Here is a 54,314-nt window from a genome sequence, read left to right as displayed (position 1 = left end):
ACGCAAGCCCCGCCTTCGCTGCCGCTGTAGCTGGACTTGAACCACTCAAGTGCGATGCTCATGACTCTCCTAGCAGCCGGTCCAGCAGGCCTTTCGTGTCCTCGATGTTCAGAGCCTGCGTTCGCAGCATCGCATATTTCTGCGCCAGGATGCTTACCTCGTCGGGGTCGGCGACGAGTTGACTGCCGCGCTGAGTTTCCGTGTAGCCGATGTGCTGATAGTCCGGTGTTTCGAGCAGGATGAACGGGCCGTCCAGCCCGGCGTGTGTCCACCGTCCGAGTGGCATGACTTGCAGCGTAATGCCAGGAAGGTCTGCACACGCGCGGAGATGGTGGAGCGTCTCCGAGTACACGTCGTCACCGCCGAGGCGGTCTTGGAGGACGGCTTCCGATACCACGAAGCTTGAGGTGGGAGGTACAGGCCGACGCATGATGGCCTGGCGTGCCAGGCGGGCCGATACCTGGGCATCGATCTCTTCCACGCGCAGCACTGGAACCTTGCTACGGAACACCGCCCGCGCGTAGCTCTCCGTCTGGAGCAGCCCTGGCAGCACCTGGTTCTCGAACCAGGACAGTGCCAGCGCCTCCCGCTCCAGGTCCATGTACTGCTCCGCCCACGCCGGGATCAGGTCCACCTCCGGCATGTTGGCCACCGCCGTCTCCAGCGCGCCCTTCGTGTCCAGCAGCGCGTCCAGGCGCCGGGCGAGGTCGGGGAGCAGCGTGCGGCGGCCCTGTTCGATGGAGGCGATCGTCTCCACCTGGACGGCGGCCCGGTCCGCCAGCTGGGCCTGGGTCAGGTCCGCCGCGACGCGGAACAGGCCGACCAGCTTGCCGACGAGTTTCATGGCGGACGCGTTCCTGCGCTGCCGATTCCTGGGGTGCATACGGTGCGGCCTCCCCGCCCTGGTGCGTACTTCATACGTCGGCGACCCGTACAAGAGATCTGTACGTGCTCACCTACTGCTGAACGATAGGCACAGAGAGTGATGCTCGTCTCATGAACGAGACGATGCAACCCTCGCTGCTCCGTGAGCGCTTCTGCCGGCGTGACCGCCGCTCGGTCGCTGCGGTACGGGAGTTCACGCGCGAGGCCGTGACCGACTGGGGGTTCGGGGCGCGGCTCGACGACGTGCTGCTGTGCGTGAGTGAGCTGGCGACCAACGCGCTGCTGCACGGCGTGCCGCCGGGGCGCGGGTATCTGGTCCGGCTGCGACTGGAGGCGGAGGGATGTGCGCTGTCCGTGGAGGTGCATGACAGCGGGGGCGGGGTGCCTGCGGTGCGGCGGCCCGACGGTGAGTCGGGGCGTGGGCTGCTGCTCGTCGACGCGCTCGCCGATCGGTGGGGCGTGGGAGAGCGGGACCCGGGAAAGTTTGTGTGGTGTGCGTTCACGCAGGCCTGACGGTTCAGGACACCAGGCCCTGGCGGTAGGCGTAGACGACGGCCTGGACGCGGTCGCGGAGGCCGAGTTTGGTGAGGATGCGGGAGACGAACGTCTTGACCGTCTCCCGGCTGATCACGAGGGCCCCGGCGATCTCGCTGTTGGAGAGGCCGTCCGCGATGAGGCGCAGGACCTCCAGTTCGCGGGGGGTCAGCGGGATGTCGGGGCCGTTGTCCTCGGTGGGGCGGATCCGGGCGGCGTAGCGGCCCACGAGCTGGCGTGTCACCTCGGGGTCCAGCAGGGCCGCGCCCGCCGCCACGGTCCGGATGCCGTGCAGGAGCCGGTCCGGTGGGGCGTCCTTGAGGAGGAAGCCGCTGGCGCCGGCGCGGAGCGCCTCGTAGACGTACTCGTCCAGGTTGAACGTCGTGACCACGAGCACCTTGACGGGGTGCGGTACGCCGGCGCCGGCCAGCAGGCGGGTGGCCGCGATGCCGTCCAGCACCGGCATGCGGATGTCCATCACCACGACGTCCGGGCGCACCTTCGCGGCGAGGTCGACCGCGGTCTGTCCGTCCCCGCACTCGCCCGCGACCTCCAGGTCGGGCTGGGCGTCGATGATCGTCGACAGTCCGGTGCGGATCAGCACCTGGTCGTCGCAGATCAGGACACGGATCGGCGTGGTCACGAGGGGCTCCCGGAGGGTATGCGGGCCCGGACGGTGAAGCCGCCGTCCGGCTGCCGGTCCGCGCTGAAGTCGCCGCCCAGGACGCCGACCCGCTCGCGGAGGCCGGCCAGGCCGCGCCCGCTTCCACCGGTGAGCGTGGCCTTCGAGCCGGAACCGTCCGTGCTGACCTCCACGGTGATCTCCTTCTCGCGGTGGTGCACCTGAACCGAAGTGCGGCTGCCATGAGCGTACTTGAGGGCGTTCGTCAGGGATTCCTGCACCACCCGGTAGGCCACGAGGTCGGCGCTGCCGGTCGACTCGGCCGGGGTGCCCTCCTCCGTGAACTCCACGGGCTGCCCGGCCCGGCGTGTCTGCTCGACGAGCGTGAGGAAGCGGCCGGCGGCCGGGGTCCTGGCCTCGGTGCCGTGGTCGGGGTTGAGCAGGTCGAGCAGGTGCCGCAGGTCCGTGATGGCCCGGCGGCCGGTGTCGGTGACGGCTGTCAGGCTCTGGTCGAGACGCTCGGGGGCGGCGGTCAGATAGCGGGCCGCCTCGGCCTGGACGACCATCGCCGTCACGTGGTGGGTCACCACGTCGTGGAGTTCGCGTGCGATGCGGGCGCGTTCGGCGGTGCGGGTGTCCTCGGCGACGCGGCGGCGGTACTCGGCCTCCAGGGCCCGGGTGTGACGGACCCATGTCCCGACGCCCCAGGCGAGCGCCACGGCGAGGTAGAACGTCACGAACTCGCTCGGTGGTTCGCCCGGCCCGATCCGGTGGAGCGCGACCGCCAGTGGAACGTACGCCACGGAGACGGCGATCGCGGTGGTGCGCCTGTGGTGTTCCAGGTGGGAGCCGACGCTGAACAGCGCGATGGGCAGCGCCATGCCCGCGAGCGAGTGGTAGCCGCGGAGCTGGTCGACGGCGAAGCCGGACGCCACCAGGGCGAAGCAGAGGACGGGCCACCGGCGGCGACCGGCGAGCGGGAGGCACTGGAGGGCGATCGCCGCGAAGGCCAGGGAGTCGAAGGGGCGGGTCGGCAGGCCGCCGAGCTCCGTCCCGTTGTCGTGGTACACCAGCGAGGCGGCGAACAGGACCGCCGCGAGCGGGACGTACCAGACTGTGGCACCTGACCGGCGCCACAGTTCCTGGATCCGCGAACGTCCGATCATCGGGGAAGTGTAGTGGTGGCGGCGACCCGGTCGGCGCGCCGACGGGGCACCAGGTTGCCGCGCCTGCGGGCCAGCCACATGAATCCGATCGTCGCCAGTACGCCGAACAGCACCGCGTACACGCTGCCTTCCGGCCCGAAGTCGCCGCCGGTGACCCACGTCGGGCCCGACGTCATGGTGTCCAGCAGTCCCTGCGGGGTGTCGTTGCCGGAGACCTCGGTGCTGAAGATGCCGGCTGCCGCGAAGTTCCAGCCGAAGTGCAGGCCGATCGGCAACCACAGGGTGCGGGTCGCTGCATAGGCGGCGGCGAGCATGCCACCGGCCTCGATCGCGATGGCGAGGGCGCCCCACAGGCTGGCGTTGGGGTTCAGCAGGTGCACGGCGCCGAACACGACCGCGGTCAGCGTCAGCGCGATCCAGGTGCCGGTGTACTCCTCGATGATGCGGAACAGGACGCCTCGGAAGAGCAGTTCCTCCGTCACGGCGGCGGCCGACATGAAGCCGACCAGCCCCAGGGCGCCGGTGACCGAGCCCAGACCGTTGATCTCGTAGTGCGCGTTGACGTAGATGTTCGTGATGACGGCGCCGAACATGGCGACGCCGATCAGCATGCCCCGGCCGACCGCGGACCCGGCCCCCTCGCGGGCCACTTCGGTGGACGGGCGGTGCTCGGTCTTCCGCACCACCCATCCGTAGACGAACACGGCGAGCACGGAGGTCAGGAGTCCCACGACGAGCTGGATCCAGGGGTTGCCCTCCAGGGCGGCGACAGTCAAACCGCCGATCATGGTGACCACCACGACGGCCAACAACTGCCAGACGAACCTCATGAACGCTCCTTCTCCGGGGCCGCGGCAGGGGTGCCGCGACGCCTCGAACGCTACGGAGGCGGCGTCCGGGAGTCGTCACCTCACGGTGGACACCTGGCCGTAGCTCGCGTGGGGGACAGACGGCCCGGTGGACCGGTTCAATTCGGTTGTGGGCAGCTCCGGTTACGGCGATGATCACCGGCATGTTCTCGCGCAGGAAGCTCCGTCCGACGTCCCCCGAACTGGCTCCGGCCTGGGAGCACCTCGACGGAGGCGACGTCCCTGGCGCGCTGCGCGCGCTGCGGCAAGCTCCCACGGCGCCGCTGGGAGAGGTCGCGGTCGTGGTCGGCCGGGCCGCCGAGTCGGCCGGATTCGACGACCTCCGGAAGGCGGCCACCGAGCTGGCGGCGCACCCGGACCGGGTGCGGGCCCTCTACGACTACGGCTACGCCTGCATCGAGCGCGGCGTGCCCTACCTCGCGGTACCCGCGCTGCGGGAGGCGGTGCGCCTGGCCCCGGATTCCGCCGGCGTGCTGCGTGAACTGGTCTCCGCGTACGAGGACGAGGGCAGGCACCGTGAGGCCGTCGACGCCCTGCTCGCCCGGGAGGACGGCCTCGACGACTGGCCCGACCGGTACCTCCTGGTCTTCAACGCCGTCCTGGCGGGTGACCTGGAGCTGGCACGCAGGCAGCACGCACGGTTGTCCGACCCCGCCGAGGACATCTGGTTCGGTGCGCGGGACCGGCAGAACCGCGTCCTGGAGCGGGCCGCGACCGTCGGGCGGGTGAGCCCGCTGGACCACTCGGACCTGCGCGGCTGGCAGTACGTCATGGGCGGCACGGTGCTGGGGACGCTGTCCCCGCACGGCTACGACGCGGGGATGACCGGTCGGTACGCCTGGTCCCAGGACACCCACGCACAGTGCCTGCAGGGCCTGTTGCGGCTGAAGGCGGTGCTGGACGCCGCCGGTCTGCGGCCCCGCTCGGTGTCCCTGCTGCCGGACCGGGGGAGCAGGATCCTGGGTCTGGCCGCCGCCCAGGTGCTGGGCCTCCCGGCGGAGCCGTTCGAGGAGGGGCGGGAGGACACCGTCGTCATCGCCTACGACCTCGACGACACCGCGCGCACCGACCGGGGCCCCGACATCCTCGGGCAGTTGTTCCACCGGGTGCCGGGGCAGGTGCTGCACGAGCACGCGAGCTGCTGGACCGACCCGCCCGCCGTGGCCGCAGACAGCGTCACGCTGCTCCACCAGTCGATCGTGGCTCCGTGGGGGGAGGTTCTCCGGCTGGGCGACGACGGCTCGACGGTGCGTGGGGAGGCCGACGCGAGGCCGGAGGCGGAGATCGCCGCCGAGATCGTGGGCGCCGACCCGACACCGGACGCAGGGGACGGGGAGACGCCCGCCGACCCCGTCGAGAGGCTCACGGACTTCGTCTCGGCCGTACGGGGCACCTGGCTCCGGGGCGACCGGGACCGGCTGACGTCCTCGGGCCCGGTGGCCAGCTCACGTTTCCTCTGACACGTCCAGGAGCCCGGTGCCCGGGTGTTCCGGGCACCGGGGCGGGTGCCTACGCGTCGGCCCCGTACGTTCCGTACTGCGGGAGGCCCGTCGACTCGTAGACGTGCACCGCGATCCCGCCGGGTGTCGTCTCGCTGCGCAGCAGGCGCAGACCGGCCGGGGTGCCGCCGTCCGGGAACAGGCGGCGTCCGCTGCCCACGACCACCGGGGCGATCGCGAGACGCAACTCGTCGACCAGGCCGGCGGCCAGCAGGGACTGGCCGAGCCGGGCGCTGCCGTGGATCTGGAGCTCACGGCCGGGGAGCCGCTTCACCTCGGCGACCTGGGCGGGGACGTCGCCGGACAGGATCGTCGTCGGGTCCCAGCCCGCCTCGGTCAGGCTCCGGGAGGCGACGTACTTCGGCGCGCCGTTCAGAAGGGCGGCGTTCGGGTGGTCGGTCATCGTGGGCCAGTCGCGGGCGAAGTTCTCGTACGTACGACGGCCGAACAGGAACGCGTCCGCCTGGCTGAGCCAGCCCGTGGCCACCCGCTCGAAGGCCTCGTCCAGGTGTGGCACGAACCAGCCGCCCCGGGTGAACCCGTCGCTGGTGTCCTCGTCCGGTGATCCGGGTCCCTGGGAGACGCCGTCCAGCGACAGGAACTCCTGCAGTACCAATCTCATCGCGCACCGTTTCTCTCTCGGGCGGGGAGACAACCGTCCCCACCCCCGTTCAGACTTCGTGCGGTGGCCGAACTCATCGGTCACCCTGCGGCGGGCCCTCGGAGCGACGTCCCGAAGCGGGGCACCGCCCCTGGGCGGCCCGGATAGTCAGCGCTCTTCCATGAGGTGCTTCAGCGTAGCGAGGTCGGCCGACACGGCGGCGGCGTCACGCTCGAACTCCTCGGCGCTCACGCCCGGCCGGCGGCGCAGGGTGAACACCACCTCGCAGCCGGGGCCGTCGGCGATCACCCGGACCGGGTTGTGGACGGTCTCGCCCGACGGCAGGGTCACGTCGTGGTCGAGTACGCCGTGGTCGTTCCTGGGCGCGAAGGCGACCACGACCCGCCCCATGGGTGAGTCGGCGATCCATCGTCCGTCGATCTCCTCGATCGACCTGCCCAGGCCCGCCGCCCACTCCGGCAGGTGGGAGGGGTCCGACGCGTAGGCGTAGACCTCCCCGGCGGGGCGGTCGATACGGATGCCGAGGTGGCGGGATTCGGTAGCGGAAGGGGTCATGGCGGCGACGCTAGCCGACCACCGGTGTCATCGACTTGAACGAATCGGTCGGCCGCGTCACGGCCAGTCGACCAGGGCCATGAACGCCACGACGGAGACGGCGACGACGCCGGGAGCGGCCATGCAGAGCAGCCCCCGGGTCGCGGCCTGACGCTGCCGCCAGGGCAGGGCCCAGCTCGCCACGAGGAGGACGAGGGCCAGGAAGAGTCCGGTGCGGAGGACGGCCCATCCCATGTTCCACGAGTCGGTGAAGAGGTCCGCCCGCGCGCCGTTGCAGGAGTCGCACGCCATGGGTGAGAGGCCGCCGAAGAACAGGGCGAGGACCGCTGCGGGCACCGTGACGAGCGTGGAGATCAGCGGTCCGGCCCAGGCGTGCGGGGCGCGGGGATTCAGGAGGTCGTCCGACATGCGTCAGAGTCAACTCCGGACCGTGCGACGGCACATGAGCGGGCGTACTCAGAAGAGACGCCGGTTCGGGGGACAGCCCCAGGGAGAGCCCGGGGGCCCGCCGCACTGTGGATCCGCGTACCTCTTGTGAGGCTGAAGGGACAGGTATCCGTACTCACCCGGGAGCACCATGACCGTCTTCGCAGTACCGGCCCCTCCGGCCGTCCGGCCTCGGTCCCGCCGACTGAGGGCGCCCCTCGCCGCACTCTGCTGTGCGCTCCTGCTGGGCGGGTCGGCGGCGACCGCCGCCGTGGCCGTACCGCCCCTCGCCCACACGCAGGCCCAGCACCAGGGGCGGGGCACGCTGGTCTCCGCCGACAAGTTGTACACCCTCGCCACTCCTGGGGACGTTGCCGACGAACTGGCGGCGGCCGGGTTCGACGGAGCCGCCGCCCGGCACGGCGTGGTCGCCTACAGGCTGGTCCACCGGACCGTCGACGCGCGCAACCGGCCCACCACGGCGAGCGGGTTGTTCGTGCTGCCGCTCACCGACGAGCGACGGTTACGCGCGGTCTCCTTCGCGCACGGCACCGGCAGCCACAAGATCGACTCCCCGTCCATGCAGCGCGCCGCGTTCGTGGCCGCCCCGGTCATCGCGCACGCCGCGGCGGGGGCGGTGGGAGTCGCCCCCGACTACCTGGGGATGGGCACGGGGCCCGGCCCGCACCCCTGGATGGACATCGACTCGGAGACCACGGCTTCCCTGGACCTGCTGCGCGCGGCCCGCGCCTTCGCTCCCCGCACCGGGCACACGCTGGCGCGGGACGTGATGGTGACCGGCTTCTCGCAGGGCGCGTCGGCGGCCCTGGGGCTCGGCAGGGCGCTGGAGGCGGGTGAGGACCGGTGGTTCAGGCTGGGCGCGCTGGCGCCGGTCAGCGGCGCGTACGACTTCGGCGGCACGGAGCTGCCCGCACTGTTCGCGGGCGGCGACGTCGGCCCGAAGGCCGCCGTGATCTACGCGGCGTACACGCTGGTGGCCTTCGACCGGCTGCACCCCGTCTACGACAGCCCCGGCGAGGTCTTCGACGAGGCCGAGGACATCGAGAAACTGTTCGACGGCGTGCACACGGGGCAGCAGCTGATGGCGGGCCTTCCGGACACCCTGGACGAGCTCCTGACCGATCGGGGCCGCGCACTGCTGGAACATCCGGCGGGGGCTCTGGCCGACGCCCTGCGCACGACGGACGCCGTGTGCACCGACTGGGTGCCGGAAGCCCCGGTCCGGCTGTACATGGCCTCCGGGGACGAGCAGGCCGTCACCGCCAACACCGAGCACTGCAGAGCGGCCCTGCACCGGAACGGCGTGGACACCCCGGTGGTCGACCTGGGCGCGGTCGACCACCAGGGGTCCCGTCACCTGGGGTCCAATGTCGCGGCCACGTCGGCGATCGTCCGCTGGTTCGGGGAGCTGCGCACGCGCTGACCCGGGGGCCGGGAGTCAGCTCCGGGCGGCGAAGGCGGCGAAGGCCGACCAGGTGGTGGGGGTGACGGCGAAGGCGGGGCCTTCGGGGTTCTTGGAGTCGCGGACGTGGATCCCGGAGGGGTGCGCGGCGACCTCGACGCACTGGCCGCCTTCGCTGCCGCTGTAGCTGGACTTGCGCCAGTCGTAGGCGACTTCGAGGCAGGCCCCGCCCTCGTCGCCGCTGTAGCTCGACTTGAACCAGTGCTGTGCGGTGTCCATCATTCTCCCAACAGACGGTCCAGCAGCACCGAAGTCTCCTCGGGACTGCGTGCCTGAGCTCGCAGCATCGCATATTTCTGCGACAGGATGCTGACCTCGTTCTGGTCGCATACGAGCTGACTTCCCCGCTGGGTCTCGGAGTACGCGACGTGCTGATGATCCGGGGTCTCAAGCAGGGTGAACGGGCCGTCGAGGCCGGCGTGACTCCTGCTGGTGAGCGGGAGAACCTGCAGGCAGATTCCGGGGAGACGGGCGCATGCGCGCAAGTGCCGCAGTTGCTCCGTGTGGTCGGGATCCGGCAGCAGTTGGAGCATCAGGGCCGCCTCCCAGATCACCATACTGATCGTCGGCGGATTGCGACGGTGCAGGATCTCCTGCCGCTCCAGACGGTTGGCCGCCTTGGTCTCGACCTCCTCCTCGCTGAATGCGGGGACACGGTTACGGAGGACCGCCTTCGCGTAGGCCTCTGTCTGGAGCAGCCCCGGGATGACCTGGTTGTCGTACCACGACAGCGCCAGCGCCTCCCGTTCCAGGTCCATGTACTGCTCCGCCCACGCGGGGATCAGGTCCACCTCCGGCATGTTGTCCACCGCCGTCTCCAGCGCGCCCTTCGTGTCCAGGATCTCGTCCAGACTGCGGGCCAGGTCGGGCAGGAGGGAACGGCGGCCCTGTTCGATGGAGGCGATCGTCTCCGCCTGGACGGAGGCTCGTTCCGCCAACTGGACCTGGGTCAGGCATGCTGCGTTGCGGAACAGGCCGACCAGCTTGCCGACGAGCTTCATGGCGGACGCGTTCTTGCGCTGCCGCTTCTTGGGGTGCATAGGCTCGGAACTCCCCGCCTCCGTACGTGCTTCACGCATGCGCGACCCGTACAGGTAAGTTGTACGCGCTCACTCACCGCGCAAGAATACGCACAGTGAGTGACCGGTCTCTCCTGGTCGAGTCCGCGGACGCGGAGGTAGCCTGCGTCCTCATGACGCGTGCGTGGATACTGCCGATCGTGCTGGTGCTCTGCGGGTCGGCCGCGGCGAGCGGGCTGTTCGCTCAGGGAAGTCCCGGTCGAGCCACGGCATTCCTGGTGGGGTTCGTGCTTCTCGGGGGTGTGCACTCGCCTCTGTTCTTCCCGAAGTCCATCGGCGCGCTGGAGGCTCAGCGGCGTAGTGCGGTCGATGGCAAACCGGTCGTCTACTGGCGGGCGGGCTGCAAGTACTGCGTGCGGTTGCGTTTCCGGCTGGGCCGCAGGGCCCGGCAGGCGCACTGGGTCGACATCTGGAGTGACCCGGCCGGAGCGGCGGCGGTGAGAGAGGCCAACGACGGCAACGAGACCGTGCCGACCGTCTTCGTGGCGGGCCGTCCGTATGTCAACCCCGGGCATGCGTGGGTGCGTGAACAGCTCTCCTCCTCAGGCAGGTAGGACGCGCGCCGCCGATCAGGCCCGAGAGGTCCTCCACACGGAACCGGCCCCGCCCCGTCGGCGAAACGCACGATCGGACGTGGCACCGGCCTTCCGGTGCCACGCCCGATGCGTAGGTCAGTACACGAACCGTCAGTGCATGAGAGCGTCATCCATCTCGGTCTGCCAGTACGTGACGGCCAGCGTGCTGTCCACGTAGACCTCCTCGCCCAGCGGCACGCTCACGGTGCCGCCCGCCGAGCCCGCGTCCACGTTCTGGAAGCCGACCTCCAGGTCGGTGGTGGAGTAGCCGTCGGTGCCGCTGCCGTCGGCGGACGAGGTCCTGATGCCGGCGTAGGCGGACTGGCCGGGGGACAGGGTGACGACGGCCTGGGGCTGGCTCTCCTCGATGACCGGCGGGACGGACTGCGCCTCGCCGAAGCGCAGGGTCGGGTAGTAGTAGGCGTTGCAGGCCGTCGAACCGGTGTTGGTCACCGTGAGCAGCATGTGGTTGACGGGGCGCGGGACGCTCGTGATCGCGAGCTCGGTGTTCGCGTCGGTGCAGGCTTCGGTGACCGGCTTCTGCTGCTTCGACGCAGGCTTCGCATCGGTGGAACCGGAATCCTTGGCGGTGCCCGATCCGGAACCGGTGGTGCCAGCGGTGCCGGCGCCACCGGCCGTCTCCTTGCCTGTGTCGGACGCCGGGGCCTCCGACGTGCCGGACGCCGGCTTCTGGGCGGCAGCGGCCTCCGCGTCGAACGCCGCCGGGGCGGGCTCGCCGCTCTGGCAGGCGGTGAGGGACAGGGCGGCGATCAGCGCGGCGGTGCCGAGGACGGAGGTGCGGGCGGCGCGGCGGAAGCGAAGGTTACGCATGAGAGTTTCTCCCCGTTGGAAGTGGTCGGTGCCCGGGGCGCCGTTTGGCGCCCTGCGGTGTGGGCGGGTGTACTGGTCGCTGACGTGCGATCAGAGGCGCTACAGGAGGGTGATGACGACTGCGATGCAGACGATCAGCACTCCCGTGGCGACCGCGTCGGTCAGGCTGAGTTCAGGTCGAGTACGCACGGCGGCTCCCGGGACGGGTAAGAGTGGGATGTACGAGTCGCGGGGAATCGCCGCGGTGTGTTCACAACCATTCCGGACCCGGATTTCCGTGGCAACGGTTGCCGGGGCATGCGGGACGCTGGAACGCTCATATGCCCTCTGACCTGCGCGAATATCACCTGCCTGGGACGCCGTTCCGGGAAGGAACAGAAGGGAACGGTCGGGGTGGGTACAGAGATCCAGGACTTCGCGGCACTGCTGAGAGGGCTGAAGGACCGGTCCGGTCTCAGCTACGGGGCGCTCGCCCAGAAGCTGCACATGAGCACCTCGACCGTGCACCGCTACTGCAACGGTGATGCCGTTCCCCACGACTACGCACCCGTCGAGCGTTTCGCGCGGGTGTGCCGGGCGTCGTCAGACGAGTTGATGGCTCTGCACCGCAAGTGGATCCTGGCCGACGAGGCGAAGAGGCGGGCGGCGCGGAAGCCGGAGGCGGGTCAAGCGGTCGCCGCCCCTGACCCTGACCCGGGCGCGCCTGAAGAGCCTGGAGCGCCCGAAGCCCCGACCGCATCGGAAGCACCGGGCGCCCCTGCGACCCCTGCCCTGGCCCCCGTGCCCGAGCAGACCGGAGCGGAAGCGCGGGCACGAGCGGAAGCGGAGCCCCCGGAAGGGAGTGGAGCGGGCTCGGCGACGGGCCCTGCGACGGAGCCTGTCACGGAGGACGTGACTCCCGAGGGCTCCCGGTCAGGTGCCGTTCCCCCTCCCCGCCGCCGTATCACCGGGCGGCTGCGCGTCCTGCTCACCGCCGTGGCGGTGGTGGCCCTCACCGTGCCCGCGGCCCTCGCCGTACACGCCCTCGGCGACGACGGGCCGGCTGACGGCGACGGGCGGACGGACGCGGCACCCAGTCACGCGCAGGCTGTTCCCAGCGGCCGTGTGAGCGGGCACGACGCCGTGAAGCCGAGCAGGAGGGCCAGTGCCAGTGCTTCGGCGTCGGCTTCGGCGTCGGCCGGGGCCTCGGCGTCGACGGGGAGCGGCTCCACCGCCAAGCCCTCGCCGTCCGCCAAGGGGCCGGTGAGCGGCAGCGCCGTGCCCGTGAGCGCGACCATCAGTTCGTACAACTGGGAATCGCCCTGCGGGCAGTACTACCTGCTCAACCAGGACCCGGACGACGTCGCGAAGCCCCCGGATCCGCAGGACTCGCGGAGCTGGGCGCGGGCGCGCGGCGGGGTGGACGGTGGAGACCTGAAGCTGGAAGTCACCGTCCAGGGCCTTTCCGCCGAGGCCGTCGTGTTGAAGGAAATGAACGTCCGGATCGTGGGCCGGAATCCGGCGCTCGACTGGAGCGCGTACTCGATGGGCGAGGGGTGCGGCAGTGGAATCACCCCGCAGTCCTTCGCGATCGACCTCGACGACGGCTTGCCCCTGGCGAAGCCCGTCGCGGGGAAGCAGGGCGACACGGTGGTCCCGGCGACGGCATTCCCGTACCGGGTGAGCTCCACGGACGTGGAGGTGTTCCGCATCGACGCCCACGTGGAGGAACACGACGTGGCCTGGTACCTGGAACTGCAGTGGACCAGCGGCGGGCAGAGCGGGGTGCTGCGCATCGACGACGGGGGACGGCCCTTCCGTACGAGCAGCCTCTCCGGCCGGCCGTCGTACTCCTATCAGTGGGACACGGCGCAGTGGGAGCTGCGGGAGCAGTGACGGAGGGGTCGAAGCGGCGGCCCGTCCGTCCGCCGGTCACACGCGGCGTGCTGCTTCGAGCCATCCGGTATCGGACTTTTGGGCTGCTCACTCATAGGTCGCCGGTGGTTGAGCTGGCTGAAAACTGGTGGACGGAGTGAAGTGTTGATGCGTTAAAGGGTGGGCTCTCCGTCATATTGATGCCCCATCTTTTCCAAATCTGCGCATTCGGCTGTGATGGGCGGTGAATGACGCACCGTTTACCACGGCGGTTTCCGCGAGTACGGGATTCGCGCCAAATTCGGGTCATGAGCTGACTGCGCAGTCAGTCATATTTTCCTGCCTCGCTTGATGGTTAGCATGAGCCAGTACTCGGTTGGAAGATCACCGTCCCCTTCGGCGACGGCCTTCACGACCTGCGGCCGTCGTGTGTCGGCCGTCCTGTTTCTCCTGTTTGACACAGACCGAGGGACCGCGGAATGCCAGTGCCTGCACCGCCCAGCCAGCACCGATCGCCGAGAGTGCCGCACACCTCGTCGGCCGTCCCCTGGGCCGCGTTGGCGGTGAGTGCCGTGGCCGCCGGCGTGGCGATCGCGCTGGCACCGTCCGGCGCCCGTACCTGGGCACTGATCGTGGCCGTTGCCGCCTGGGTGTGCATCGCGGTCGCCGTCCTCGCCGCCCGTCGGCTCGTCCAGCGTGCGGGGCGCGCTGTCGCCGCGCAGGAGATGGAGAACGCCGGGCTCAAGACGCAGGCGGCGCGGCTGTCGGCCGAGTGCGCGCACCTGATCAACGTGACCCTGCCGGCCGTGGCCAAGCGGCTGCAAGATGGCACGAGCGCCACCGACGCGCTCGGCAGCGCCCCGGTGCCCGCGGACCCGCAGCTGCGCCGGCTCGCGTACACCTTCGCCACCGCCCTGGAGGAGGGTGCGCAGCAGGCGGCCGCCCTGGAGGGTGAGCGCCGCCAGGTCCAGCACGAGCTGGACCGGCTGACGGCCGACCTGGAACGGCTCGGGCAGGAGACGCTGCCCGCCGCGGTCGCCCAACTGCGTGAGGGCAGGTCCGCCGCCACGGTGATGGCCGGACTCGACCTGCCGCGGCTGCCCGTGATCCACACCCCGGTCGAGACGTTCGTCCGCGAACTCGCCCTCAGCGAGCGGCGGGCCGCCGCGGCGCAGGGCGCCTCGGCCAAGGCGCTCGGCCGTGTGCAGGCCAAGGCGGTCAGCATGCTCGCCGACCTGCGGGAGATGCAGGAACGTCACGGTGAGGAGGTCTTCGGCGACCTGCTGAAGCTGGACCACAGCACCTCACAGCTCGGCCTGATGACCGACCGGCTGGCGCTGCTCATGGGCGGCCGGTCCAGCCGTGCCTGGAACAAGCCGATCGTGATGGAGAGCATCCTCCGCGGCGCCGTCGGCCGCATCGCCGCCTACCAGCGAGTGCGGCTGCACTGCTCCACCACCGCCGCGATCGCCGGTTTCGCCGCCGAAGGCGTCATGCACCTGCTCGCCGAACTGATGGACAACGCCGCGAACTTCTCCCCGCCCATCGACGTGGTGAACGTCTACGTCGACCAGCGCAGCGCCGGCATCGTCGTCACCATCGAGGACAGCGGACTGAAGATGGCCGGTGCGGCGATGCGCCGCGCCGAGGACGCCGTCGCCGGCCGCATGACCGACCTCGCGTCGCTGCAGGGCACCCGGCTGGGCCTCAGCGTGGTCGGCCGACTCGCGTTGAAGCACGGCATCAGCGTCAACTACCGCCCTTCTTCGCACGGCGGTACCGGTGTCGTCGTCCTGCTGCCCCCGCAGCTGCTCGCTCAGCAGCGTGACCCGGCACCGCGCGAGGCCACCCGCCGTCAGCCCGCCGTGGCCGTGGCCACGCCGGGCCCCGTCCCCGCCGCACCCCCCGCCCCTGTGGTGCCCCCCGCACCCGCGGCCCCCTCCGCGCCGGTTCCCGTGACCGGCGGCGAACCGTACCCCGCCGTCGAGGAGCGCCCCACCGCCATGCCGGAACTGCCCGTTCAGGGACAGGTACGGAAACCCGCCCCCTCCACGCCGAACGGACTGCCCGTCCGCCCTCCGGGCCGCACCATGGCCGAGGCCGAGCGTGAGCGCGAGCAGCGCCGGCTGGCGTCCGAGGCGGCGGATTCCAGCACGTCGCAGCAGCAGCGCCAGGCACGCGACGCGGGTTCGCGGTTCGGCGCCTTCCACCGCGGACGCCAGTCCGGGAGCGGCACCAACGGCTCCGGTGTCCTGCCCGGGTCCGAACCGCCGGCCGCCCCGTAAGCCCGACCTGCTTACGCGGTGCGTCCGGGGTCCCGGACGCGCACTTCCCTGCTCGAGTTCGTGAGATTGGAGGAACGGGCCGGTGACCGGTCAGCCGGGCACCACCGTCCCGTCACCCAGCATGCAGACCACCGACAACACCCTCACCTGGCTCCTGCGGAGCCTCGTGGAGCGCACACCCGGCACCCGGCACGCCCTGGTCCTGTCGCGGGACGGGCTGAAGCTGTGCTGGACCGAGCACCTGACGCTCGACCGGGCCGACCAGCTGGCGGCGATCTGCTCCGGCATCCAGGCCCTGGCCCAGGGGGCGTCCATGGAGTTCGGCGACGGCACCGGCGGCGTCCGTCACTCGATGACGGAGTTCCACGGCGGCCTGCTGTTCATCGTGGGTGCCGGTGAAGGGGCGCATCTCGCGGTCATCGCGGAGGAGAACGCCGACCCCGGCGTGGTGGGGCACCAGATGACGGAGCTGATCGAGCAGATCGGCGAGCACCTGCGGGCCGAGCCCCGGAGGTTCGTCCGGGAAAGTCCCGCCTCGTGATGCGCAAGCCCGTGGACACCGGTGCCCCCGACCGGCTCTACACGGTCACGGGCGGGCGGAGTCGTTCCGACGACTTCTTCGACCTGGTCACCCTCGTCGTCAGTGAGTGCCGGCCCACAGCCGGCATGCAGTCGGAGCACGCCCGGACGCTGGAACTGTGCCAGCACCCGACAGCCGTGGTCGAGATCGCCGCGGAACTGAAACTGCCGATCACCGTGGTGCGGATCCTGCTCGGCGACCTCCTCGACATGGGCCGCATCACCGCCCGCCACCCTCCTGCGACCCGGTCCGCCGCTTCGCTCCCCGATACCGACCTTCTCAAGGAGGTGCTCCATGGGCTCCGCAACCTCTGAACTGCCCTCCCAGCGCACGCCCCTGGCCGACGCGGCGGAGACCGGCCTGAAGATCGTCGTCGTCGGCGGATTCGGTGTCGGCAAGACCACCCTGGTCCGCTCGGTGAGCGAGATCCGGCCGCTGAACACCGAGGAGGTGATGACGCAGGCAGGCGTCGGCGTCGACGAGACCGGCGGCGTCGAGACGAAGACGACCACGACGGTGGCGTTCGACTTCGGGCGGATCAGCCTCAACGAACGCATGGTGCTGTACTTGTTCGGCGCACCGGGCCAGGAACGCTTCTGGTTCCTGTGGGACCGGCTCTTCGACGGAACCCTGGGCGCGGTCGTCCTCGTGGACACGCGCCGGATGGACGACTCCTGGTACGCCATCGACCGGCTGGAGTACCACCGGACGCCGTTCGTGGTCGCGGTCAACCGCTTCGACAGCGACGCCACCCGGCACTCCCTCGACGAGATCCGACAGGCACTCGCGCTCCCCGCGCACGTGCCGATGGTCGACTGCGACGCGCGGGTCAGGGAGTCCGGCAAGGACGTGCTGATCACTCTCGTGGACCACCTCTACCAACTGGCCATGGCCCAGGAGGCGACACCGTGACCGACCCCGGATCCTCTGACGCGCACCCGGCCCCGCCGCCGGGCTGCCCCGCCCACGCCTCCGACGTGGTGCGCCTGGGAGGGCTCGAGTACCAGCAGACTCCGTCGCAGCTGTACCGCGCGCTGCGCCGTGAGCACGGCCCGGTCGCACCGGTGCTGCTCGACGGGGACATCCCGGCCTGGCTGGTGCTGGGCTACGCCGAGGTCATGTACGTGACCGACCACGACGAGCTCTTCGCCCGCGACTCCCGGCGCTGGCACCAGTGGGAGAACATCCCGGCGGACTGGCCGCTGATGCCGTTCGTCGGATATCAGCCGTCGGTGCTGTTCACCGAGGGCGCCGAGCACCGGCGGCGGGCCGAAGTGATCACCGAGGCGCTGGAGCACGTCGACCAGTTCGAGCTGGCCCGTGACTGCCAGCTGATCGCCGACGGGCTGATCGCCGAGTTCGCGGGCAGTGGCAGGGCGGAGCTGATGTCGGGGTTCGCGCACGCCCTGCCGATGCGGGCCGTGGTGCAGATGTGCGGGATGCCCTCGTCGGGCGCCGACACCCAGCAGCTCGTCGACGACCTGCGGATATCGCTGGACGCGGCGGAGGGTGACGACCCGGTGGCGGCGTACGCGCGCGTGGGCGAGCGGCTGCGGCAGCTGGTGGAGGACAAGCGGGCCAACCCCGGCCCGGACATCACCTCACACATGCTGCTGCATCCCGCGGGGCTGACGGACGAGGAGGTCATCCAGGACCTGACCTCGGTGATCGCCGCCGCACAGCAGCCCACGGCGAACTGGATCTGCAACTCGCTGCGGCTGCTGCTGACGGACGAGCGGTTCGCCCTGAACGTGTCGGGCGGCCGGCTCAGCGTGGGTGAGGCGCTCAACGAGACGCTGTGGCTGGACACGCCGACACAGAACTTCATCGGGCGCTGGGCCGCGCGGGACACCCAGCTCGGCGGGCGGCAGATCAGGGCCGGTGACTGCCTGGTGCTGGGGCTGGCCGGAGCCAACACGGATCCGCAGATCTGGCCCGAGTCGCACGTGGGTGCGGAGAACGCCGCGCACCTGTCGTTCAGCAACGGCGAGCACCGCTGCCCCTATCCGGCCCCGCTGCTGGCGGACGTGATGGCGCGGACGGCGGTCGAGACGCTGCTGGAGCGGCTGCCGGACCTGGTGCTGGCGGTGGAGCCGGAGGAGCTGGCCTGGCGTCCGTCGATCTGGATGCGAGGGCTCACAGCACTTCCTGTGCAGTTCACGCCGGTGGCGCAGTAGGCCGGGAACGTGGGGCCCCGGGCGGGGTCCCACGTGCCTCGGGCCACGGCGCGGGTCAGGCGGCCACGGGGGTGAACCGCACCGGCAGGGACTGGGGCCCACGGGTGAAGACGCCCTCCTCGACGGGGTCGAAGCCGTCGGCGAGACGCATGTCGGGCATGGCGTCGAGCAGATGGTTGACGCCGGTCTCGACCTCGGCCTTGGCGAGCAGGGCGCCGACGCAGAAATGGCGTCCCAGCGCGAACGCGAGGTGGTCGGCGGCGGCCGAGAAGGCGGTCGTGGTGGTGAGGTCGTCGCGGAAGATGTCGAACCGGTCGGGGTCGACGTAGCGGTTCTCGTCCCGGTTGGCCGCGCCGATCAGGCAGGTGACGGTGGCGCCGGCGGGGACGGTGCCGCTGCTGAGCGTCACCTCGGTCGCGGACTGCCGCATGATCATGTGGACGGGCGGGGTGTAGCGCAGGGTCTCGGCGAAGGCGCGCGGGACCAGACCGCGGTCCGCGCGGACGGCGGCGAGCTGGTCGGGGTTGAGCAGCAGGTTCGTGAAGATGCCGGCGATCGCCTTGTCGGTGGTCTCGCCGCCGGCGGCGAGCAGCAGGCTGCAGAACGCCTTGATGTCCTCGTCGCTCATCCGTACGCCGTCGACCTCCGCGGCACACAGAGCGGACAGCAGGTCGTCGCCCGGATTCTCACGGCGTGCGCGGATGATCGGCAGCATGTACTCGGCGAACTCGACGCGGGTGCGCTCTCCCGCCGAAGCCACCGCGGCGTCGCCCGAGAGATTGCCGAGGAAGGCGATGACGGCGGTGTACCAGCGGTGGAAGCGGGTGTGGTCGGCCTTGTCGAGGCCGAGCATGTCGGCGATCACGTTGACCGGGAAGCGGGTGGCGTAGTCGGCGACCAGCTCGGCGGAGCCGGTGTGCCGGAAGGTGTCGACGAGCTCGCGCGAGTTGCGCTCGATGACCGGCATGAACTTCTCCTGCAGGTCGCTGCCGCGGAAGGCGGGAGCGACGAGGGCGCGGCGCACGGCGTGGTCACGGCCACTGAGCTGAAGAATCGTTTTTCCGTGGACGGGTTCGAGCTGCCAGTCGTAGTTGTCGGTGGTGAACTCGCTGCCCTTGTCCTTGAAGACGCGCTCGACGTCCTCGTATCGCGAGATGATGTAGCTCTGGGTGGCTTCGTGCCACGCAAGGGGCGCGGTGTCGCGCATCGCACGGTAGGCCGCATAGGGATCCGCTGCGAACTCGGGCGAAAGAATATCGGGCACGTGCTGCGCGGTGGACATGGGTCTCCCTCGGATCAACAGCTGACCTACCGCACCAGGCTATTGATCAACCCCCGGACAGAACAGCCCCGTCGAAACCCCGATTGGCCGAAAACCGCCGTTTCGTCTCGCCGCACGCCCGAGTCGCGCACGGCCCCGCATCCCACCGGTGAGGTGCGATGCGGGGCCGTCCGCCGTACGCGGAGAGAGGGTCAGAGACGCTCGGGCGTCCTGATACCGAGCAGCTTCATGCCCTGGTGCAGGGTGCGGGCGGTGAGCTCGACGAGGAACAGCCGATTCTCGACGACCTCCGGCGCGTTCTCGTCGCTGAGCACCTGGCACTGGTCGTAGAACGTGGTGAGGTGCGAGGCCAGCTGGTAGAGGTACGCGGCCAGCTTGTGCGGCTCGTACCCCTCGGCGACCTCGTCCAGGACCGCGCCGAACTGGTCCAGGTGCAGACCCAGCGCGCGCTCGGCCGGGGCCAGCTCCAGCTCCGGATGCGCGGCCGGCTTCGCCTCGCCCGCGTTGCGCATGATCGACCGGATCCGGGCGTAGGCGTACTGGAGGTAGACCGACGTGTCGCCGTTCAGCGCCACCATCTGGTCCAGGTCGAACTTGTAGTCCCGCACGGCGGAGGTCGACAGGTCGGCGTACTTCACGGCACCGACACCGACGTACCGGCCGTTCTCGACGATCTCCTCCTCGGTCAGACCCACCTTCCCGGCCTTCTCCCTGACCACGGCGGTGGCCCGGGCCACCGCCTCGTCGAGGAGGTCCTGCAGCCGGACGGTGGTGCCCTCACGGGTCTTGAACGGCTTGCCGTCCTTGCCGAGGACCGTGCCGAAGGCCAGCTGGTGCGCCGTGACGTCCTCGTTCAGCCAGCCCGCGCGGCGGGCCGTCTCGAAGACCATCTTGAAGTGCAGGGACTGCCGGGCGTCCACGACGTAGACCAAGGAGTCGGCCTTGAGGTTCTGGACGCGGTCCCGGATCGCGGACAGGTCGGTCGCCGCGTAGCCGTAGCCGCCGTTCGTCTTCTTGACGATCAGCGGGACCGGGTTGCCGTCCGGGCCCTTCACGTCGTCGAAGAACACACACAGCGCACCCTCGGAGCGGACGGCCACACCCGTCTCCTCCAGGATCCGGCACGTCTCCTCGAGCATGTCGTTGTAACCGGACTCGCCGACGATGTCGGGGTCACGGATCTCCATGTCGAGCTTGTCGAAGACCGAGTAGAAGTAGATCTTCGACTCGTCCACGAAACGCTGCCAGTGCGCCAGGGTCTCCGGGTCACCGGCCTGGAGGGCCACCACCCGGTCGCGGGCGCGCGCCTTGAACTCCTCGTCTGAGTCGAACAGGACCCTCGACGCCTTGTAGACGCGGTTCAGCGACGACATCGCCGCCTCACCGTCCTCGGAGCCGTCTTCGTGCTTCAGCTCGTCCGGGTGCTCGAAGAGGTACTGGATGAGCATGCCGAACTGGGTGCCCCAGTCGCCGATGTGGTGGCGCCGGACGACGTTCTCGCCGGTGAACTCCAGGATCTGGACCATCGCGTCACCGATGACCGCCGACCGCAGGTGACCGACGTGCATCTCCTTGGCCACGTTCGGCTGGGCGTAGTCGATCACGGTCGTGCCGGGGGCGTCCTTCACCGGCACACCGAGCCGGTCGCCGTCGGCGGCCCGCCCGGCGAGCGTCCGGATGATCGCGCCGTCGGTGAGCGTGACGTTCAGGAAACCGGGGCCGGAGACCTCGATGTCCTTGATCAGGTCGCCCGTGGGAAGGGCCGCCGTGACCCGGGAGGCCAGCTCACGCGGGTTGCCCTTGAGCTTCTTGGCGAGGGCCAGGATGCCGTTGGCCTGAAAATCGGCCCGGTCGCTTCGGCGCAGCAGCGGGTCCGCGGTGCCGGCATCCGGCAGAGCTGCCGTCAGGGCGTCCGCCAGCTGCTGCTGGAGCGTGGAAGCGAGGGAAGGGACCGAAGCCATGAGCCGGCTGCCGTTTCCGTAGGAGACAAGGGATCGCTCCAGTATCCCACGCGGTGCAAAGCCGTTTTCGCGCTGCGGGTGGTACCTGGGAGAATGGGAACGCCCCCCGTGGGCGTCCCCTAACACGAGAGAAGGACGTGCCGACCGTGGCTTCGAGTCAGAGCAGCACCGAGACCGACTGGGTCTCCCGCTTCGCGGACGATGTCATCGCCGAATCGGAGCGACGTGCGCCTGGCAAACCGGTCGTCGTCGCCTCCGGCCTCTCCCCCTCGGGCCCGATCCACCTGGGCAACCTCCGCGAGGTCATGACACCGCACCTGGTCGCCGACGAGATCCGCCGCCGCGGGTACACCGTGCGCCACCTGATCTCCTGGGACGACTACGACCGCTACCGCAAGGTGCCGAACGGCGTCGAGGGCGTCGACGACTCCTGGCAGGAGCACATCGGCAAGCCGCTGACCTCGGTGCCCGCCCCGGCCGGGTCGGCGTACCCGAGCTGGGCCGAGCACTTCAAGGCCGCGATGACCCAGGCGCTGGACGAGCTCGGCGTCGAGTACGACGGCATCAGCCAGACCGAGCAGTACCTGGCGGGCACCTACCGCGAGCAGATCCTGCACGCGATGAGGCACCGGGCAGACATCGACGCCGTCCTGGACCGCTACCGCACCAAGAAGGACGGCACGGCGGGAACCAAGGGCGGAAAGAAGCCCCAGCAGAAGAAGGTCGACGAGGCCGAACTGGAGGCCGCCGAGGGATCGGGCGCGGCCGACGAGGACGACGGCAGCTCCAACGCCGCCGGCTACTTCCCGTACAAGCCCTACTGCGGCAACTGCGAGAAGGACCTCACCGTCGTCACCGCCTACGACGACGCCACGACCGAACTGAGCTACACCTGCTCGGCCTGCGACTTCACCGAGACGGTCCGGCTCAACGAGTTCAACCGCGGCAAGCTGGTCTGGAAGGTCGACTGGCCGATGCGCTGGGCCTACGAAGGCGTGATCTTCGAGCCCAGCGGCGTGGACCACTCCTCGCCCGGCTCCTCCTTCGTCGTCGGCGGACAGATCGTCCGCGAGGTCTTCGACGGCGTCCAGCCCATCGGCCCGATGTACGCCTTCGTCGGGATCTCCGGCATGGCGAAGATGTCCTCCAGCAAGGGCGGCGTGCCCACCCCGGCCGACGCCCTGAAGATCATGGAGGCACCGCTGCTGCGCTGGCTGTACGCGCGCCGCAAGCCGAACCAGTCCTTCAAGATCGCCTTCGACCAGGAGATCCAGCGGCTCTACGACGAGTGGGACTCGCTGGCCCGCAAGGTCGCCGACGGCACGGTGCTGCCCGCCGACGCCGCCGCGTACGCCCGGGCCATCGGCACCGCCGCCGGGGAGCTGCCCAGCACCCCGCGCCCGCTGCCGTACCGCACACTCGCCTCGGTCGCCGACATCACCGCCGGAGCGGAGGACCAGACGCTGCGCATCCTCAGCGAGCTGGACCCGGAGAACCCGCTGACCTCGCTCGACGAGGCCCGGCCCCGGCTCGACCGCGCCGAGAGCTGGATCACCACCCAGGTCCCGGCCGAGGCACGCACCATCGTCCGCGACGAGCCGGACAAGGAACTGCTCGGCTCCCTGGACGAGCAGGGCCGCGAATCGCTGCGACTGCTGCTGGAAGGGCTCGACTCGCACTGGTCGCTGGACGGACTGACCACGCTCGTCTACGGCGTACCGAAGGTGCTGGAGGGCCTGGAGCCCGACGCCAAGCCCACCCCCGAGCTGAAGGTGGCCCAGCGCTCCTTCTTCGCCCTGCTGTACCGGCTGCTCGTCGGCCGGGACACCGGGCCGCGCCTGCCCACGCTGCTCCTGGCGGTCGGGGCGGACCGGGTGCGGACGCTGCTCGGGGCGTGACACCGGTGAAGTGAGGACGGGCGGGCCGCTCAGCGGCCCGCCCGTTCCTTCTGTCCGCTCCCGCCCCTACGCGATGTGGTCGGCGGCCATCTCGTTGTCGAAGCGCTGCTTGAAGCCGGGCAGCAGCCGACGGAGCAGGGCGGCGCTGCGCGGGTGATGGACGTCGTGGACGTCCGAGAGGGTTATGTCGAGCGCCTCGGCGCTCGGGTGGGTCTGGTGCTGGTGGGTGTACTCGGCGTACGCCTCGTAGGCGAGCTTGCTGAACTGGGCCTCGGCCTCGGCCCATTCGGCCGGATCGGCCTCCTGCGCCACGTCCTGCCCCTGTTCCTGCCCCTGCTCCGGCTCCTGCGGGTGCTCGGGCCGTTCCGGTTCCGGTTCCGCCGAGCGGGGATGCGGGAACGCGCCGATCGTGCCCACGTTGCCGAGCGGACGGGTCCGGTTGCCGGCCCCCGAGGGGATCATCACCGGGGCGGGCTCCATGCCCTCGTCGTAATCCGGGTCGTACGCGCCCTCGTACGTCTCGTCCAGGACCCTGGAGGTCGCGAACCAGGGGCTGTCGTGCGAGCCGGGGTCCTCGTGGGGGTACTGCTGCTGGTCGGCCGGGTCGTACTGTTCCCGCTGCGGCTGCGGCCGCGGCTGACGCTGCTCCTGGCCCTGGCCCTGGCCCTGGGCTTGGGCTTGGCCCTGGTCCTGCGGGACGTACGGGAGTTGCGGGTGCTGCTCGGCCTCCACGGCTGCCGGGGCCGGCGGCAGCAGGGCCGGCTCGATGCCCGCGGCGGCGAGTCCGGCCGGGGCGGTCTCGGCGAGCGGCACACCGTACTTCGCCAGGCGCAGCGGCATCATCGACTCGACGGGCGCCTTGCGGCGCCAGCTGCGGCCGAAGCGGGCCTGGAGGCGGGCCTGGTAGATCAGCCGGTCCTGTTCGAGCCTGATGACCTGCTCGTAACTGCGCAGCTCCCAGAGCTTCATGCGGCGCCAGAGCTTGAACGTGGGGACGGGGGAGAGCAGCCAGCGGGTGAGGCGGACGCCTTCCATGTGCTTGTCGGCGGTGATGTCCGCGATCCGGCCCACCGCGTGCCGAGCGGCCTCGACGGCGACGACGAACAGGACGGGGATCACCGCGTGCATCGCGGTGCCGAGCGGGTCGGGCCAGGACGCGGCGCCGTTGAAGGCGATCGTCGCCGCGGTCAGCAGCCAGGCGGTCTGGCGCAGCAGCGGGAAGGGTATGCGCATCCAGGTCAGCAGCAGGTCCAGCGCGAGCAGGACGCAGATGCCGGCGTCGATGCCGATCGGGAAGACGACGGAGAACGTGCCGAAGCCCTTTTCCTCCGCGAGTTCGCGCACGGCCGCGTAGGAGCCGGCGAACCCGATCGCGGCGATGAGCACGGCACCGGCGATGACGACCCCGATGAGCACGCGGTGTGTGCGTGTCAGTTGCATTGCGGCCACCCGCGATCCCCTCCCCACTTCGATGAGCCGGGTCCACTTCGGCGTCCGGCGCGGGCACAGCCTGGCACATGCCCGCTCGGTGTGTTGCGTGGGGAGGGGCCCGAAGCCCGGTGCTCGGGGGAGCACCGGGCTTCGGCAGGACACCGCCGGGCAGGGAAGTCCGCGCCCCCGCCGGGCTCAGGTCACGACTTGTGCGTCGCCTTCGCGGTCGTCTTGGGCGAGGTCCCGGTCGACTTGTCCGACGCCTTGGTGGACTTGTCCGAGGCGGAGGACGACGCCTTGGCGGAGGGGGAGGCCGAGGACGTGTCCTTGTCGGCGCCGACCGCGGCGACCGCTTCCCCGGCGGCCTTCTGCGCGCCCTTGAGGATGTCGGCGGCGGAGGGCGTCTTGGCGCCCGCGAACCCGGCCCCGTTGTAGGTGACGCTGACGACGACGTTCCCCGTGCGGGCCACGATCGTCGCGTACTCGAAGTCCTCCTTGGACTTGGTGAGGCCGTACGTGACGGACGTGGCCTGTTCACCGACGCCGGTGACAGGCTTGGCCGCGGCCTTCTCCGCGCCCTCCGTCGCCTGCGCCTTGGAGGCCTGCTTCGTGTACTCGGCGGTCGCGCGCTCGGCGCCGCTGCCCAGGGACTGGTCCGATTCGAAGCGGGTGAAACCGACGTCGAGCCAGCGGTACTGGGAACCCTTCACGCCGTTGTCGTCCAGGCCGTTCCAGGAGCAGCCGCCGCGGCTCGCGGTGTTGCTGGACTTGCCGGGGGTGCCGCCCTTGTTCTTGGTCTTCGGGACCAGGTCCTCGATCGTCTTCTTGGTGATCGACGTGCAGGCGTCGGGCAGTGCGTCGAACTTCGCGGGCTCGACGGTCGGCTCGGTGTTCTCCGTGCTCGGGGAGGCCGAGGAGTCCGAGGCCTTCCCGTCGTCGGAGTCCGACGAGCAGCCGGCGACGACGAGCATCACCGGAACGGCGGCGCAGGCGAGTATGCGGGACAGTCGCGGGGCTGATCGGTGCATGGTTCCTTCACTCGGACGGCACGGCGGTCTCGGTCGTGCGGGCGGTTGCGGCGGTCGGTCGGGGCCACGGTACGACGGACCGCGACGGGATGCCGCCTTCGGCCGGAGGCCCCGGGGTGTGCCCGGGGCCCTGGCCGGGGCCCCTCGCGAGGCCGGTCAGTCGCTGAGGGTCTCGGCCAGTTTCCGCGCCAGGGCCTGCGCCTTCTCCTGCAGTTCCCTGCTGTCGGGAACCTCGGTGACACGGGCAGGCTGCTCGGTGTACTGGACGGTCACGATGACGTTCGATGTGCGGAATACCACGCTCACGGTGCGGTGCTGCGCGGTGGAACCCGCCCGGGTCAGCACATCGTCCAGAAACGCGGCGTCACCCAGCTCGTCGAGCAGTCGCGGCCGGAGGTCCTCGTCGGGGTCGATGCCGGTGGTGCCGTCGGAGGGAACGGCGGAGGAGCCGTCCGACGGCGCGCCGGAGGACGTGCCGCTCGGGGAGCCGGACGGCGTGCCGTCCGGCGACGCCGATCCGCCGGCCTTCTCGCTGGGGGTCGCGCCGGACGCTGTGGGGAGGGCGGCGGCGTCCTCCTTCGTCGCGTACACCGCCCGGGCGCGGTCGTCGTCGCTCACCGCGGGGTCGTACGACACGACGCGCTCGAAGTCGATGGACAGGTTCCGGGAGGCGTCCATGGCGTCCGACTTCCAGCGGCAGCCGACCTTGCGGTCGGTGTCGTAGGTGACGGTGGCCGTGCCCTCGTACACCTTCTCCTGCTGTTCCTCGGGCATGTCGGCGGTGCCCGGCAGCAGGTCCTTGAGGGTGGAGCGCGGCACGGCACGGCAGGATTCGGGCAGCGTCCGGTACTTCCCGGGAGGCGCGGCCGTGACCGTCGGGCTGCCGGGCTTGCTGTCGGCGGCGGGGTCGTCGGCGTCGGAGCCGGCGCTGCAGCCGGCGACGAGCGCCACGAGAAGCGCGACGCCGGGTGCGTACGCCATGTGTCGCACGGTCCCAGGCTCCCTTCGGTACGAAAACAGGTTGCCGCTCGATAGCGGCCGATGGACACAATGTCTATCGCACGCGCCGCTGTGAATGCCGGTCGGACGACCTTTATGCCGACCTCGGCACCGGTTTTGCGCTTTCAGTGTTTTCGGGGGAATCGAGGGGTTATGTCGTATGTAGAGGTGCCGGGTGCGCAGGTTCCGATCCGCATGTGGGCGGATCCGGCGTCGGTCGAGGACGGCGCGATGCAGCAGCTGCGGAACGTCTCCACGCTGCCCTGGATCAAGGGGCTCGCCGTCATGCCGGACGTCCACTACGGCAAGGGCGCGACCGTGGGTTCGGTGATCGCGATGCACGGCGCGGTCTGTCCTGCCGCGGTGGGTGTGGACATCGGCTGCGGGATGTCGGCAGTGAAGACGTCGCTGACGGCCAACGACCTGCCGGGTGACCTCTCGCGTCTCCGGTCGAAGATCGAGCAGGCGATCCCGGTGGGCCGGGGGATGCACGACGACGTGGTCGACCCGGGGAAACTCCACGGCTTCCCGACCGGCGGCTGGGACGACTTCTGGTCACGGTTCGACGGGATTGCCGAAGCGGTCAAATTCCGTCAGGAACGTGCCACAAAGCAGATGGGAACGCTCGGATCGGGAAATCACATGATCGAATTCTGTCTCGATGAGGCAGGGGTGGTCTGGTTGATGCTCCATTCCGGCTCCCGGAACATCGGCAAGGAGCTGGCCGAACATCACATCGGGATCGCTCAGGGGCTGGCACACAACCAGGGACTGGTCGATCGAGACCTGGCGGTCTTCATCTCGGACACTCCGCAGATGGCCGAGTACCGGAACGACCTGTACTGGGCCCAGGAGTACGCCAAGTACAACCGAGCGATCATGATGGCGCTCTTCAAGGACGTGGTCCGCAAGGAGTTCAAGAAGTCGAAGCCGGTCTTCGAGCGCGAGATCTCCTGCCACCACAACTACGTCGCGGAGGAGCGGTACGGGGGCATGGACCTGCTGGTCACCCGAAAGGGCGCGATCCGGGCAGGGACCGGCGAGTTCGGGATCATCCCGGGTTCCATGGGAACGAGTTCCTACATCGTGAAGGGCCTCGGCAACGAGAAGGCGTTCAACTCGGCCTCCCACGGCGCCGGTCGGAGGATGAGCCGCAACGCGGCCAAGCGCCGTTTCACGACGCGCGACCTGGAGGAGCAGACCCGGGGCGTGGAGTGCCGCAAGGACTCCGGCGTCCTGGATGAGATCCCGGCGGCGTACAGGCCGATCGAGCAGGTCATGGAGCAGCAGCGGGATCTGGTGGAGGTCGTCGCGAAGATCAAGCAGATCGTGTGCGTGAAGGGCTGAGACGGGGCCGGCCGCGATGCCGGCCCCGTCCCGGCCGGGCGCCTCAGAGGGTGCGGTGGACCTTGGAGTTGGAGGCCTGGGCGCGAGGGCGGACCACCAGCAGGTCGATGTTGACGTGGCTGGGGCGGGTGACGGCCCAGGTGATCGTGTCGGCCACGTCGTCGGCGGAGAGCGGGGCGTCGACGCCCGCGTAGACCTTGGCGGCCTTCTCCGTGTCGCCGCGGAAGCGGGTGGTGGCGAACTCCTCGGTCTTGACCATGCCGGGCGCGACCTCGATCACGCGGACCGGCGTGCCGACGATCTCCAGCCGGAGGGTCTCCGCCAGCACGTGCTCGCCGTGCTTGGCCGCGACGTAACCGCCCCCGCCCTCGTAGGTGGAGAGGCCGGCCGTCGAGGAGAGGATCACGATCGTGCCGTCCCCGCTCGCGGTGAGCGCGGGGAGCAGGGCCTGGGTGACGTTGAGCGTGCCGATGACGTTCGTCTCGTACATCTGGCGCCAGTCGGCCGGGTCGCCCGTGGCGACGGGGTCGGCGCCCAGCGCGCCGCCGGCGTTGTTGACCAGGACGGCCAGGGACCGGAACGCGGTGGCGAACTCGTCGACCGCCGCGCGGTCGGTGACGTCCAGGGCGTAGGCCGTCGCCTGGTGGCCCGCCTCGGCGAGCTCGGCGGCCAGCGCCTCGATGCGGTCCTTGCGGCGTGCGGTGAGCACCACGCGGTACCCGGCGGCGGCCAGCTGCCTGGCGGTCGCGGCGCCGATGCCGCTGCTCGCACCGGTGATGACGGCGATGGGGGTGGCGGCCATGCGAACTCCTCGGACAGCTGGTCGGTACGTGGCCAGGATAGGCGCGGGTTCCTGGGCCGGGCTCAGTGGTCGCGCGGGGCGTACATGATCAGCGCCATGCCGGCCAGGCAGATCAGCGCGCCGGTCACGTCCCAGCGGTCCGGCCGGTAGCCGTCGGCGACCACGCCCCAGGCGATCGAGCCGACGACGAACACCCCGCCGTACGCCGCGAGGATGCGGCCGAAGTCGCCGTCCGGCTGGAGGGTGGCCACGAAGCCGTACGCGCCGAGGGCGATGACGCCCGCGCCGATCCAGATCCAGCCGCGGTGCTCGCGCACCCCCTGCCAGACGAGCCAGGCGCCCCCGATCTCGAAGAGCGCGGCGACGACGAAGAGGGCGACGGAACGGGCGACGAACATGGGGCCAGGGTGTCACGCGGGCCGGCGGGACCGGTCCTGCGTGTACGGGCCGGACGGCCTCTCAGGCCGTCGGCGCCTGGCTCCCCGCCCCGCCGAACTCGCGTACGGCCTCCGTCACGACGGCCTCCAGACGGGCGTGATGGGCGCCCCGCCAGTACACCCGGCCGCAGTCGGAGCACTGCGCGAACACGTCGTAGCCCGCCTCCGTGCCCTGCTCCAGGTGGGAGCGCACGGAATCCTTGTCCGCCTCGGCGAGCTGCCCGTTGCAGGCGGTGCAGCGGGTCCACGGCGCGAGCACGGGGGCGAAGCGGCCCAGGACGTCGCGGAGCTGCTCGTCGGGCCGGTCGCTGTAGACGTACGCCCCTGCCCAGATCTCCCTGCGCCTGAGCAGTCCCCGGTCGCGGGAGAGCATGACGCGGCGTTGCTCCGCCGAGAGGGCGGCGAGTGCGGGGTCGCCGATGTCCTCGCTCTCGTACGCGGCGTCCACGCCGAGGAGTCGCAACCGCCGGGCGAGCGTGCCCAGATGGACGTCGAGCAGGAAACGCAGCGGTGCGCCCGGAACCTGCTGGGGGCGTCGCACCGCCTGTACGTCGACCCGTTCGCCCGCGCCGGGGATGTGTGACACGGGCACGGGGCGGCCGTCGACGAGGAGTTGACCGGCCTCGGTGAGCGGGACCCCGAGGGACTCCACGACGTGTCCGAGGGTCGAGGAGCCGTCCGTGGTGACGGCGGTACGTCCGCGGCGGCGGTCGTGGGCGACGAAGAGCCGGAGTTCCGGGGCTACTTCGAGAGTGATCTCGGGTCCGTTCACCTGGTCAGGATGCCATTGCGCGGGTCGCGGCAGCGAGAGGTTTCCCGCCGCGGCGGGCAGGGGGCGGCTCGGAGCCCCGGCCCGGCCCCCTCGGTGCTCCACGCCGGACCGTGCGGGTGCGGCGTGCGGACCGGGGTGGGGCGTGTCAGGGCCACACCAGGCAGTACGCCTGGTGTCCCGCGTCGTGCAGCCGGTGGGAGAAGTCCTGCCACTCGTGGAGCAGTTGGTAGACGTTGTACGCGTCGCGCGGGCCGCCGCGGTCCGGGACGGTGGACCAGATGAAGGCCGCCGCGCCGACCGATTCCTCGCCGACGTCCCGGAGCGGGTCGACCACCGTCATCGGCAGCTTGACCACCGCGTAGTCGGGGTGGAGCACGACGAGCTCCAGCGGAGGGACCTTGTTCAGGGGTATGCCCTGTATGCCGGTGAGGACCATGGCCGCCACCGTCTCGGGCTTGATCTTGCTGAACATGCCGCCCATGCCCAGCTCGTCACCGCCCAGCTCCTCGGGGCGCATGGAAATGGGCACCCGTGCGGCGGTGGCCCCGTCCGGGGCACCGAAGTACTTGTAGGTCACCCCCACCCGTCCACTGCTCCTGCTCCCCGAACCGTCGATACCTCCGGCCGCCGCGTCACGCGCGCGCTCGGCCTCGCGCTCCGCCTTGCGCCGGTGCCGCCCTCGCCGGGCAGGCTCGGGCCCCAGGCCGTCGGTCCCTTCGCCCACTCCGCCACCGCGATGCATATCTCATCCACCCGACTACTTCTTAGGAGACACAGCCCCGCCGCGCAACCCGATCATCGTCAGTGACCTCCCCCACGGGCGTGCGGTGAAACACCTGTCCGCAAGACCGCCGATGCCTCTGACACCATGGCATGTGTGAGCTTTCCCTATGACGCCCCAGTTTTGCAGACGCGAGGAGACTGACGCCCTTTCGTTGTACGAGCCTCATACGGGGAGAGCGCGCTCCCTGCTCACCGGCGGCCGGGAACACCGGTCAGGCCCCCCGAACCTCGAATCGCAGATCAGGACCAAAGTGGCGTATCAATACGAAGCCCCAGTTTCGCAGACGCTTTTCGACCGCGCGTCCCTCGTGACGCCCGGCGGCGTGAACTCCCCCGTGCGTGCCTTCCGGGCCGTGGGCGGTACGCCCCGGTTCATGGTGTCCGGTACGGGTCCGTACCTCACCGACGCCGACGGCCGTGAGTATGTCGACCTCGTGTGTTCGTGGGGGCCGATGATCCTCGGGCACTCGCACCCCGAGGTCATCGCGGCCGTCCAGGAGGCGGTCGCCCGGGGTACCTCGTTCGGTACGCCGGGTGAGGGCGAGGTCGCGCTCGCCGAGGAGGTCGTGGCCCGGATCGAGCCCGTGGAGCAGGTGCGGCTGGTGTCGTCCGGCACCGAGGCGACCATGTCCGCGATCCGGCTCGCCCGTGGTTTCACCGGCCGGGCCAAGGTCGTGAAGTTCGCCGGGTGCTACCACGGCCACGTCGACGCGTTGCTGGCCGCGGCCGGCTCCGGGGTCGCCACCTTCGGTCTGCCCGACACGCCCGGCGTGACCGGTGCCCAGACGGGCGACACGATCGTGCTGCCGTACAACGACCTGGAGGCCGTGCGCGCCGCGTTCGCCGCGCAGCCGGGTGAGATCGCCTGTGTGATCACGGAGGCATCGCCGGGCAACATGGGCGTCGTGCCGCCGCTTGACGGCTTCAACGCCGGGCTGAAGGAGATCTGCGCGGCCGACGGTGCGCTGTACATCTCCGACGAGGTGATGACCGGTTTCCGTACGTCGAAGGCCGGCTGGTTCGGCATCGACGGGGTGCGGCCCGACCTGATGACCTTCGGCAAGGTCATGGGCGGCGGCTTCCCCGCCGCGGCCTTCGGCGGTCGAGCCGACGTGATGGCTCATCTGGCCCCTGTCGGCCCCGTCTACCAGGCCGGCACCCTCTCCGGGAACCCGGTCGCCACCGCCGCGGGCCTGGCCCAGCTGAGGCTGCTCGACGACGCGGCGTACGCGAAGGTCGACGCGGTCTCCGCGGAGCTGCGGTCCCTGGTCGGAGCGGCGTTCACCGAGGCGGGTGTCGCGCACACGGTGTCGGCGGCGAGCAACATGTTCTCCGTCTTCTTCACCGACGAGCCGGTCCGGAACTACGAGGACGCGAAGAAGCAGGAGGCCTTCCGCTTCACCGCCTTCTTCCACTCGATGCTGGAGCAGGGTGTGTATCTGCCGCCGTCGGCCTTCGAGTCCTGGTTCGTCTCCACGGCCCACGACGCGAGGGCCCTGGAGCGGATCGCGGCGGCGCTGCCCGCCGCCGCCCGTGCGGCGGCGGAGGCCACGGCATGAGCGGGCGGGCGGAGAGCGAGCGGACGGGGAAGGACGTCACCGTCGTCCACCTGATGCGCCACGGCGAGGTGCACAACCCGGACGGCGTGCTCTACGGGCGCCGTGCCGGTTACAGCCTGTCCGACCTCGGCCGGCGGATGGCCGACCGGGTCGCCGAGCACCTGGAGAAGCGCGACATCACGCATGTCGTGGCCTCCCCGCTGGAGCGCGCCCAGGAGACGGCCACGCCGATCGCCGCGTCGCACGGACTGGACCTGGCCACCGACGGCCGCCTCATCGAGGCCGCCAACGTCTTCGAGGGCAAGACCTTCGGGGTCGGCGACGGCGCGCTGCGCAGGCCCGAGAACTGGAAGCACCTCACCAACCCCTTCAAGCCCTCCTGGGGCGAGCCGTACATCGAGCAGGTCGTGCGGATGATGGGCGCCCTGGACGCGGCGCGTGACGCCGCGCGCGGGCACGAGGCGGTCTGCGTCAGCCACCAGCTGCCGATCTGGATCGTGCGGAGCTTCGTGGAGCGGCGCAGGCTGTGGCACGACCCGCGCAAGCGGCAGTGCACCCTGGCCTCGCTGACCACCTTCACGTACCGGGGCGACGAGATCGTGTCCGTCGGCTACACCGAGCCCGCCCGGGATCTGGTGCCGGCGCATCTGCTCGCGGGTGCGAAGCCGGTCAAGGGGAAGTCCAAGGCGTTCGGGGCGTAGTGCGCGGCAGGCTCCACCGCCCCGTTGTTCCGCGGGGCGGGTGCGGCGCCTGTACGGGTCTGTTCACGTAACAACTTGTGTGATTATCGGCGGAACCGTCGTGTTGTTTTCCTCATCTAAGCCATCGCCAGTTTGTATGGCATTGAGGTAATACGACAGCAGATGGGGATGCTATGCGTGAAATGAACCGGCGGGGTCTGCTCGGGGCCGGACTCGGAGCCGCAGCCGCACTGTCGATGAGTGGCTGCGGCTCCTCCGGCTCCTCGGGAAGTGCCGGAGCGGATCCCGAGAAGAGCCCCGCGGGCGGTGAAGGGACGCACGGGAACGGCGGGGGAGCTCCCGGAAAACAGGTCAGGCTGATCGGCGACGGATCCACCGCGGACACCGGTAAGCAACCGAATCAGCCCGCCGCCCCCGTTCCGCTCGAACCCGGCCGGACGCCGCCGCAGTTCGTGATCTTTTCCTGGGACGGTGCGGGGGAGGTCGGCAACGGACTCTTCCCGCGCTTTCTGGAACTCGCCGGGGAACACGACGCGGCGATGACGTTCTTCCTCTCCGGGATCTACGTGCTCCCCGAGTCGAAGAAGTCGCTCTACCGCCCGCCGAACAACCCCCGGGGCGCCTCCGACATCGGCTATCTCACCGATGAGCATGTCAAGCAGACCCTGGAGTACGTACGCCAGGCATGGCTCGACGGGCACGAGATCGGCACCCATTTCAACGGGCACTTCTGCGCCGGGTCCGGATCGGTCGGCGAATGGACACCCGCGCAATGGCAGAGCGAGATCGATCAGGCGATCTCGTTCGTCACCGAATGGCGGACGAACACCGGCTGGTCGAACCTCGACCCGCTGCCGTTCGACTACCGCAAGGAACTGGTCGGGGGCCGCACGCCCTGTCTGCTCGGACAGGACAATCTCCTGCCCACCGCGAAGCAGCTCGGCTGGCGCTACGACGCGAGCTCGCCCGGGGGGAGCCAGGTGTGGCCCGAGAAGCGCCAGGGCATCTGGGACCTGCCGTTGCAGGGAATTCCTTTCCCCGGCCACACCTTCGAAGTCCTCTCCATGGACTACAACATCCTCGCCAACCAGTCGAAGAACTCGACCAACGGAATGCCGTCCCGCTATCCGGGGTGGCGCACCCAGGCCACCGAGGCGTACGTCGCCGGATTCGACCGCGCCTACGAGACGAACCGTGCGCCCTTCTACATCGGCAACCACTTCGAGGAGTGGAACGGCGGCATCTACATGGACGCCGTGGAGGACGCGCTCAAACACATCGCGGGCAAACCGGATGTGCGCCTCGTCTCATTCCGGCAGTTCGTCGACTGGCTCGACGTACAGGACCCCGCGGTGCTCGCGAAGCTTCGTACGCTCCAGGTGGGACAGTCTCCCGACGGCGGCTGGAACACCTTCTTCAAGCAGGCCTGACAAGGGGCTTTACGGGCACCCAGGGGGGTGCCCAAGATCCCTGGAACTGCCATGCGAAACTTTTCACATGAGCTCTGGCCGCGCACCCCGACGCCGCTTCACCCTGCTCGCCGCCACAGTCGTGGCCGGTGTCCTGGTCCTGTCCGCATGCAGTGGCGGCACCAAGGCCGGCGGTGGCGGCAACACGAACTTCGTCACCGGCAGCGGTGGCGTCTCCACCGTGGCCAAGGGCGACCGCACCGACGCGCCGAAGCTCGACGGCACGATCCTGAACGGCAAGGCGCTCGACATCACCGACTACAAGGGCAAGGTCGTCGTCCTGAACTTCTGGGGATCCTGGTGCGGCCCCTGCCGCGCCGAGGCCAAGCACTTCCAGAAGGTGTCCCAGGAGACCGCGGACCAGGGGGTCCAGTTCGTCGGGATCAACACCCGCGACCCCCAGAAGTCCCTCGCGGTCAGCTTCGAGGAGGACTTCGGGGTCACCTACCCGAGCATCTACGACCCGACCGGGAAGCTGCTCCTGCGCTTCCCGAAGGGCACGCTGAACCCCCAGGCCATCCCGTCGACCGTGGTCGTGGACCGGGACGGGAAGCTCGCCGCACGCACGCTCGCCGCCCTCGACGCGGAGAAGCTGCGGAAGATGATCGACCCGCTGATCGCGGAGAAGTGACTCCGGTGCTCGAACTGGCCGCGGTCACCGGCGGAAACGAGACGGTCTTCAGCGGGGCCCTCATAGTGGCCCTGCCGATCGCCCTGCTCGGGGGGCTCGTCTCCTTCTTCTCGCCGTGCGTCCTGCCGCTGGTGCCCGGCTACCTCAGCTACGTCACCGGGGTGAGCGGCGCCGACCTCGCCGAGCGGCGGCGGGGCAGGACCGTCGCCGGGGCCTCCCTCTTCGTCCTCGGCTTCACCGTCGTCTTCGTGTCGGGCGGCGCGCTCTTCGGCTTTTTCGGCCAGACGCTCCAGGAGTACAGCGGGACGCTCTCCAGGGTCCTCGGCGTACTGCTGATCCTCATGGGGATCTTCTTCATGGGCCTCATGCCCTGGATGACGCAGCGCGAATTCCGCATCCACAAGCGACCGGTGACCGGGCTGGCCGGCGCACCGCTGCTCGGCGCACTCTTCGGAATCGGCTGGACCCCGTGCCTCGGCCCGACGCTCGCCTCCGTCAACGCGCTCGCGTTCGACCAGGCGACGGCCGGCCGGGGGGCGATCCTGTCCGTGGCGTACTGTCTCGGGCTCGGTGTCCCCTTCGTCCTGGCGGCGATCGCCTTCCGTAAGGCACTCGGCGCGTTCGGCTGGGTCAAGCGGCACTACGCGTGGGTCATGCGGATCGGCGGCGGCATGATGATCGTGACCGGAATTCTCCTGCTGACGGGCGCCTGGGACGTGCTCATCCAGGAGATGCAGGTCTGGTCCAACGGCTTCACTGTGGGGATCTGAGTCTTGATGAGCAACACGAACACCACGGACGAGCGCGACCTCGGCCGGGCGGGGGAGCAGCTCTCCACCGCCCCGCGCGAGGAGTCCGCCGCGTCCGTGCCCGCCATGGGTGTCATCGGCTGGGCCCGCTGGTTCTGGCGGCAGCTCACCTCGATGCGGGTCGCCCTGATCCTGCTCTTCCTGCTGTCGCTCGGTGCCATCCCCGGCTCGCTGATCCCGCAGAACAGCGTGGACGAACTGAAGGTGCAGACCTTCAAGGAAGCCCACACCACCGTCACCCCGATCTACGAGAAGCTGCAGCTCTTCGACGTCTACAGCTCGGTGTGGTTCTCCGCGATCTACATCCTGCTGTTCGTCTCGCTGATCGGCTGCATCGTCCCGCGCACCACGCAGTTCGTCGGACAGCTGCGTGGCCGTCCGCCCGGCGCCCCGAAGAAGCTGACCCGGCTGCCCGCCTACACCACCTGGCGCACCGACGCCGATCCCGAGCAGGTCCGCGAGGCCGCCCTCGGCATCCTGCGCAGGCGGCGCTTCCGCTCGCACGTGGTCGGTGACGCGGTGGCCGCCGAGAAGGGCTATCTGCGCGAGACCGGGAACCTGCTGTTCCACATCGCGCTGATCGTCATGCTGGTCGCGTTCGCGGGGGGGCAGCTCTTCAAGTCCGAGGGCGGCAAGCTGATCGTCGAGGGCGACGGGTTCGCCAACACGATCACCCAGTACGACGACTTCAAGTCCGGCTCGCTCTTCGACAACGACGACCTCACCCCCTTCAGCTTCGACCTGCACGACTTCGTCGGCACGTACGAGCGCAACGGCTCCCAGCGAGGCACCGCCCGGACGTACGAGGCCCGGGTGACGTACTCGGAGGGCGCGGACGGGCCGGTGAAGAAGCAGGTCATCGAGGTCAACAAGCCGCTCGTCGTCGACGGCACGAAGGTCTACCTCAACGCCCACGGCTACGCCCCGGTCATCTCCGTCAAGGACGGCAAGGGCAAGGAGGTCTACCGGTCCTCCGTGCCCCTGCTGCCCATCGACAACAACGTCACCTCGACCGGTGCGATCAAGGTGATGGACGGCTACAAGGACGAGAACGGCACGAAGGACCAGCTGGGCTTCCAGGCCTTCTTCGTCCCGACGTTCGCGGGTGACGGCCAGGGCACGATGTTCTCGCAGTTCCCCGGCCTCGACTACCCGGTGCTCGCGCTCAACGGCTACCACGGCAGCCTGGGCGTCGACTCCGGCCTGCCGCAGAACGTGTACCAGCTCGACACGTCCCAGATGAAGGAATTCAAGGACAGCAACGGGGACCAGCTCAAGAAGCGGCTGCGCCCCGGCGAGACCATGAAGCTCCCCGACGGCGCGGGTTCGATCACCTTCGAGAGCGTCGAGGAGTGGGCCAGCTTCCAGATCACCCGCCAGCCCGCCAGCGGCTGGGCCCTCACCGGTTCCGTCGCCGCCATCGTGGGGCTCGCCGGCTCCCTCTTCATCCAGCGCCGCCGCGTGTGGGTGCGGGCCGTGAAGGGGCCGGACGGGGTCACCGTCGTCGAGATGGCGGGCCTGGGCCGCAGCGAGTCCGCGAAGCTCCCCGAGGAGCTGGGCGATCTCGCGATCGCGCTCCACACCGTGGCGCCCGGCGCGCCCCACCCCGAACCCGACCCCGAACAACCCTCCGCAGAGCCTTCCGAAGGGGCTGAGAAGTGAATCTCGCCGCCGCAACCAACGAGAACCTGGCGAACGCCAGCAACACGCTGATCTATTCGTCGATGGCCGTCTACACCCTGGCCTTCTTCGCGCACATCGCGGAGTGGGTGCTCGGCAGCCGCAGCAAGGTCGGCCGCACCGCCGCCGCGCTGAAGAAGGACTCGGCCACCGGCGGCTCCACGGTGGAGGTGCGGGTCGCGCAGCAGGGCGGCACCGCCGTGCTGGAGCGGCCCAAGGTCATCACCCGGTCCGCCGCCGGCACGCGAGACGTCCCGGACGGACCCGGTGCCGCGGGCGGCACCTTCAAGGGCGACCTGTGGGGGCGGATCGCGGTCTCCCTGACCGTCGTCGCCTTCGCCGTCCAGGCGGCCGGAGTCGTCGCGCGCGCCCTGTCGGTGCAGCGGGCCCCCTGGGGCAACATGTACGAGTTCTCGATCACCTTCTCCACGGTGGCCGTCGGCGCGTACCTGACCCTGCTGGCCCTGCGGAAGAACGTCCGCTGGATCGGTCTGCTGCTGGTCACCACCGTCCTGCTGGACCTCGGTATCGCGACCACCACGCTGTACACCGACAGCGACCAGCTGGTGCCGGCCCTGCATTCGTACTGGCTGTGGATCCACGTCTCCACCGCCATCATCTGCGGTGCGGTCTTCTACCTCGGCGCCGTCGGCACCCTGCTCTACCTGTTCCGCGACAGCTACGAGAACAAGATCGCGAACGGTGGCACGCCCGGGAAGTTCGCCACCTCCGTCCTGGAGCGGCTGCCCGCCGCGAAGACCCTGGACACCTTCTCGTACCGCATCAACGCCGCCGTCTTCCCGCTGTGGACGTTCACGATCATCGCGGGCGCGATCTGGGCGGGCGACGCCTGGGGCCGCTACTGGGGCTGGGACCCCAAGGAGGTCTGGTCCTTCATCACCTGGGTCGCGTACGCCTGCTACCTGCACGCCCGGGCCACGGCCGGCTGGAAGGGGCGCAAGGCGGCCTACCTGGCGCTGATCGCCTTCGGCTGCTGGCTCTTCAACTACTACGGCGTGAACATCTTCGTCACCGGCAAGCACTCCTACGCCGGAGTCTGACGACCGGAACAGCCGAGAGGGCGCGACCGCTTCGATGCGGTCGCGCCCTCTCGGTCTGCGGGCCTCAGCCCAGCGGGGTGTCCAGCACCGCCTTGCGGTGGCTGAACGTCTCCAGGGAGTAGCGGCCGTGGTAGTTGCCCATGCCGCTCTCGCCGACGCCTCCGAACGGGAGGTCCGAGACGGTCAGATGGGCGAGCGGCAGTCCCATGCCCACCCCGCCCGACGAGGTCTCGGACAGCAGTCGTTCCCGTACGGAGGGGTCCTGGGTGAACGCGTACAGGGCCAGCGGCTTGTCACGGTCGTTGATGAAGCCGATGGCCTCGTCGAGTCCGTCCACGGTGAGGATCGGCAGGACGGGGCCGAAGATCTCCTCCCGCATCACGGGGGAGTCCGGGGCCACATCGGTCAGCACGGTCGGAGCGATGTACTTCTCCTCCCGCTCGTGGGTGCCGCCCGTCACCGTGCGGCCGGAGTCCAGGAGGGCCACCAGGCGGTCGAAATGGCGCTCGTTGACGATCCTGCCGTACTCGGGGCTGGTGGAGGCGTCCGGCCCGAAGAGCCCCTCGACCGCCGCGGCGAGGGCGTCGGCCAGGGCGGGGGCGGTCTCCGGGTCGGTCAGGACGTAGTCGGGGGCGACGCACGTCTGGCCGGCGTTGAGGAACTTGCCCGAGGCCAGGCGGGCGGCCACGGTCTTCAGGTCCGTGTCGCGGTCCACGAACGCGGGGGACTTGCCGCCCAGTTCGAGTGTCACCGGCGTGAGGTGCTTCGCCGCGGCGGCCATCACGATCCGGCCGACCGTGCCGTTGCCGGTGTAGAAGATGTGGTCGAAGCGCTCGGCGAGCAGGGCGGTGGTCTCCGGGACCGCGCCCTCCACCACGGCGACGGCGTCCTGGTCCAGGTACTCCGGGAGCAGCCGGGCCACGGCGGCGGAGGTCGCGGGCGCCAGTTCGCTGGGCTTGGCGACGACCGCGTTGCCCGCCGCCAGTGCGCCCACGACGGGGGCGAGCAGCAGCTGCACCGGGTAGTTCCACGGAGCGATGACGAGGACGACCCCGAGCGGGTCCTGCACGGTGTGAGCCGTGGCCCCCTTGAGGACGGCCGGTACGGGGGCGGGTTCGGGCCTCAGCCAGGCTTCCAGGCGCTCCAGGGTGTGGTCGATCTCGCGGACCGTGAAGTCGATCTCGGTCCGGTAGGCCTCCTTGCGGCTCTTGCCGAGGTCGGCGCGGAGCGCCTCGGCCAGCTCGTCGCCGCGCTCGGTGAGCAGGGCGCGCAGCCGCGTCAGCTGGGCGGTGCGCCAGGTGAGGTCCCTGGTGCGGCCGGTGCGGAAGGTGGCGCGGAGCCGGGCGACGACCTCGGCCGGGGTCTCCCGCACGGCCTGGGCGGGGCTCACAGGGCCGCCACGATCTCGCGGGCCAGCTGCTCGGAGGAGGCCGGGTTCTGGCCGGTGTGCAGAGTGCGGTCGTGCACGGTGTGCACCGCCCACGGGTCGGCGGCGGTGTAGTCGGCGCCGAGCTCGACGAGTCGGTTCTCCAGCAGCCAGGGCGCCTTGGCGGCGAGCCCGGCCTGGGTCTCCTCGGCGTTGCTGAAGCCGGTCATGCGGTAGCCGGCGAACGGCCAGCTGCCGTCCTCGCGGCGGGCGGGCAGCAGGGCGGCGGGGGCGTGGCACAGGACGGCCAGGTGGGTGCCGGCGTCCAGGGCCTGGGTGAGCAGCCGGCCGGACACCTCGCTGACGGCCAGGTCCTCCATGGGGCCGTGGCCCCCGGGGTAGAAGACGATGTCGTACGACGTGGGCACGACGTCCTCGAGCCGGGCGGGGATGCGGAGCGTCTCGTCGATCGAGGCGAGGTACGAGGCCACGGCGTCGGCCTGCTCCTGGCCCCCGTTGGCCTCCGCGGCGAGGCTGGCGTTGTCCACGGTGGGGGCGACCCCGCCCGGTGTGGCGACGGTGATGTCGAAGCCGGCCTGGGTGAAGACGCGGTGCGGGGCGGCGAGTTCCTCGGCCCAGAAGCCGGTGGGGTGGGTGGTGCCGTCGTTGAGGGTCCAGTGGTCGGCACCGGTGAGGACGAAGAGTACGGAGGGCATGGGGGGTGCTCCCTACGAGACGCGAGACGTGAGACGCGTGAACATTAAGCTTGATATGCTCAAGCAATACCCTTCATGTAACGGGTAAAAGTTGAGCATGTCAAATAAATGCGGTGCGTGGCGGACAGGGTCCGGACCTCCGGACACCGCTCACGAGTCGAAGGATGACCGACCATGACGACGGAACAGGCACCCCGCGCCGTCCCTACTCCGGACGAACTGCTGGAACCCCTCGCGGTCGTCGTCCGCGGCCACCACGACGACCTCACCGCCGTCGCCGGACGGCACGGTCTCAGCACCTCGCAGGCCCGGGCGCTGATCGCCCTCAACGACCCCATGCCCATGAGCGCGCTGGCCAGTCATCTGGTGTGCGACGCGTCCAACGCCACCGGCCTCATCGGCCGCATGGAGGCCCGGGGTCTGGTGACGCGCACCCCGGCGCCCGGCGACCGCCGCTCCAAGGTGGCCTCCCGCACGGCGGAAGGCACCGAGCTCGCGCATCGCATCCGCGCCGAGATGCGCGTGGTGCACGGCGCGCTCGAGGCCCTCACCCCCGGGGAGCGCACGGCTCTGCTGCCCCTGCTGGACCGGCTGGGACGCCTGCTGTCCTCGTAGCCGTACGGCTCATGGCCGTGCGGCGGGAGTCATGGCGTGGCGGGCGGGGGCGTGTCCTCCGGACCCGTGCCCTTTTCCCGGCGCTTGGTCTCCTCGTCCTTCAGTGACTTCAGGAAGTCCGGATTGTCGTCGGGCGCCACCCAGGTGGTGCGGCGCCTGCGGCCTCCGGCGGCCGCGGTGCGCGTCTTGCCCGCGGCGATCCAGACGATCGGCCCGACGACCCAGAACAGCAGGATGATGAACACCCAGGCGACCTTCGGCAGGTGCTTGACCTCGTTCTCCGGGGTGTTCAGGCAGTCGATGAACGCGAAGATCGTCAGTGCCAGCGGCACGAGAATGATCAGGGCCCTGAGCATGGTGCAAGATCCCCCGAGGTGAGGTGAGGAGGCGCACGGACCGCCCCCGGTGCAGGGCCCAGGGTAGCGGGTGTCCGATACTGGGCTTTATGGCTTACGACGATCTTCGCTCCCTGCTCCGGGCTCTGGAGCGCGAGGGCGATCTCAAGCGCATCAAGGCCGAGGTCGACCCGTATCTGGAGGTCGGCGAGATCGTCGACCGGGTGAACAAGGCAGGTGGCCCCGCGCTGCTCTTCGAGAACGTCAAGGGGGCGTCGATGCCCCTGGCCATGAACGTCTTCGGGACGGACCGGCGGCTGCTCAAGGCACTCGGGCTGAAGTCCTACGCCGACATCAGCGACAAGATCGGCGGTCTCCTCAAGCCGGAGCTGCCGCAGGGCTTCGTCGGGATCCGTGAGGCGTTCGGGAAGCTCGGCTCGGTGACCCATCTGCCGCCGAAGAAGGTGAAGGGCGACAGCGCCCCCGTCCAGGAATCCGTCCTGACCGGCGACGACGTGGACCTGGAGCAGCTGCCCGCGCTCTTCACCTGGCCCGGGGACGGCGGCTCCTTCTTCAATCTGGGCCTCACGCACACCAAGGACCCGGAGACGGGGATCCGCAACCTCGGGCTCTACCGGCTGCAGCGCCACGACAAGCGCACCATCGGCATGCACTGGCAGATCCACAAGGACAGCCGCAACCACTACCAGGTCGCCGCACGGCGCGGGGAGAAGCTGCCCGTCGCCATCGCCTTCGGAGCGCCGCCTGCGGTCACGTACGCCTCCACGGCGCCCCTGCCCGGGGACATCGACGAGTACCTCTTCGCCGGCTTCCTCCAGGGCAAGCGGATCGAGATGGTCGACTGCAAGACCGTCCCGCTCCAGGTCCCCGCGCAGGCGGAGGTGGTCATCGAGGGCTGGCTGGAACCGGGCGAGATGCTCCCCGAGGGCCCCTTCGGCGACCACACCGGCTTCTACACCCCGCAGGAACCGTTCCCCGCACTGAAGATCGACTGCGTGACGATGCGCAGGCGTCCGCTGCTGCAGTCGATCGTGGTGGGCCGGCCGCCCACCGAGGACGGGCCGCTGGGCCGGGCGACCGAGCGGTTCTTCCTGCCGCTGCTCAAGATCATCGTTCCGGACATCGTGGACTACCACCTGCCGGAGGCGGGCGGTTTCCACAACTGCGCGATCGTCTCGATCGACAAGAAGTACCCCAAGCACGCCCAGAAGGTGATGAGCGCCATCTGGGGGGCGCACATGATGTCGCTGACCAAGCTGATCGTGGTCGTGGACGCCGACTGCGATGTCCACAACCTCCACGAGGTGGCCTGGCGGGCGCTCGGCAACACCGACTACGCCCGTGACCTGCTGCTCACCGAAGGCCCGGTCGACCACCTGGACCACGCCTCCTACCAGCAGTTCTGGGGCGGCAAGGCCGGGATCGACGCGACGCGGAAGCTGCCCGAGGAGGGTTACACCCGGGACGGCGGCTGGCCGGAGATGGTCGAGTCCGACGCGGAGACGGCGGCGAAGGTCGACCGACGCTGGAAGGAGTACGGCCTGTGAGCGCCTCCGCCGCGGCTGTGCCGCAGTCGCGCAGCAAGCCCCGGGCGTTCCTGCGGCTGGTGATGATCGAGCACTCGGTCTTCGCGCTGCCCTTCGCCTACATCGCCGCGCTGACCGCGATGTTCCAGCTGGACGGCACCTTCCACTGGGGCACGCTGCTGCTCGTGACCCTCGCGATGGTCGGGCTGCGTACGTTCGCGATGGCCGCCAACCGGATCATCGACCGGGAGATCGACGCCCGCAATCCGCGCACGGAGGGCCGGGAACTGGTGACCGGCGCCGTCACGGTGAAGTCCGCGTGGACCGGTGCGATCGTGGCCCTCGTCGTCTTCCTCGGCGCCGCGGCCCTGCTGAACCCCCTCTGCCTGGTGCTCGCGCCGGTCGCGGTCGTGCCGATGGTCGTCTACCCGTACGGCAAGCGGTTCACGAACTTCCCGCACGCGATCCTGGGCCTCGCGCAGGCCATCGGACCGATCGGCGCCTGGCTGGCTGTGACCGGGAGCTGGTCGTGGGACGCGGTGATCCTGGGGCTGGCCGTCGGGATCTGGATCGGTGGCTTCGACCTGATCTTCGCCTGCCAGGACGTGCGGGCGGACCGGGCCCACGGAGTGCTCTCCTTCCCCGCGCGCTTCGGGATCCCGGCCGCGCTGTGGGGCGCGAGGGTGTGCCATGTCGTGACGACCGGGCTGCTGGTGTGGTTCGGTCTGGCGACGGACGCGGAGATCTTCTACTGGATCGGCATGGCGATCGTCGCCGTGGCCTTCGTCTACGAGCACCGGGTCGTGCGGCCGCACGACCTGTCCCGGCTGAACCGGGCCTTCTTCTCGGTCAACGGCTTCATCGGGATCGCGCTCTTCGCCTGTGCGCTGCTCGACCTCCTGGTGCGGGGCCTCACACCGTGACGTGACCCTTCGGGCGGCGGGGGCGGCGGAAGGCGAACGCCGCCACCACTCCGCCCGTCAGTCCGAAGAGGTGGCCCTGCCAGCTGATGCCGGAGTCCGTCGGCAGCACTCCCCAGAGCAGGGAGCCGTAGACCGCGGCGATGACCACGCCGACCACGATGTCCAGCGGACGCCGGTCCACGAAACCGCGGACCAGCAGATAGCCGAAGAGGCCGAAGACCACACCGGACGCGCCGAGCGTCACCGTGTGCGCCGGGGCGGTGAGCCAGACGCCGAGGCCGGCCGTCACGATCACCACGAGGACCACGGCGGCGAACCTGCGTATCCCACCGAGCGCGGCGATGAAGCCCAGGACCAGCAGCGGGACGCTGTTGGACGCCACATGCTCCCAGCCGCTGTGCAGGAACGCGGACGGCACGACGTCGGCCAGCTCCGCGGGCTCGCGCGGGCTGACGCCGTACGTGTCGAGGGCGTGGCCCGTCGCCGTGTCGACGACTTCCAGCAGCCACAGCAGGGCGATCCAGGCGATCATGACCGCGCCGGCCGTGACGGCCCGTGCGGTGGCGCTCGTGCCTGTCTCCCTCATGGTCACCCCCTGTCCATGGCCGTTCCCCCATCCGTTGCAACGTCCGGAGCCCCTGGCTCAGTTCCAGGAGCAGGGTGCCGGATAGGCTCGGCGGTGTGAAAGCCGGGACTTCGATGAGTCATCAGCAGCGCAGGCCTTGGATTGTCGGGGTATCGGGCGCATCGGGCACACCCTTCGCGGCTTCGGTGCTGCGCGGGCTGCTGGCCGCCGGGGAGAGCGTCGATCTGGTGGTCAGCCGTGCGTCGAGGCTCACACTCCTGGACGAGACGGGAATCGCCTTCCGCGACGCCCACTGGCAGGAGGACCTGCGCACCTGGCTGGCGCGGGGCGCGGACGGGAAGCCGGACACCTTCCGGACGGTCACCTTCCGGACGGACACCCCCGGGACGGACACCCCCGGGACGGACACCTTCCCGGCGGGCACCGGCGACGTACGCCACTGGGCGGCCGGGGACCTGGCGGCCGGGCCGTCCTCGGGGTCGTATCCGGCGAAGGGGATGCTGATCGTCCCGGCGTCCACGGCCTGTGTGGCGGGGGTGGCTCTCGGGCTTTCGAAGGATCTGCTGCAGCGCGCCGCGAGCGTGACGCTCAAGGAGCGGCGGAAGCTGGTCGTGGCCGTGCGCGAGACGCCGCTCAGCGGACAGACCCTGAAGCAGATGGTCGCGCTCGACGAGGCGGGCGCCGTGGTGCTGCCCGCCTCTCCGGCGTTCTACGCGGGGGCGACGCACATCCAGGACCTGGTGGACTTCGTCGCCGGGCGGGTGCTCGACGCGGCGGGAGTGCCGCACCAGCTGTACCGCAGGTGGGAAGGGGAGCTCGGTGGCGCCTCCCGGGGCTGACCCGGTGGGGTCAGCGCTTCTTCCTGTTCACGCGCGGGGTGCGGGTGCGGTCGACCCGGTGGGCGGCGGCGGGCTGATGGGCACGCGAGCGGTTGGCCAGATCCTGCAGCTCGCGCATCCGGGCGTAGGCCATCTCGATCGAGTACACGGTGAAGGTCACTCCTGAAGATTCGAAAGTGTTTCTTGGATGATGGGAAAGATTTACAGGGTCTGACCCTGTCGCGCCTTAGATTCTACACGTAAGCTCGCGGTACTGCTGAACAATGGAAGGTTTCAGTCACATGGACGCGGTGGACAGGCAGCTCATCCAGGCCCTCAGAGAGAACGGCAGGGCTTCGTACGCCGAGCTGGGGCGGCTCGTCGGGCTCTCCGGGCCCAGCGTCACCGACCGCATCAACCGGCTGGAGACCGCCGGGGTCATCACCGGCTACCGCGCGACCGTCGACGCCGCCTCGCTGGGCCTCGGTGTCACCGCGCTGATCGGCATCTCCCTCTCGGACGCGGCCGACCACGAGGACGTGGCGCACCGGCTGAAGGACCTCGCCGAGATCGAGGACTGCTGGTTCATCGCGGGCGACGACTCGTTCATGCTCAAGGTGCGGGTCGGTGACGTGGACGGGCTGGAGCGGACGATCCGCCGCCTCAGCGGCACCAGGGGGGTCTCCCGTACCCGCACGACGGTCGTGCTCTCCACCAAGTGGGAGAACCGGGTCGGAGAGCTTCCCGAGGAGTCGTAGCCGAAGACGGGGGGTGCCCTCGCCCGGAGGGCGGAGGGCGGGAGTACCGTTGGCTCCCGGAATCCGTTACGCAGAGGTAGAGGTAGGAGAGGGGCACTGGTGGACGCGGGACTCAAGCGCGAGCTGGAGGAGAAGGTCCGGGCCGGCGAGCGGCTGACCCGCGAGGACGGGATCGCGCTCTACGAGTCCGACGACCTGGCCTGGCTCGGTGGGCTGGCCCACGAGGTGCGTACGAGGAAGAACGGCGACGTCGTCCACTTCAACGTCAACCGTCACCTCAACATGACCAACGTGTGCACCGCGTCCTGCGCGTACTGCTCGTTCCAGCGCAAGCCGGGCGAGAAGGACGCGTACACGATGCGCATCGAGGAGGCCGTCCGTCTCGCGAAGGCGATGCAGGGCGAGAACCTCACCGAGCTGCACATCGTGAACGGTCTGCACCCGACCCTGCCGTGGCGCTACTACCCCCGCTCGCTCAGCGCGCTCAAGGAAGCCCTGCCGGAGGTGGCGCTCAAGGCGTTCACCGCCACGGAGATCCACCACTTCGAGACGATCTCGGGGCTCTCGGCCTCCGAGATCCTCGACGAGCTGATCGAGGCCGGTCTGGAGTCGCTGACCGGTGGCGGCGCGGAGATCTTCGACTGGGAGGTCCGCCAGCACATCGTCGACCACAACACCCACTGGGAAGACTGGTCGCGCATCCACCGTCTCGCGCACGAGAAGGGTCTGAAGACCCCGGCGACGATGCTGTACGGGCACATCGAGGAGCCCCGTCACCGCGTCGACCACGTGCTGCGGCTGCGGGAGATGCAGGACGAGACCGGCGGCTTCCAGGTCTTCATCCCGCTGCGCTACCAGCACGACTTCGTGGACATGAAGGACGGCAAGGTCCGCAACACCCTCCAGGCGCGGACGTCGATGGCGACCGGCGCCGAGGCTCTCAAGACCTTCGCGGTCTCGCGGCTGCTCTTCGACAACGTCCCGCACGTCAAGGTGTTCTGGGTGATGCACGGCGTGCAGACCGCCCAGCTGGCGCTGCAGCACGGCGCGGACGACATGGACGGCTCCGTCGTCGAATACAAGATCACGCACGACGCCGACGACTACGGCACCCCGAACAAGCTCGGCCGCGAGGACCTGCTGGACCTCATCCGGGACGCGGGCTTCCGGCCCGTGGAGCGCAACACCCGCTACGAGATCCTCCGCGAGTACCCGGGCCCGGAGGCCGACCGGCGCGAGACGCCCCAGCCGATGCGGGTCTGAGGCCTCACGCCCGCCCGGATCCCCGCGCCCGTCGCGGGTGCCCCGGGTGACCCACCGCACCGAAGCCCCGGCCCGCCGTCCAGGCCGGGGCTTCGATGCGTCGTGGACGCCGCTTGAACCATGCCCTTCGTAATAGTTAATCTGCGCGTATGGCGCTTACCTTTGCAGTGGATCCCGCGTTCGACCGAGCCCTGCGGGACGGCATCACCGATCTCTGGGTCGACGTCAGCAACGCCGGCGGGGCCGTCGGCTTCCTGCCGCCCGTCACCGGCGAGGAGGTCAGGGCCGAGCTGGTCAAGCACCTCGCCGGGATGGTGGAAGGCCGCACCCACCTGATCGTCGGCCGGGACGAGGACGGCACCGTGGCCGCCACCGCCTTCCTCACCCACAACACCCACCGGCTGATGCGGCACTGGATCGGCGTCTACACGGTGATGGTCCACCCGCGACACCAGGGCAAGGGCTACGGTCGCGCCCTGATGGAGGCAACGGCCGACGCGGCCAGAGCGCTCGACGGCATCGAGGCCATCCGGCTGACCTGCCGCGGGGGCACCGGAGCCGACCGCTTCTACAGCTCCTGCGGATACAAGGAGGTGGGCCGGGTCCCGGACGCCATCCGGGTCGCCGAGGGCGACGACCGCGACGACGTGATCATGCTGCTCCCGCTCCCCCGGTAGGGGCCCGCCGTCCGGTGACGGACCTGGCACGGCAACCCTGAGAACTGATCGAATTCGGGGCATGCTTCACTGGTCGGGCAGGAACCCCGACTGCACGACCACGGAACGCAGGACGTAGAGAGAAGGCCAGCCGTGTCCGCTGCCAAGCCGAGCGCAACGATCCGGTACACCGCGATGCGCCTGCTGATTTTCGTCGGCTGCTTCTTCGTCGCCGGTGTGGCGGTCCACTTCGGCGTCCTGCCCGCCGGTGTCGGCGGATCCAACGCCGTCTGGGTCATCCTTCTCGGCCTGCTGCTCTCCGCGCCCCTCAGCTTCATCATGCTGCGCAAGCAGCGCGACGAGATGTCCGAACAGCTCGTCTCGACGGTCGACCGGACCAAGGCCAGGCTCGAGGCGAACCGCACCCGCGAGGACAGCGTCACCCGGTAGGGGCCGCGTAAGCTTCCTCACACCCGTACCCCGCACAGACCAGGCCCCGGACCGGAGCAGACGCTCCCGTACCGGGGTTTCGGCGTGTCCGGGGCGCCCGTCGGTCCGGTCGATCGAGAAGCAGACCTTTGAGCTTCTCAAAGGTGCAGTGTTAACGTATTCGACATGACTACAGCAGTGCGCACCCACCACGCCTTGGGCGTCCCGCTCGTGGTGCGCCTGCATGTCGACCTCTGCCGCTGTATGTCCGCGGTCTGTTGCCGCAACGTCTGAACCGGCATCATGCAGCGGCGCCGCCCCTGACGCGGGCGCCGCACCCCCGTCCCCCTGTTCGACCGCACGACCGTACGTATGTCCCCGTGCGTTCCGATGCGTCACATCTGGAGTGTGCCCGTGTCCGCGAATACCGCGCCCGCCGCCGAGACGGAAGCCGGTAAGCCGTCCGGCTCCGGCTTCCGCCTGCCCAGCATCCCGTTCTGGATACAGATAGTCGCCGGTCTGGTCCTCGGTGTCCTGCTCGGCTGGCTCGCCCGCAGCCAGGACGTCAGCTGGCTCGTCACCACCCTCGACAAGGTCGGCGGCATCTTCGTCCAGCTGCTCAAGCTGGCCGTCGCGCCCCTCGTCTTCTTCGCGATCCTGGTGTCGATCACCAATCTGCGCAAGGTCAACAACGCCGCCAGGCTGGCCACCCGCACCCTGCTCTGGTTCATGATCACGTCGCTGATCGCGGTGGCCATCGGTCTCGCGATCGGTCTGGTCACCAACCCGGGCGCCGGCACCGGCCTCACCCCGAAGGACGGCGCCAAGCCCGAGAACGCCGGCTCCTGGCTCGACTTCCTCACGGGCATCATCCCGGAGAACGTGATCACGCCGTTCACCGAGCTGAACGTCCTGCAGATCGTCTTCATGGCCGCTGTCGCCGGCATCGCCGCGCTCCAGCTCGGCGAGAAGGCGAAGCCCATCCTCGCCCTCAGCGAGTCCATCCTGGAGCTCCTCCAGAAGGCCCTGTGGTGGGTGATCCGCCTCGCCCCGCTCGGCACCGTCGGCCTCATCGGCTACGCGATCGCCACGTACGGCTGGGACCTGATCGGCAAGTACGCCACCTTCACCGCGGACGTCTACATCGGTTGCGCCCTGGTGATGTTCGGCGTCTACCCGCTGCTGCTCGTCACGGTCGCCAAGGTCAGCCCGCTGCAGTTCTTCAAGGGCGCCTGGCCCGCGATCCAGCTGGCCTTCGTCTCCCGCTCCTCGGTCGGCACCATGCCGGTCACCCAGCAGGTCACCGAGCGTCTCGGCGTCCCGAAGAACTACGCCAGCTTCGCCGTCCCGTTCGGCGCCACGACGAAGATGGACGGCTGCGCCGCGATCTACCCGGCGCTGGCGGCGATCTTCATCGCGCAGATCTTCGACGTGCAGCTGGGCATCGGGGACTACATCCTGATCGCGTTCGTCTCGGTGATCGGCTCGGCGGCCACCGCCGGCCTCACCGGCGCCACGGTCATGCTGACCCTCACCCTGTCGACGCTGGGCCTCCCGCTGGAGGGCGTGGGCCTGCTGCTCGCCATCGACCCGATCCTGGACATGATGCGCACCGCCACCAACGTGGCCGGTCAGGCGCTGGTCCCGGTGATCGTCTCGGCCCGCGAGAAGATCCTCGACCACGACATGTACAACTCGGCGTCGGCCTCCCCGGTCGAGGAGCCCGAGGCCGAGGTGCGTGAGGTGGAGACGAAGGGCGTCCCCGTCTCGGTGTGACTCTCCCCGCTCGGCAGCGCCCCCGGACTCCGCGTCCGGGGGCGCTGCCGTGTGCCGGGGCCGTCAGGGCCGCTGGAAGACGACCTCGGGGTTTCCGGGGGTGGGGCCGTCCAGCAGCCGCTGGTGCCGGCCGCGCAGGTGCTGGTCGAGGAAGGCGCTGACGTAGTCCCGGGTGATGTCGACCTGTCGAGCGGTGGTGAGCGTGACCGTGGGGTCGAGCGTCACGTCCATCCGGTCCTCCAGGACGGGTACGTCCGTGAAGCTGGAGTGGCCGGAACCCTCCACACCGAGCCAACGCTTCCAGCCGTCCAGCCGCTTCCAGCCCTCGTCCCAGGAGTCGTCCTCGCCGCCGGGGGAGTGGGTGGTGGTGCCCAGCATCATGAAGGGGCGCTCGCCGAGGCCGGATTCGGGGATCCGCTCGAAGAAGGTGCCGTCCATGTTGATCCCGGCGTCGACGCGGGGATCGGCGAGCATCACCGAGGCTGCGCCGCTGCCCCCGATGGAGTGGCCGACGGCGGCGACCTGGCGCCGGTCGATCATGCGGGCGTGTTCCCAGGACGGGCGAGGCCCTGTCAGCCGGTCGAGTACGAAGGAGAGGTCGGCGGCGCGTCCGGTGGAAACGGACTTCAGCACCTTCCGTTCGGCGTCCTCGTCCGGTGCCGCCTCGACCGCGTCACAGGCCGCGCACGGAGGGATCCGCCCGCCGGGGAAGGCCGTCCCCATGGATTCGTAGGCGTGATCGACGCTCGCCACGACGTAGCCACGGCTCGCCAGGTCCTCGGCCAGGGATGTCAGCGTGGCGCGGGGGTTACCGAAGCCGGGGGAGAGCAGTACGAGGGGGAACCGGCCCCGGGCGCCGATCGCGTCCGTGCGGGAGTGGGTGGCGAGGGAGCTGAGCTCGGCCGGTGCGTCGTTTCCCAGTCCGAGGCCCGCCAGCAGGGCCTCGGCTTCGTCCCTGCTCATGTACGGCGCGGAGGGCCCTGGGCCGCCCGCCCGCGCCGGGTGGTGGACCGACACCATCAGCTGGCGGTCCCCGGACTCGGGCACCCAGGGGTCGGTGCGGTCGTGGTCGGTCAGGTGCAGGACCTCGGTGCCGACGGCGTACGGGCCGGTCGGGCGGGGCAGTTCGAGCGTGGCGGCGGGTGCGGCGGACCCGGCGGGCGCGGAGGCGGGTAAGGCCCGGGCGGTGGCGACGGGTGCGGCCAGCAGGGCCATGGCTGCGAGGGTGGCGACGGCTGTCCCTCTGCGGAGTCTCATCGTCATGCCAGGGACACTAGGCCGGGGCCCGTGACGAAGACGTCGGCCCCAGGGCTGATCCTGTGTGAGACCTGGGCTGTACGGGCGTACACGGAAGCGCCCCAGGGGCTGGTGGGCGACTACCGGCCATCGTGGCCTGGCCGCTTCCCTCTCCGTACGACGGCGGGCGGGGCCGCGCCGTACTCTTACCGAGGAGTAGCGCAGCGGGGGCGGGAGGGATGTCTGACGTGAGTGCAGTGAAGAGCAAACGGATGCCGCGCGCGGTGCGTGAGCAGCAGATGATGGACGCGGCCGTGCGGATCTTCGCGCAGCGCGGATACCGGGCCGCCTCGATGGACGAGATCGCGGAACTGGCCGGTGTGTCCAAGCCCTTGGTCTATCTGTATCTGAATTCCAAGGAGGAGCTCTTCACCGCGTGCATCCGCCGCGAGTCGAAGGCGCTGGTGGAAGCGGTGCGGGCGGGGGTGGAGCCGGGGAGTCCGGCTGACGGGCAACTGTGGTCGGGACTGCGGGCGTTCTTCACGCACACGGCGGAGAACCCGGACGGCTGGGCGGTGCTGCACCAGCAGGCGAGCTCGCACGGGGAGCCGTTCGTCAGTGAGGTGGGGGCGCTGCGCAAGGAGATCGTTGCGTTCGTGACGGGTCTGATCGGTGCGGCGGCGCGTGAGGCGCACAGTGATCCCGCGTTGCCCGACAGGGATGTGGCGGGGCTCGCGCAGGCGTTGGTGGGGGCGGCGGAAGCGCTCGCCGGGTGGGCGAACCTCACTCCCGGTGTCTCGGCCAAGGAGGCAGCGACCACCTTGATGAACTTCTCGTGGGCGGGTCTGGAGAACCTCATGCACGGGCGTGGCTGGCAGTCGCCGGCGGACTGAGCCGGCCCGCTCACCTCTCCCGGGTCACGCTGCCGGTGAGGTGGACGCGGTTGCCTCCGCGCAGCTGGAAGGTGGTGTCGTCGGCGGCGTAGGCGACGGTGGAGGGCAGCAGGACCGGTGCCTTGAAGTCCGCGCGCAGGGACCGGATCCGGCCCTCCGGCCCGCCGGCGCCGTTCCCGGCCTCCGCCAGGCAGCGGGCGACGGTCCACATGCCGTGCGCGATGTGCCGGGGGAAGCCGAAGAGCCGTGCCGTCACGGGGTGGAGGTGGATGGGGTTCCGGTCGCCCGACGCGGCTCCGTACCGCCGCCCGAGGTCGGTGGGCAGCCGCCACTCGGCCACGGCCGGCGGTTCCGGGGTTGTGGCCGGGGCCGGTGGGGCGGCGGTCGGTGTTCCGGTCGTGTGCCGGGACAGGTAGCCGCTGCGGGACTCCCAGACGAGCTCGCCCGCGAGCCGGGCCTCGGTCACCATCGTGACCTCGGTGCCGCGCCGGTGCGGTGCGAGTGCGGCGGCGTACACGGTGAGTCCGAGCGCGTCCGTCGGCTGGAGGGCCCGGTGCGCGGTGATCTCGATCCACGTGTGGACCAGTCCCAGCACCGGCAGGGGGAAGTGGCGGGCCGTCATCAGCCGCATGGCCAGGGGGAAGCCCAGGACGTGCGGGTAGGTGAGCGGCAGCGGGCCCGACTCGGCGAAGCCGCAGATCCTGCTGTACGCGGCGAGGGGCCCGGGGTCCATGCGCGCGGGCGGGAGCGTCGCGCGGTCGGCGGGCAGCGCGGCGCCAGGGCGTCCGGCGCGCTTGAAGGGTGAGGTGACGGCTCCGCGGACGAGGGAGAGGCCGAGGCCGGTCATGGTCACGCCCCCAGCAGGCTCTGGCCGCAGACCCGTACGACCTGGCCGTTGACCGCGCCGGAGGCGGGCTGGGCGAACCAGGCGGTGGTCTCGGCCACGTCGACGGGAAGGCCGCCCTGGGACAGGGAGTTCATGCGGCGCCCGGCCTCCCGGATGAAGAGGGGCACGGCGGCCGTCATCTTCGTCTCGATGAAACCGGGCGCGACGGCGTTGACGGTGATGCCGTGCTCGGCGGCCGCCCGAGGGGCCAGGGAGCGGACGAGGCCGATGATGCCGGCCTTGCTGGCCGCGTAGTTGGTCTGGCCGTTGTTGCCCGCGATCCCGGCGATGGACGCGGTGGCGACGATCCGTCCGCCGCGGCGCACGGTGCCGGACTCGATGAGGGCGTCCGTGGTGCGCAGGACGCTGTCCAGGTTGACGTCGATGACGGAGGCCCAGCGGTCGGCCGGCATGTTGGCGAGCCGGCGGTCCCGGGTGATGCCGGCGTTGTGGACGAGGACGTCGAGGCCGTCGGGGACGGCGGCGGCGATCAGTTCGGCGGCGTCGGGGGCGGTGATGTCCAGCGGCAGGGCGGTGGCGCCGAGGCGGGCGGCGGTGCGGACGAGCTCTTCCCGGGCCTGAGGGACGTCGAGGCAGATCACCTGGGCGCCGTCCCTGGCGAGGACGGAGGCGACGGCCGCGCCGATGCCGCGGGCCGCTCCGGTGACGAGTGCGGTGCGCCCGTACAGGGGGGCGGCCCAGTCGGTCACCTTGCCGGGCGCGTCGGCGCCGAGTTCGACGACCTGTCCGCTGACGTAGGCGGAGCGGGGGGACAGCAGGAAGCGGAGGGTGGACTCGGCCGACGCGGCGTCGGCCCCG

At 70.2% G+C, this 54,314-nt stretch carries 57 protein-coding genes (2 of these 57 cut by a window edge); 29 read left to right on the top strand and 28 right to left on the bottom strand.

The features are described from left to right. Nucleotides 1-62, bottom strand: the beginning of a protein-coding gene (locus ABT001_RS01565) for a DUF397 domain-containing protein (RefSeq protein ID WP_351270630.1). 181 nt of this gene lie to the left of the window's left edge; only the first 62 of its 243 coding nucleotides appear in the window; its start codon is at nt 60-62; the stop codon falls past the left edge of the window. Beyond that, a complete protein-coding gene (locus ABT001_RS01560; protein WP_502967395.1) occupies nt 59-844 on the bottom strand; it encodes a helix-turn-helix domain-containing protein in 786 nt (261 codons plus the stop codon). Before ABT001_RS01560 ends, ABT001_RS01565 begins: the two co-directional genes overlap by 4 nt. Nucleotides 845-996: 152 nt before the next feature. Between ABT001_RS01560 and ABT001_RS01555 the strand changes: the two genes are divergently transcribed. Then, nucleotides 997-1,398 (top strand): ATP-binding protein, encoded by a 402-nt coding sequence (locus ABT001_RS01555; RefSeq protein ID WP_351270624.1) that lies wholly within the window; start codon nt 997-999, stop codon nt 1,396-1,398. 4 nt (nt 1,399-1,402) lie between these two features. Here the strand turns inward: ABT001_RS01555 and ABT001_RS01550 are convergent, their stop codons facing one another. The 3 genes from ABT001_RS01550 to ABT001_RS01540 are packed head-to-tail and all read right to left on the bottom strand — an operon-like array spanning nt 1,403 to nt 4,037. Next, a complete protein-coding gene (locus ABT001_RS01550; protein WP_351270622.1) occupies nt 1,403-2,062 on the bottom strand; it encodes a response regulator in 660 nt (219 codons plus the stop codon). Beyond that, nucleotides 2,059-3,207 carry a sensor histidine kinase gene (locus tag ABT001_RS01545; protein WP_351270619.1) on the bottom strand — a complete coding sequence of 383 codons (1,149 nt, stop codon included), beginning with the start codon at nt 3,205-3,207 and terminating at the stop codon, nt 2,059-2,061. Before ABT001_RS01545 ends, ABT001_RS01550 begins: the two co-directional genes overlap by 4 nt. After that, complete coding sequence (locus tag ABT001_RS01540; RefSeq protein WP_351270617.1) at nt 3,204-4,037, bottom strand: CPBP family intramembrane glutamic endopeptidase; 834 nt, start codon at nt 4,035-4,037, stop codon at nt 3,204-3,206. Before ABT001_RS01540 ends, ABT001_RS01545 begins: the two co-directional genes overlap by 4 nt. Nucleotides 4,038-4,219: 182 nt before the next feature. On the opposite strand from ABT001_RS01540, the gene ABT001_RS01535 reads away from it, so the two are divergent. Continuing rightward, nucleotides 4,220-5,536, top strand: a complete 1,317-nt coding sequence (locus ABT001_RS01535; protein WP_351270758.1) for a tetratricopeptide repeat protein — start codon at nt 4,220-4,222, stop codon at nt 5,534-5,536. A 49-nt stretch (nt 5,537-5,585) separates the two neighbouring features. Here the strand turns inward: ABT001_RS01535 and ABT001_RS01530 are convergent, their stop codons facing one another. The 3 genes from ABT001_RS01530 to ABT001_RS01520 all read right to left on the bottom strand — a co-directional run bounded on the left by ABT001_RS01530 (nt 5,586) and on the right by ABT001_RS01520 (nt 7,160). Further along, complete coding sequence (locus tag ABT001_RS01530) at nt 5,586-6,197, bottom strand: dihydrofolate reductase family protein (protein WP_351270615.1); 612 nt, start codon at nt 6,195-6,197, stop codon at nt 5,586-5,588. 147 nt (nt 6,198-6,344) lie between these two features. Then, nucleotides 6,345-6,752 (bottom strand): SRPBCC family protein, encoded by a 408-nt coding sequence (locus ABT001_RS01525; RefSeq protein WP_351270612.1) that lies wholly within the window; start codon nt 6,750-6,752, stop codon nt 6,345-6,347. 57 nt (nt 6,753-6,809) lie between these two features. Further along, nucleotides 6,810-7,160 carry a hypothetical protein gene (locus ABT001_RS01520; protein WP_351270609.1) on the bottom strand — a complete coding sequence of 117 codons (351 nt, stop codon included), beginning with the start codon at nt 7,158-7,160 and terminating at the stop codon, nt 6,810-6,812. Between the two features lie 169 nt (nt 7,161-7,329). Between ABT001_RS01520 and ABT001_RS01515 the strand changes: the two genes are divergently transcribed. Continuing rightward, entirely contained in the window at nt 7,330-8,622 is a 1,293-nt protein-coding gene (locus tag ABT001_RS01515) for a lipase (protein WP_351270606.1), read from the top strand. Between the two features lie 15 nt (nt 8,623-8,637). On the opposite strand, the gene ABT001_RS01510 is transcribed toward ABT001_RS01515, so the two are convergent. Next, on the bottom strand, nt 8,638-8,880 hold the full coding sequence (locus tag ABT001_RS01510; RefSeq protein WP_351270755.1) for a DUF397 domain-containing protein: 243 nt from the start codon (nt 8,878-8,880) through the stop codon (nt 8,638-8,640). Then, nucleotides 8,880-9,662 (bottom strand): helix-turn-helix domain-containing protein, encoded by a 783-nt coding sequence (locus ABT001_RS01505; protein ID WP_351270752.1) that lies wholly within the window; start codon nt 9,660-9,662, stop codon nt 8,880-8,882. Before ABT001_RS01505 ends, ABT001_RS01510 begins: the two co-directional genes overlap by 1 nt. Before the next feature lie 191 nt (nt 9,663-9,853). Here ABT001_RS01505 and ABT001_RS01500 point away from each other — a divergent pair, with 191 nt between their 5' ends. Further along, nucleotides 9,854-10,294, top strand: coding sequence for a glutaredoxin domain-containing protein (locus tag ABT001_RS01500; protein WP_351270749.1), 441 nt, complete (start codon nt 9,854-9,856; stop codon nt 10,292-10,294). A 132-nt stretch (nt 10,295-10,426) separates the two neighbouring features. Here the strand turns inward: ABT001_RS01500 and ABT001_RS01495 are convergent, their stop codons facing one another. Next, nucleotides 10,427-11,146: a DUF4232 domain-containing protein gene (locus tag ABT001_RS01495; RefSeq protein WP_351270603.1), complete on the bottom strand. Its 720-nt coding sequence runs from the start codon at nt 11,144-11,146 to the stop codon at nt 10,427-10,429. Nucleotides 11,147-11,539: 393 nt separating this feature from the next. Between ABT001_RS01495 and ABT001_RS01490 the strand changes: the two genes are divergently transcribed. The 6 genes from ABT001_RS01490 to ABT001_RS01465 all read left to right on the top strand — a co-directional run bounded on the left by ABT001_RS01490 (nt 11,540) and on the right by ABT001_RS01465 (nt 18,042). Beyond that, nucleotides 11,540-13,021 carry a transcriptional regulator gene (locus ABT001_RS01490; RefSeq protein WP_351270600.1) on the top strand — a complete coding sequence of 494 codons (1,482 nt, stop codon included), beginning with the start codon at nt 11,540-11,542 and terminating at the stop codon, nt 13,019-13,021. A 458-nt stretch (nt 13,022-13,479) separates the two neighbouring features. Further along, complete coding sequence (locus tag ABT001_RS01485; RefSeq protein WP_351270597.1) at nt 13,480-15,285, top strand: sensor histidine kinase; 1,806 nt, start codon at nt 13,480-13,482, stop codon at nt 15,283-15,285. 121 nt (nt 15,286-15,406) lie between these two features. Beyond that, a complete protein-coding gene (locus tag ABT001_RS01480; RefSeq protein ID WP_351270746.1) occupies nt 15,407-15,826 on the top strand; it encodes a roadblock/LC7 domain-containing protein in 420 nt (139 codons plus the stop codon). Further along, nucleotides 15,823-16,179 (top strand): DUF742 domain-containing protein, encoded by a 357-nt coding sequence (locus ABT001_RS01475; protein ID WP_351270594.1) that lies wholly within the window; start codon nt 15,823-15,825, stop codon nt 16,177-16,179. The genes ABT001_RS01480 and ABT001_RS01475 overlap by 4 nt, the downstream gene beginning before the upstream one ends. Next, nucleotides 16,160-16,777, top strand: coding sequence for a GTP-binding protein (locus ABT001_RS01470; RefSeq protein ID WP_351270591.1), 618 nt, complete (start codon nt 16,160-16,162; stop codon nt 16,775-16,777). Before ABT001_RS01475 ends, ABT001_RS01470 begins: the two co-directional genes overlap by 20 nt. Further along, nucleotides 16,774-18,042, top strand: a complete 1,269-nt coding sequence (locus ABT001_RS01465) for a cytochrome P450 (RefSeq protein ID WP_351270588.1) — start codon at nt 16,774-16,776, stop codon at nt 18,040-18,042. Before ABT001_RS01470 ends, ABT001_RS01465 begins: the two co-directional genes overlap by 4 nt. A 55-nt stretch (nt 18,043-18,097) precedes the next feature. On the opposite strand, the gene ABT001_RS01460 is transcribed toward ABT001_RS01465, so the two are convergent. Beyond that, nucleotides 18,098-19,324, bottom strand: a complete 1,227-nt coding sequence (locus ABT001_RS01460; protein ID WP_351270587.1) for a cytochrome P450 — start codon at nt 19,322-19,324, stop codon at nt 18,098-18,100. A gap of 191 nt (nt 19,325-19,515) precedes the next feature. Beyond that, the gene (argS, locus tag ABT001_RS01455) at nt 19,516-21,285 is read right to left on the bottom strand and encodes an arginine--tRNA ligase (protein ID WP_351270585.1); all 1,770 of its coding nucleotides are present in this window, start codon (nt 21,283-21,285) and stop codon (nt 19,516-19,518) included. 137 nt (nt 21,286-21,422) lie between these two features. On the opposite strand from argS, the gene lysS reads away from it, so the two are divergent. Beyond that, nucleotides 21,423-23,183 carry a lysine--tRNA ligase gene (gene lysS, locus ABT001_RS01450; RefSeq protein ID WP_351270582.1) on the top strand — a complete coding sequence of 587 codons (1,761 nt, stop codon included), beginning with the start codon at nt 21,423-21,425 and terminating at the stop codon, nt 23,181-23,183. Between the two features lie 66 nt (nt 23,184-23,249). Here lysS and ABT001_RS01445 read toward each other — a convergent pair whose 3' ends face one another. The 3 genes from ABT001_RS01445 to ABT001_RS01435 all read right to left on the bottom strand — a co-directional run bounded on the left by ABT001_RS01445 (nt 23,250) and on the right by ABT001_RS01435 (nt 26,623). Further along, nucleotides 23,250-24,632, bottom strand: coding sequence for a DUF2637 domain-containing protein (locus tag ABT001_RS01445; RefSeq protein WP_351270579.1), 1,383 nt, complete (start codon nt 24,630-24,632; stop codon nt 23,250-23,252). Between the two features lie 182 nt (nt 24,633-24,814). Next, nucleotides 24,815-25,642: a DUF3558 domain-containing protein gene (locus ABT001_RS01440; protein ID WP_351270577.1), complete on the bottom strand. Its 828-nt coding sequence runs from the start codon at nt 25,640-25,642 to the stop codon at nt 24,815-24,817. 156 nt (nt 25,643-25,798) lie between these two features. Further along, the gene (locus ABT001_RS01435; protein WP_351270575.1) at nt 25,799-26,623 is read right to left on the bottom strand and encodes a histone H3 family protein; all 825 of its coding nucleotides are present in this window, start codon (nt 26,621-26,623) and stop codon (nt 25,799-25,801) included. 171 nt (nt 26,624-26,794) lie between these two features. Here ABT001_RS01435 and ABT001_RS01430 point away from each other — a divergent pair, with 171 nt between their 5' ends. Further along, nucleotides 26,795-27,988, top strand: a complete 1,194-nt coding sequence (locus ABT001_RS01430) for an RtcB family protein (RefSeq protein ID WP_351270573.1) — start codon at nt 26,795-26,797, stop codon at nt 27,986-27,988. A gap of 43 nt (nt 27,989-28,031) precedes the next feature. Here the strand turns inward: ABT001_RS01430 and ABT001_RS01425 are convergent, their stop codons facing one another. The 4 genes from ABT001_RS01425 to ABT001_RS01410 form a co-directional block, all read right to left on the bottom strand. Then, nucleotides 28,032-28,790 (bottom strand): SDR family NAD(P)-dependent oxidoreductase, encoded by a 759-nt coding sequence (locus tag ABT001_RS01425; protein WP_351270570.1) that lies wholly within the window; start codon nt 28,788-28,790, stop codon nt 28,032-28,034. A 62-nt stretch (nt 28,791-28,852) separates the two neighbouring features. Further along, nucleotides 28,853-29,188, bottom strand: coding sequence for a YnfA family protein (locus ABT001_RS01420; RefSeq protein ID WP_351270568.1), 336 nt, complete (start codon nt 29,186-29,188; stop codon nt 28,853-28,855). 61 nt (nt 29,189-29,249) lie between these two features. Beyond that, entirely contained in the window at nt 29,250-29,999 is a 750-nt protein-coding gene (locus ABT001_RS01415) for a Mut7-C RNAse domain-containing protein (protein ID WP_351270565.1), read from the bottom strand. A gap of 145 nt (nt 30,000-30,144) precedes the next feature. Next, nucleotides 30,145-30,741, bottom strand: a complete 597-nt coding sequence (locus tag ABT001_RS01410) for a hypothetical protein (protein WP_351270563.1) — start codon at nt 30,739-30,741, stop codon at nt 30,145-30,147. 292 nt (nt 30,742-31,033) lie between these two features. Between ABT001_RS01410 and hemL the strand changes: the two genes are divergently transcribed. From hemL to ccsB, 7 genes are all read left to right on the top strand, one after another. Beyond that, a complete protein-coding gene (gene hemL, locus ABT001_RS01405) occupies nt 31,034-32,341 on the top strand; it encodes a glutamate-1-semialdehyde 2,1-aminomutase (RefSeq protein ID WP_351270560.1) in 1,308 nt (435 codons plus the stop codon). Continuing rightward, nucleotides 32,338-33,042: a histidine phosphatase family protein gene (locus ABT001_RS01400; RefSeq protein ID WP_351270557.1), complete on the top strand. Its 705-nt coding sequence runs from the start codon at nt 32,338-32,340 to the stop codon at nt 33,040-33,042. Before hemL ends, ABT001_RS01400 begins: the two co-directional genes overlap by 4 nt. A 173-nt stretch (nt 33,043-33,215) precedes the next feature. Beyond that, on the top strand, nt 33,216-34,472 hold the full coding sequence (locus ABT001_RS01395) for a polysaccharide deacetylase family protein (RefSeq protein ID WP_351270554.1): 1,257 nt from the start codon (nt 33,216-33,218) through the stop codon (nt 34,470-34,472). 67 nt (nt 34,473-34,539) lie between these two features. After that, the gene (locus ABT001_RS01390; protein WP_351270551.1) at nt 34,540-35,142 is read left to right on the top strand and encodes a TlpA family protein disulfide reductase; all 603 of its coding nucleotides are present in this window, start codon (nt 34,540-34,542) and stop codon (nt 35,140-35,142) included. Continuing rightward, entirely contained in the window at nt 35,139-35,912 is a 774-nt protein-coding gene (locus tag ABT001_RS01385) for a cytochrome c biogenesis CcdA family protein (protein ID WP_351270549.1), read from the top strand. Before ABT001_RS01390 ends, ABT001_RS01385 begins: the two co-directional genes overlap by 4 nt. 6 nt (nt 35,913-35,918) lie before the next feature. Continuing rightward, on the top strand, nt 35,919-37,613 hold the full coding sequence (gene resB / locus ABT001_RS01380) for a cytochrome c biogenesis protein ResB (RefSeq protein WP_351270546.1): 1,695 nt from the start codon (nt 35,919-35,921) through the stop codon (nt 37,611-37,613). After that, nucleotides 37,610-38,692, top strand: a complete 1,083-nt coding sequence (ccsB, locus tag ABT001_RS01375; RefSeq protein ID WP_351270543.1) for a c-type cytochrome biogenesis protein CcsB — start codon at nt 37,610-37,612, stop codon at nt 38,690-38,692. The genes resB and ccsB overlap by 4 nt, the downstream gene beginning before the upstream one ends. 64 nt (nt 38,693-38,756) lie before the next feature. On the opposite strand, the gene ABT001_RS01370 is transcribed toward ccsB, so the two are convergent. Both ABT001_RS01370 and ABT001_RS01365 read right to left on the bottom strand, forming a co-directional pair. Next, entirely contained in the window at nt 38,757-40,082 is a 1,326-nt protein-coding gene (locus ABT001_RS01370) for an aldehyde dehydrogenase family protein (protein WP_351270541.1), read from the bottom strand. Next, nucleotides 40,079-40,774, bottom strand: a complete 696-nt coding sequence (locus ABT001_RS01365) for a type 1 glutamine amidotransferase domain-containing protein (RefSeq protein WP_351270538.1) — start codon at nt 40,772-40,774, stop codon at nt 40,079-40,081. The genes ABT001_RS01370 and ABT001_RS01365 overlap by 4 nt, the downstream gene beginning before the upstream one ends. A 174-nt stretch (nt 40,775-40,948) precedes the next feature. Here ABT001_RS01365 and ABT001_RS01360 point away from each other — a divergent pair, with 174 nt between their 5' ends. Beyond that, a complete protein-coding gene (locus ABT001_RS01360; RefSeq protein WP_351270535.1) occupies nt 40,949-41,389 on the top strand; it encodes a MarR family winged helix-turn-helix transcriptional regulator in 441 nt (146 codons plus the stop codon). Between the two features lie 29 nt (nt 41,390-41,418). Here the strand turns inward: ABT001_RS01360 and ABT001_RS01355 are convergent, their stop codons facing one another. Beyond that, the gene (locus ABT001_RS01355) at nt 41,419-41,745 is read right to left on the bottom strand and encodes a PLD nuclease N-terminal domain-containing protein (protein ID WP_351270532.1); all 327 of its coding nucleotides are present in this window, start codon (nt 41,743-41,745) and stop codon (nt 41,419-41,421) included. A gap of 89 nt (nt 41,746-41,834) precedes the next feature. Between ABT001_RS01355 and ABT001_RS01350 the strand changes: the two genes are divergently transcribed. Both ABT001_RS01350 and mqnP read left to right on the top strand, forming a co-directional pair. Next, nucleotides 41,835-43,292 (top strand): menaquinone biosynthesis decarboxylase, encoded by a 1,458-nt coding sequence (locus ABT001_RS01350; RefSeq protein ID WP_351270529.1) that lies wholly within the window; start codon nt 41,835-41,837, stop codon nt 43,290-43,292. Further along, nucleotides 43,289-44,194, top strand: coding sequence for a menaquinone biosynthesis prenyltransferase MqnP (gene mqnP, locus ABT001_RS01345; RefSeq protein ID WP_351270527.1), 906 nt, complete (start codon nt 43,289-43,291; stop codon nt 44,192-44,194). Before ABT001_RS01350 ends, mqnP begins: the two co-directional genes overlap by 4 nt. Here mqnP and ABT001_RS01340 read toward each other — a convergent pair. Next, nucleotides 44,184-44,780, bottom strand: coding sequence for a rhomboid family intramembrane serine protease (locus ABT001_RS01340; RefSeq protein WP_351270524.1), 597 nt, complete (start codon nt 44,778-44,780; stop codon nt 44,184-44,186). The genes mqnP and ABT001_RS01340 overlap by 11 nt on opposite strands. A gap of 113 nt (nt 44,781-44,893) precedes the next feature. Here ABT001_RS01340 and ABT001_RS01335 point away from each other — a divergent pair, with 113 nt between their 5' ends. After that, nucleotides 44,894-45,619, top strand: coding sequence for a UbiX family flavin prenyltransferase (locus tag ABT001_RS01335; protein WP_351270744.1), 726 nt, complete (start codon nt 44,894-44,896; stop codon nt 45,617-45,619). Nucleotides 45,620-45,629: 10 nt separating this feature from the next. On the opposite strand, the gene ABT001_RS01330 is transcribed toward ABT001_RS01335, so the two are convergent. Beyond that, nucleotides 45,630-45,779: a hypothetical protein gene (locus ABT001_RS01330; protein ID WP_157841704.1), complete on the bottom strand. Its 150-nt coding sequence runs from the start codon at nt 45,777-45,779 to the stop codon at nt 45,630-45,632. Between the two features lie 121 nt (nt 45,780-45,900). On the opposite strand from ABT001_RS01330, the gene ABT001_RS01325 reads away from it, so the two are divergent. The 5 genes from ABT001_RS01325 to ABT001_RS01305 all read left to right on the top strand — a co-directional run bounded on the left by ABT001_RS01325 (nt 45,901) and on the right by ABT001_RS01305 (nt 50,480). Next, on the top strand, nt 45,901-46,356 hold the full coding sequence (locus ABT001_RS01325; RefSeq protein WP_150489233.1) for an Lrp/AsnC family transcriptional regulator: 456 nt from the start codon (nt 45,901-45,903) through the stop codon (nt 46,354-46,356). 99 nt (nt 46,357-46,455) lie between these two features. Further along, a complete protein-coding gene (gene mqnE, locus ABT001_RS01320; RefSeq protein ID WP_351270521.1) occupies nt 46,456-47,619 on the top strand; it encodes an aminofutalosine synthase MqnE in 1,164 nt (387 codons plus the stop codon). A gap of 149 nt (nt 47,620-47,768) precedes the next feature. Next, nucleotides 47,769-48,296, top strand: a complete 528-nt coding sequence (locus ABT001_RS01315; RefSeq protein ID WP_351270519.1) for a GNAT family N-acetyltransferase — start codon at nt 47,769-47,771, stop codon at nt 48,294-48,296. 132 nt (nt 48,297-48,428) lie between these two features. Beyond that, nucleotides 48,429-48,725 carry a DUF4229 domain-containing protein gene (locus ABT001_RS01310; RefSeq protein WP_351270516.1) on the top strand — a complete coding sequence of 99 codons (297 nt, stop codon included), beginning with the start codon at nt 48,429-48,431 and terminating at the stop codon, nt 48,723-48,725. A gap of 393 nt (nt 48,726-49,118) precedes the next feature. After that, entirely contained in the window at nt 49,119-50,480 is a 1,362-nt protein-coding gene (locus ABT001_RS01305) for a dicarboxylate/amino acid:cation symporter (RefSeq protein WP_351270513.1), read from the top strand. A 63-nt stretch (nt 50,481-50,543) separates the two neighbouring features. On the opposite strand, the gene ABT001_RS01300 is transcribed toward ABT001_RS01305, so the two are convergent. Further along, a complete protein-coding gene (locus tag ABT001_RS01300; protein WP_502967394.1) occupies nt 50,544-51,743 on the bottom strand; it encodes an alpha/beta hydrolase family protein in 1,200 nt (399 codons plus the stop codon). 221 nt (nt 51,744-51,964) lie between these two features. Here ABT001_RS01300 and ABT001_RS01295 point away from each other — a divergent pair, with 221 nt between their 5' ends. Further along, nucleotides 51,965-52,609: a TetR/AcrR family transcriptional regulator gene (locus ABT001_RS01295; RefSeq protein ID WP_351270510.1), complete on the top strand. Its 645-nt coding sequence runs from the start codon at nt 51,965-51,967 to the stop codon at nt 52,607-52,609. 10 nt (nt 52,610-52,619) lie between these two features. Here the strand turns inward: ABT001_RS01295 and ABT001_RS01290 are convergent, their stop codons facing one another. After that, a complete protein-coding gene (locus ABT001_RS01290; protein WP_351270738.1) occupies nt 52,620-53,456 on the bottom strand; it encodes a MaoC/PaaZ C-terminal domain-containing protein in 837 nt (278 codons plus the stop codon). Nucleotides 53,457-53,458: 2 nt separating this feature from the next. After that, nucleotides 53,459-54,314, bottom strand: partial view of a 3-oxoacyl-ACP reductase gene (locus ABT001_RS01285; protein WP_351270507.1) — the 3' portion only. It continues 467 nt past the right edge of the window; the window shows 856 of its 1,323 coding nt (coding positions 468-1,323); the start codon falls outside the window, past its right edge; it ends in the stop codon at nt 53,459-53,461.

This window comes from Streptomyces sp. NPDC002793 (assembly GCF_040295485.1).
In the GTDB taxonomy this organism is placed as follows: domain Bacteria; phylum Actinomycetota; class Actinomycetes; order Streptomycetales; family Streptomycetaceae; genus Streptomyces.
The sequence above is the reverse complement of the archived record's forward strand: the minus strand, read 5'-3'. Positions and strand labels throughout refer to the sequence as shown.

Coding starts and splice junctions, on each gene's coding strand:
- ABT001_RS01540 (WP_351270617.1), bottom strand. CDS start 4,037: ATGAGGTTCGTCTGGCAGTTGTTGGCCGTCGTGGTGGTCACCATGATC.
- ABT001_RS01525 (WP_351270612.1), bottom strand. CDS start 6,752: ATGACCCCTTCCGCTACCGAATCCCGCCACCTCGGCATCCGTATCGAC.
- ABT001_RS01425 (WP_351270570.1), bottom strand. CDS start 28,790: ATGGCCGCCACCCCCATCGCCGTCATCACCGGTGCGAGCAGCGGCATC.
- ABT001_RS01420 (WP_351270568.1), bottom strand. CDS start 29,188: ATGTTCGTCGCCCGTTCCGTCGCCCTCTTCGTCGTCGCCGCGCTCTTC.
- ABT001_RS01520 (WP_351270609.1), bottom strand. CDS start 7,160: ATGTCGGACGACCTCCTGAATCCCCGCGCCCCGCACGCCTGGGCCGGA.
- ABT001_RS01440 (WP_351270577.1), bottom strand. CDS start 25,642: ATGCACCGATCAGCCCCGCGACTGTCCCGCATACTCGCCTGCGCCGCC.
- ABT001_RS01410 (WP_351270563.1), bottom strand. CDS start 30,741: ATGCATCGCGGTGGCGGAGTGGGCGAAGGGACCGACGGCCTGGGGCCC.
- ABT001_RS01430 (WP_351270573.1), top strand. CDS start 26,795: ATGTCGTATGTAGAGGTGCCGGGTGCGCAGGTTCCGATCCGCATGTGG.
- ABT001_RS01495 (WP_351270603.1), bottom strand. CDS start 11,146: ATGCGTAACCTTCGCTTCCGCCGCGCCGCCCGCACCTCCGTCCTCGGC.
- ABT001_RS01365 (WP_351270538.1), bottom strand. CDS start 40,774: ATGCCCTCCGTACTCTTCGTCCTCACCGGTGCCGACCACTGGACCCTC.
- ABT001_RS01350 (WP_351270529.1), top strand. CDS start 41,835: ATGGCTTACGACGATCTTCGCTCCCTGCTCCGGGCTCTGGAGCGCGAG.
- ABT001_RS01480 (WP_351270746.1), top strand. CDS start 15,407: ATGCAGACCACCGACAACACCCTCACCTGGCTCCTGCGGAGCCTCGTG.
- ABT001_RS01560 (WP_502967395.1), bottom strand. CDS start 844: ATGAAACTCGTCGGCAAGCTGGTCGGCCTGTTCCGCGTCGCGGCGGAC.
- ABT001_RS01390 (WP_351270551.1), top strand. CDS start 34,540: ATGAGCTCTGGCCGCGCACCCCGACGCCGCTTCACCCTGCTCGCCGCC.
- ABT001_RS01325 (WP_150489233.1), top strand. CDS start 45,901: ATGGACGCGGTGGACAGGCAGCTCATCCAGGCCCTCAGAGAGAACGGC.
- ABT001_RS01315 (WP_351270519.1), top strand. CDS start 47,769: ATGGCGCTTACCTTTGCAGTGGATCCCGCGTTCGACCGAGCCCTGCGG.
- argS (WP_351270585.1), bottom strand. CDS start 21,285: ATGGCTTCGGTCCCTTCCCTCGCTTCCACGCTCCAGCAGCAGCTGGCG.
- ABT001_RS01530 (WP_351270615.1), bottom strand. CDS start 6,197: ATGAGATTGGTACTGCAGGAGTTCCTGTCGCTGGACGGCGTCTCCCAG.
- ABT001_RS01340 (WP_351270524.1), bottom strand. CDS start 44,780: ATGAGGGAGACAGGCACGAGCGCCACCGCACGGGCCGTCACGGCCGGC.
- ABT001_RS01355 (WP_351270532.1), bottom strand. CDS start 41,745: ATGCTCAGGGCCCTGATCATTCTCGTGCCGCTGGCACTGACGATCTTC.
- ABT001_RS01545 (WP_351270619.1), bottom strand. CDS start 3,207: ATGATCGGACGTTCGCGGATCCAGGAACTGTGGCGCCGGTCAGGTGCC.
- ABT001_RS01555 (WP_351270624.1), top strand. CDS start 997: ATGAACGAGACGATGCAACCCTCGCTGCTCCGTGAGCGCTTCTGCCGG.
- ABT001_RS01400 (WP_351270557.1), top strand. CDS start 32,338: ATGAGCGGGCGGGCGGAGAGCGAGCGGACGGGGAAGGACGTCACCGTC.
- resB (WP_351270546.1), top strand. CDS start 35,919: ATGAGCAACACGAACACCACGGACGAGCGCGACCTCGGCCGGGCGGGG.
- ABT001_RS01460 (WP_351270587.1), bottom strand. CDS start 19,324: ATGTCCACCGCGCAGCACGTGCCCGATATTCTTTCGCCCGAGTTCGCA.
- ABT001_RS01290 (WP_351270738.1), bottom strand. CDS start 53,456: ATGACCGGCCTCGGCCTCTCCCTCGTCCGCGGAGCCGTCACCTCACCC.
- ABT001_RS01535 (WP_351270758.1), top strand. CDS start 4,220: ATGTTCTCGCGCAGGAAGCTCCGTCCGACGTCCCCCGAACTGGCTCCG.
- ABT001_RS01300 (WP_502967394.1), bottom strand. CDS start 51,743: ATGACGATGAGACTCCGCAGAGGGACAGCCGTCGCCACCCTCGCAGCC.
- ABT001_RS01335 (WP_351270744.1), top strand. CDS start 44,894: ATGAGTCATCAGCAGCGCAGGCCTTGGATTGTCGGGGTATCGGGCGCA.
- ABT001_RS01435 (WP_351270575.1), bottom strand. CDS start 26,623: ATGGCGTACGCACCCGGCGTCGCGCTTCTCGTGGCGCTCGTCGCCGGC.
- ABT001_RS01500 (WP_351270749.1), top strand. CDS start 9,854: ATGACGCGTGCGTGGATACTGCCGATCGTGCTGGTGCTCTGCGGGTCG.
- ABT001_RS01510 (WP_351270755.1), bottom strand. CDS start 8,880: ATGGACACCGCACAGCACTGGTTCAAGTCGAGCTACAGCGGCGACGAG.
- ABT001_RS01360 (WP_351270535.1), top strand. CDS start 40,949: ATGACGACGGAACAGGCACCCCGCGCCGTCCCTACTCCGGACGAACTG.
- ABT001_RS01515 (WP_351270606.1), top strand. CDS start 7,330: ATGACCGTCTTCGCAGTACCGGCCCCTCCGGCCGTCCGGCCTCGGTCC.
- ABT001_RS01395 (WP_351270554.1), top strand. CDS start 33,216: ATGCGTGAAATGAACCGGCGGGGTCTGCTCGGGGCCGGACTCGGAGCC.
- ABT001_RS01470 (WP_351270591.1), top strand. CDS start 16,160: ATGGGCTCCGCAACCTCTGAACTGCCCTCCCAGCGCACGCCCCTGGCC.
- ABT001_RS01485 (WP_351270597.1), top strand. CDS start 13,480: ATGCCAGTGCCTGCACCGCCCAGCCAGCACCGATCGCCGAGAGTGCCG.
- ABT001_RS01505 (WP_351270752.1), bottom strand. CDS start 9,662: ATGAAGCTCGTCGGCAAGCTGGTCGGCCTGTTCCGCAACGCAGCATGC.